Consider the following 49,726-nt stretch of genomic DNA (forward strand, 5'->3'; position numbering starts at 1 on the left):
GTCTGTACGGTGACGGTTTTTACTAAACGCTGTATAGTTAACCAATTGAAAATAAAGCCAGTTCATCAGAGCTGGTTTTTTTATGCACAAAACAAATCTACGGGGTGAATGTTATTTCTAAGAGGAATATCTTATGCACTTAACATAGAAAGACTTTATTTTAGTTAAAAAAATTGTTTTTCATTTTTTTAACAATTGGTGGTTGAATATTATTCTTATCTGCATAAAATTTAACCATGAGCTGCAGGCTCATACCCTCAAATTTATTGGATTATTACTTTGCTAGGAGGCGCACAATGAACCATTTCAATGTCATTCAAACCGTTTGTGCCTCTATTGATCCCATGTGTAAACCGAATGGTTTTTCGCCAATGGCAGCCATGTGCTGTGATCGAAAATCGAAACAAGCAAAACGATAATCCGTACACCAATATTAATTGGCTGCGGAAACAAGGCAGCTAATTAAATAGTCAAATATCCTATTTTAAATTTGTGGCCTTTTTCCCAGCAAAATACCCAACGGGAGAAAAACCATGAGTCATTCTATCTATCTAAAACTGGCCACTGTATTAGTCAAAGCGGACTTACGTCGTGAAGAGCGAGCTTGGAAGCGTAAAGTGCGTCGTAGTGCCTATGAAATTCCATGGCACAATGAGCATCTACTACGTGATATTGGTCTTGATCTAGACGGTCGTCCAATCGGCCGCAGTGAGGCGCCTAAGGTCAAAGCTGAACGCCGAATCCGTCATCTTCGTCGTATTTTAACGGCTCGAATAACGACGTAAGCAAAGGGGTGAGCCTTTGATTTGGTTCACCCCGATATAGTTAAGGGCAAGGGTTGGAGTAAGTGGTCCCAATTGCTTGAATATCCGCGAGTATCGCATCACTTAGTTTGATAGAAACACTATCAATATTCATTTTCAGTTGTTCCATTGTTGTCGCGCCGATGATGTTAGCGGCAACAAATGGACGCTGATTAACAAACGCTAATGCCATTTGTGCGGGATCTAGGCCGTGATCTCGGGCAAGTTCAACGTACGCTTGAGTTGCGGCAATGCCTTGCGGCGTAAAGTAACGAACAAAGCGTTCAAACACAGAACAACGTGCACCTTCAGGTCGTTGGCCATTGAGATATTTTCCACTTAAACAACCAAATGCCAAAGGTGAATAAGCCAGCAGTTCGACGCCTTCAAAGTGGCTTATCTCAGCTAAGCCGACTTCAAAGCTACGATTTAGCAGGTTGTAGGGATTTTGGATTGAGACAATACGGGGCAGATTATGCTTCTCGGCTAACTTGAGTAAGCTCATCACTCCCCATGGCGTTTCATTAGAAACACCGATATAACGTACTTTGCCATCGCGGATCAGTTCCGCCAAGGCTTCTAAGGTTTCGATTAACGTGACTTCTTGCTGTTCATCTGGGTAAGGGTAATTGAGTTGACCAAAAGTATTGGTTTGTCGCTGTGGCCAATGCAGTTGGTATAAATCGACATAATCGGTTTTTAATCGCGTCAAACTATCATCAATAGCTTGATGGATATGACGACGGTCTAACTTCATATCATCACGAATGTAAGGCACATTGCGTGGCCCTGCGACTTTGGTGGCTAACACCACTTTTTCACGTTTGCCTGATTTTTCTAACCAATTGCCAATGTATTGTTCGGTCGCACCTTGAGTATTTTGTTTGGGTGGCACCGGATACATTTCCGCAGTATCAATAAAATTCACCCCACGCTCTAGCGCGTAATCTAGCTGATTAAAGGCATCTGCTTGGCTGTTTTGTTCTCCAAAAGTCATGCTCCCTAAGCAAATCTTGCTGATCTCTAAATTTGAATGCGGCAGTTTGTGATAGATCATAAGCTTTCCTTGTCTTGTATAACGCTCATGGGCGTGTGTTGAGTTTTGTGCATTTCACGCTTTAGCTCAATATAAGTCAGCTTATAAGTTGAGCCAAATGGCTAAAGCACAAAATGACAATTCTGTTCCTATACTTATCTAGGGAGTCTCTGTTTCACGGATGAACATCAATTTGAATCAGTGAGCTCACTGCCGTGAAAAATACAGTAGGGGGAATTATGCATCGTAAGCAACTAGATAAGTGGATTCATGGATTTCATCAATCGAGTTATCAGCCACCGAAGGTGTTTGTTATCAGTTGTTCTGACCTATCGTGCTATTTACTCGCGGTGGAGTACAAACATAAGGTTGAGCCTGTGCTGGTGGATAACGAACCGATTCATTTTGAGTCGCTTGATCAGGTGAAAGATGAGTTGCTGCGTTTAGGTGTCGAACGTGCTTTTTTGCGCTTGCACAATACTTATGACGAATTTGGCGACAGTGATGGCCCCTTATATCACGATATTGCAATGTCATTAACGACGCATTAAGCGCTAAACATTTATGTCGGCTTATGCGTAGTAATTACTGAGGATCTTGGCGGTAAATTGAGTGCGTAAATAAAAGCCACGTGGCAACGTTTTGATGACTTTACCACTTGCGCCATAAGCATCCGTTAGTGCTCTGCTGTTGGCCGCTTTGGGACGGAGTTGCAATACTTCACCATGTTTGGCGGTAATTTTTTCAACTTGGCCGAGGACAATCAACTCCATCAACTCCTCCCAGTCAGTTTGTAGTTGCTGCTCTTCTTGTTGGTTTGGAGACCAAATTAACGGAGAGCCTACTCGACGTTCGGCTAGAGGGATTTCGCGCTCGCCTTCAACAGGCACCCACAGTACCCGTGATAACTTGTTGCGAACATGGCTTTGCTGCCACGTTAAACCATGCACGCCTGTTAGTGGTGCGACACAAACAAAGGTCGTTTCTAGTGGCTTTCCGTGATAACCAATCGGAATGGTTTTTAGCTCAATACCGAGTTGCTCAAAATCTTGTTGAGGCTTACTTCCTGCGGTTGCGCCTAAATGCCATTCTAATAGTTGGCCAACCCAGCCTTTATCTCGTCGAAGATCGGCCGGTATTTTGATTTTTGCTTCATTGGCAAGTTCAGCAAAAGTGATCCCGGCAATATCGCGAGCGCGTGCGAGCAGTTCTTGTTCGGATTGAGGTTCTGGCTTCATCATGTCATATCGTGATTGAGTTACCGATATTGTAGCGAGATCTAAAAAAATAGCGACTTGCCATCAATCTCATCGAGTTGCCGAAAAGATCATCATTTAGTGTTTATCCACAAGCAAATGGTAAAAATTATTAATCTTGGTGACATATGTATGAATTCACAGGTTTTTATGATCATATAACGCTTGATTTTCTGTGGTAATCCTAATTCGTTTTGCTCTGTGTGTGGATAAACATGCAGTTGGTTGATCTTTGACCGTTCTATTGCTTGATATTAATAATCACCGATTTTTGAATAACGACTTATGAATTGTTGTGTTTAAGTTTTTGTTTTTAATTGGTTTTGTTTGTAATTTCTGATGTGGATGTTGTTGCGCAAACAAGGTGTTATTTCAACGGAAATGTTTGTTGATCGCTTTTTCACATAGTTATACACAGAAAAGGTGAATAAATGTGGTCTATGTCTCATTAGTGTGTGAATAACCGCAGAACTGACGAATAGTTATCCAGTTTGGTGATATTCGGCGATAATTTCTGTGTTAGTCACACTAGTAAGTTTGCTCCGTTTGGGGATATGTGGAAAAATCGCGGTAATTAAAGATTTTATTAGAGGTTGGCCAGTGATAGATGGCGATGGTTACCGCTTAAATGTGGGAATTGTAATCTGTAACAACCATGGTCAGGTCTTCTGGGCTAAACGATACGGACAACATTCATGGCAGTTTCCTCAAGGGGGGATTGATGATGGGGAAAACCCCGAACAGGCCATGTATCGTGAATTGTATGAAGAGGTCGGTCTCACTAAGCAGGACGTCAAAATCGTTGCAACCAGTCGTCATTGGTTAAGATATAAGTTACCAAAGCGATTGGTTAGGTGGGATTCAAAGCCTGTTTGTATCGGCCAAAAACAGAAATGGTTTTTGCTGCGTTTGGATTGTGAAGAGTCCAAAATTAATATGCAACGTGGCAATTCCCCTGAGTTTGATGGTTGGCGTTGGGTGAGTTACTGGTACCCAGTGCGTCAAGTCGTCTCTTTCAAGCGCGATGTGTATCGTCGAGCGATGAAAGAGTTTGCTTCCATGGCTATGCCGTTTAAAGAACGTCGAGCAAAAGGTAAGCGTAAACCGCGAAGAGGTTAGCGATGCTTTCTCAACTAAGGGACATAGTTGAACAAGTTTCCAAAGTGGAAAACGTGCATAGCGCGTTAGAGCTATTGGTTCAACAAACGTGTCTTGCGATGAATACGGAGTGTTGCACCATCTACCTCGCCAATGAAGAGATGCAGCGCCTTGAGTTGATGGCAACTCAAGGCTTGCGCTTCAAAGGCAAAAAAATCCACATTCATTTCAAAGAAGGTTTGGTTGGGCTGGTGAAACGCAGTGCCGAGCCACTTAACCTTGCTGAAGCATCAAAACACCCTAACTACAAATACTTCTCTCAGCTAGGTGAAAAGGTTTATCAGAGCTTTCTCGGTACGCCAATCATTTATCGAAAACAAGTGCTGGGCGTGCTGGTTGTGCAGCAGAAGGCACCCCGTCAGTTCGATGAAATGGAAGAGTCTTTCCTTGTCACGTTGGCGGCGCAGTTGGCGGTCATCATCGCGCATGCGCAAACCCAAGGTCAGTGGCGTTTAGAGAAGAAACAGCAAGCCATTCGTGGTATACCAGCTTCTTCTGGTGTCGCTATCGGCACATTTTGGTGGGATGACTCACAGCCGCAACTCGCTGATGTTCGTCCGGCTTCTACGCTTGATATTGAGCGTGAACAAGAGTGGTTAATGCTCGCGATTGAAGAGGCATTGAGTGATTTCCGCAGAATGCGCAAAAAGCTTGATAACGAAATCAATAAAGAGACCTTAGCCATTTTTGATCTGTTTACTCACTTGCTTAATGATCCCATGCTACGCAAAGATCTTAAGGCACAGATCCAAGAAGGTGATCGCGCTGACTGGGCGGTACGCCAAGTGGTTGAAACGTATTCCAACCGTTTTGCTCGTATGACCGATGGCTATTTAAAAGAGCGTGCCCAAGATGTGCGTGAACTTGGCCAGCGGTTGCTGTTTTTCCTTCACAATGCCGAGCAAGAGCAGCATCAATTTGAGCAACCGGTTATTTTTGTCGTCCGTGAACTGACCGCGTCGCTGATTGCTTCTATTCCCAAAGACAAGTTACTGGCGGTGATTTCACTCGAAGGCGCTGCTAATTCTCACGCCGCCATTTTATCGCGCGCATTAGGCATTCCTGCCGTGATGGGCGTTAACCTTAACCTCGATAGCATTAATGGTAAAAAAGGCATTGTCGATGGTTATAGTGGCAAGATTTTAGTCTCGCCAAGTCGCCAATTATTAAAAGAATACCGCGCTTTAGCCAACGAAGAGCGTGAATTGGCCAACATGGTCAATCAACGTATTGAAGAGTCGGCCTTTACCGCTGATGGCGAACGAATCGAAATATTACTCAACGCAGGTTTGAGTGCCGATGCCAATATTGCGGTTAACCAAGGCGTTGATGGCGTAGGTTTATATCGCACCGAAATTAGTTTCTTGCTGCAGCATCGGTTTCCTTCAGAAGAAGAGCAAACACAGCAATATCATTCAGTATTAAGTACTTACCCTGACAAACGTGTAGTGATGCGGACTTTGGACATCGGCGGTGATAAGGCATTACCTTATTTGCCGATTGAAGAGGACAATCCCTTTTTAGGCTGGCGTGGTATCCGTTTTACGCTCGATCATCCCGATATCTTTTTAATGCAAATTCGCGCCATGATGAAGGCGAGTGCAGAGACGCAGAACCTGAGCATTCTGCTGCCAATGATCTCTGGGGCGCAAGAGCTGGATGATGCGATTGTTTTTATTGAACAAGCCTATCAAGAGCTGTCATTGCTTGATCCCCGAATCGTTAGACCACACATCGGTATTATGATTGAAGTGCCATCGATGCTTTACTTATTGCCATTGATTGCGGATAAAGTCGATTTTGTCTCCGTCGGAACTAACGATTTAACCCAATACCTGTTGGCCGTCGATCGCAATAACTCACGGGTTTCGGATGTGTATGAGTCGATGCATCCTGCGGTGATTATGGCGTTGAATCATATCCATCAAAGCTGTGCACAGTTGCGGCTACCAGTTTGTATTTGTGGTGAGTTGGCGGGTGACCCGATTGGCGCATTATTGATGGTTGGCCTTGGCTATCGCAGCTTGAGTATGAACACTTCTAATGTGGCCAAGGTAAAATACTTACTGCGCAATACACAAGTAGATGAATTAAAACAGTTAGCTGACAAAGCACTGATGCAGCCATACGGCAAAGATATTTATACTATGATGCAAGATTTTTTCGAGCAGAAAGGCTTCTCTGGCTTTATTCGAGCTGGTAACAAATAAGGGTATAGCGTGACGATAGAATTGTTGATCCTAATGTTAATCTTGGGATCTTTTGTTGGCGTTATGGCCGGACTACTTGGAATTGGTGGCGGGCTTATCGTCGTACCTGCCTTATTGATTCTGTTACCACAAGCAGGCATTGATGCTGCACTTTCAATGAATATTGCGCTTGCAACCTCCCTCGCGACCATCATTGTGACTTCCGGCTCATCTGCACTCAATCATTTAAAACTGGGCAATGTCGATATGTTCGTCATTAAGTGGTTGATGCCCGGTGTCGTCATTGGTGGCTTCATTGGAGCCAATATCGCTGAATGGATTCCTACCGATTATCTACCGAAAGTATTTGGCGTTATAGTGCTTTGCTTAGCGCTACAGATGTTATTGTCAATGAAGAGCATCACACAAAGAAGCATGCCAGCAAGCGGTTTAACGGCGTTTTATGGCTCGCTGATTGGAGTGGTTTCGAGCCTAGCGGGCATTGGCGGTGGTTCTCTTACCGTGCCATTTCTTAATCGTCATGGTGTTGAAATGCGCAAGGCCGTCGGGTCGTCATCGGTGTGCGGTTGTGTTCTTGCTATCTCAGGCATGATAGGCTTCATCCTCAATGGCTACAGTGCGGATAATTTGCCAGCTTTTAGCCTAGGCTATGTTTACTTGCCAGCATTGGCTGCGATTGCTTCAACGTCGATGTTGACCACACGTGTTGGTGCTAAGTTAGCCACTTCACTGCCAACAACAGTACTGAAAAAAATATTTGCACTATTTTTGATGTTCGTAGCAGGAACTATGCTGCTATAACGTAATCTCATCTAAATCAATCATTACAAGAGTTATCTGTTTATGTCTCAGGGATACTTTGAATTTCCTAATATCGATCCTGTTTTAGTTTCCATCGGCCCACTGTCTATTCGCTGGTATGGCTTGATGTATTTGATCGGTTTTGCTTTTGCTCTGTGGCTGGCGAATCGCCGTGCAGATAAGCCGGGGAGTGGCTGGAATCGCGAGCAGGTTTCTGATCTCCTGTTTGCTGGTTTTTTAGGGGTTGTGATTGGTGGCCGTATTGGCTACGTGCTGTTTTATAATTTTGATTTATTTCTGCAAGACCCACTTTATCTATTCAAAGTGTGGACCGGTGGTATGTCATTCCACGGTGGCTTGTTAGGTGTCATCACTGCCATGTTCTGGTATGCACGTAAAAACGGTCGCACTTTCTTTGGTGTTGCTGATTTTATCGCGCCATTAGTACCGTTTGGTTTAGGTATGGGACGCATGGGGAACTTCATGAACAGTGAGCTTTGGGGCCGCGTGACTGATGTGCCTTGGGCGATCGTTTTCCCCAATGGCGGACCGCTTCCTCGTCACCCATCTCAGCTATATGAAATGGCGCTTGAAGGCATCGTGTTGTTCTTTATTTTGAACTGGTTTATCAAAAAGCCACGCCCACTTGGATCTGTGTCAGGACTCTTCCTTGCGGGTTATGGTACATTCCGCTTCTTAGTCGAGTATGTACGTGAGCCCGACGCACAGCTAGGCTTGTTTGGTGGATTTATCTCTATGGGACAAATTCTATCGACGCCGATGATTGTGATTGGTGTATCCCTGATGGTTTGGGCATACAAACGTGGTCACTACAAAGATGAACTCCCTCAACAGAACGCGAAGTAAGGAATTGGTGTGAAACAGTATTTAGATCTCTGTCAGCGAATCGTTGACCATGGTGAGTGGGTAGCAAATGAACGTACGGGCAAGCGTTGCCTTACGGTGATTAATGCCGATTTGACTTACGATGTGGCTAACAACCAATTCCCGTTAGTGACGACGCGTAAGAGCTTTTGGAAATCAGCGGTTGCTGAGCTGCTTGGCTACATTCGTGGTTACGACAATGCTGAAGATTTTCGTCAGCTAGGCACCAAAACATGGGATGCCAACGCAAACTTGAACGACGCTTGGCTTAATAACCCATACCGTAAAGGTGAAGATGATATGGGCCGCGTCTACGGTGTACAAGGCCGTGCGTGGGCGAAACCAGATGGTGGTCATATCGATCAATTGCGTAAGATTGTTGATGATCTAACACGTGGCGTGGATGACCGTGGTGAAATTTTGAATTTCTATAACCCAGGTGAGTTCCATATGGGCTGTCTGCGTCCGTGTATGTACAGCCACCATTTTTCACTGCTCGGTGATACTCTGTATCTCAACAGCACGCAGCGTTCATGTGATGTACCTCTTGGCTTGAACTTCAATATGGTTCAGGTTTATGTCTTTCTCGCGATTATGGCGCAAATCACCGGCAAAAAGGCGGGTGTGGCTTACCATAAGATTGTGAATGCCCATATTTACGAAGACCAGTTAGAGCTGATGCGTGATGTGCAGTTAAAGCGTGAACCGCTTGCACCAGCGACTTTCCATATCAACCCAGAAATTAAGTCATTGGAAGATTTAGAAACGTGGGTAACCTTGGATGACTTTTGGGTCGAAGGCTACGAGTCACACGAAGCAATTAAATTCCCGTTCTCGGTTTAACTCCCAAGAGCGTTATGAGAGAAGGCTGACCGAGTGTCAGCCTTTTTTTTGCCTTGCAGAAGGTGGGGGGGAGCAGAATCGAGAGTTGAGAAGTGGAGAGTCGAGAAGTAGAGAGTTGGGAATCGAGAGGTTGCAAATCGAGAGGTTGCAAATCGAGATGGGGACTCGACTTCATCTCTTGAGATTATAGGTAGCCGATTTTTACCACGATGAAGCGTGCTGATGTCATTCCTGACAGTACGCCAGCACAGGATAGGGAATCCAGCCTTTGGTTTGTTGGATGCGATAAAACCATCAATTACCGATCCAGTTGCCTTTCCCGATTCTGCTCTCTAGACTCTCGGCGCTCCTTTCAGTTTCTCGCTTCTCGCAGCAGAGCACTTCTGCTTTTGTCTCGATTCTGCTCTCTAGATTCTCGGCGCTCCTTTCAGTTTCTCGCTTCTCGCAGCAAAGCGTTCCTGCTCTTTTCTCGATTCTGCTCTCTAGACTCTCGGCACTCTTTTCAGTTTCTCGCTTCTCGTAGCAAAGCGTTTCTGCTCTTTTCTCGGTTCTCATCTCTAGATTCTCGGCGCTCTTTTCAGTCTCTCGCTTCTCGCAGCAGAGCGCTCCTGCTCTTTTCTCGATTCTGCTCTCTAGATTCTCGGCGCTCTTTTCAGTTTCTCGCTTCTCGCAGCAGAGCGCTCCTGCTCTTTTCTCGATTCTCATCTCTAGATTCTCGATTCCTTTTCACTCTTAAGACGAAAAAAAGCCCCCGACTTTCGACGGGGGCTTAGCAAGCAAAGGTGTGGAACGTTTTATTATACAGTCAGCGCTAGGATTGAACCTGGTAGCACGATGAATACGAATAGTAAGTATGCGGCTACAACTGCTTTGTTTTTGATTGCCATATCAGCAAGCCATTCAGCACATTTCACCGGAATCTCACGTAGGAACGGGATACCAAAGATGAATACTGTTGCTAGTAGGTTGAATACTAAGTGTACCAGAGCAATCTGTAGTGCGAATACTGCAAACTCACCTGAAACTGCTGTTGCTGCCAGTAGAGCGGTAATACACGTACCGATGTTCGCACCTAGAGTGAATGGGTAAACATCACGTACTTTCAACACACCAGTACCTACTAGTGGAACCATTAGGCTTGTTGTTGTAGAAGATGACTGAACCAACACTGTTACGATTGAACCTGAAACGATACCGTGGATAGGGCCACGACCAATCGCGTTCTTCAAAATGTCACGAGCACGACCAACCATTAGGCCTTTCATTAGCTTACCCATTACGGTGATAGCTAGGAAGATAGTCGCGATACCTAGTACGATTAGCATTACGCCGCCAACCGTGTTACCAAATGAACCTAGAGGACCTTGGATAGCGGTGATCACTGGCTTAGTGATTGGCTTGATAAAGTCAAAACCGCCCATGCTCATATCACCAGTTGCTAGCAGTGGCGATACTAACCAATGAGAAATCTTGTCCAGAATACCGAACATCATCTCAAGTGGTAGGAAAATAGATACTGCCAATAGGTTGAAGAAGTCGTGAATGGTTGCACTAGCAAACGCACGGCGGAACTCTTCTTTACAACGCATATGACCAAGAGACACAAGAGTATTTGTTACAGTTGTACCGATATTGGCACCCATAACCATAGGGATTGCTGTCTCTACAGGTAAACCACCAGCTACAAGGCCGACGATAATAGAAGTAACGGTACTTGATGATTGAATCAGTGCCGTAGCAACAAGACCAATCATTAAGCCAGCGACTGGGTGCGAAGCAAATTCAAATAGAACCTTCGCTTGATCACCGACTGACCATTTAAAACCTGTACCTACCATAGAAACTGCAAGCAGTAGTAAGTACAACATGAATGCCAAGTTAGCCCAGCGTAACCAGCGAGTAGTGCTCGAAATTGGTGCTGCTGTAGAAGTAGCTTGGTTCATCATAATTTTCTCCATTGACCGTTAGAATCTTCGTTTTGGTCTGTATGTTTAATCTGAGGGCGATACTAGAGTGGAAATATTTCAGTAATATTACAGTTCGATGTAACAAATCGAATTTTATGATGTATAGGTGGTGTTCTATGTTTTTAAGGAAATAAGTTCTTATTAAGTTGTTGTTTGTATTGTCTTTTAATTGGCTCGTCTAAATGTTGTGCAAGTCGCAAAAATTATCAAAAAAAGCGTTTAAAGCCATTTTTATCAGCTGTTTTATGACAGTGCGCTGTCATAAATGCTTTTTTGGATTCGGAAAAACTTTCAAAATGTCTGAGATTGTTCGTATATAGCGAGTTATTGTTGTCATTTTTTACAGCTGCGATAATCTAAAGCAGAGATATCATTACCGAATTGAGTGCGAAAGAAGTCTTATGTCCCATTTAAACTATAACCATGTGTACTATTTTTGGATGGTCTGCAAGCAAGGCTCAGTGACGAAAGCGGCGGAGGCTCTTTTCCTTACCCCGCAGACAGTCACTGGGCAAATCAAAGCGCTCGAAGAACGCTTGGATGGAAAGTTAACTAAGCGCAATGGCCGCAGTGTTGAACCAACAGAGTTGGGGCAATTGGTTTTTAAGTATGCCGATCGTATGTTCGGGCTTAGTTATGAAATGCTGGATATTGTCAATTACAGCCAGCACTCAAACATTTTATTTGATGTCGGTGTCGCAGATGCATTGTCAAAACGGCTCGTCAGTAAAATTTTAATGACGACAGTGCCAAGCGATAACAGCATCCATTTACGCTGTTTTGAATCGACTCACGAAATGCTATTGGAACAACTCGCGCAGCATAAGTTGGATATGATTTTATCGGATTGCCCGGTGGATTCTGGCCAGAGCCCCGGTTTGTTTAGTAAAAAACTTGGTGAAAGCCGCATGAGCTTTTTCTGCTCCGGCAATGTTGATGACTTGTCGTTTCCTGCCATCTTAGAACAGCGTAAGCTTTTGATCCCCGGTAGTCGCACCGCGATGGGGCGTAAAGTCATAGAGTGGTTTGATAGGCAAGGTATTCAGCCTAATGTGTTAGGTGAGTTTGATGATGTTGCCTTAATGAAGGCTTTTGCTCGTTACCACAAAGATGTGATTTTTTTAGCGCCATCTTTATATATGACAGAAGTGGGCGATGACATTCCATTACAGTTAATTGGCCACATCGATGAGCTCAAAGAAGAGTACTACGTCATATTTGCAGAGAGAATGATTCAACACCCTGCGGTAAAAAACGTATGTGATGCGGATTTTAGCACTCTATTTAATTGATCGCTTTTACTCAGCAAACGAGATCGATTAACATCATTGAGACATCTAATTGATAATTTAGTCTAATTTACCCAAAACCTCTTGTGAGAAGTTTTGCTGTTCCAAGGAGTAGTACCTGATGAATGTGCAAGAGATGGAAAAAAACTCTACCCAAGCGGTGGTGTTATTAAAAGCCATGGCGAATGAACGGCGTTTACAGATCCTCTGCATGTTGCATAATCAGGAAATGTCGGTGGGTGAGCTGTGTAATAAATTGGCATTGAGCCAATCAGCGTTATCTCAGCATTTGGCGTGGTTACGTCGTGATGGGTTAGTCAATACACGTAAAGAAGCGCAGACCGTCTATTACACGTTAAGCAGCAAAGAAGTGAAGGCGATGATCGAACTATTGCACAATATTTATTGTCGCGATTAAGTGGATAGTCACGGAAACGGTCATAACAACCAAATTTTAGATATAAAAAAACCGGCGAGAGCCGGTTTTTCTTCACTGGGAATCAGAGTTCTAATTAAAGAGCTTTGATCGCAGCAACAAAACGAGACTTGTGACGAGCAGCTTTATTCTTATGAATAAGGCCTTTAGTCGCCATACGGTCTAGGATTGGTGTAACTGATGCAAATGCAGCAGTTGCAGCTTCTTTGTCGCCTGCTTCGATAGCAGCAACAGTTTTCTTCATGTAAGTGCGCATCATAGAACGACGGCTAGCGTTGTGCTGGCGACGTTTCTCAGCTTGGATAGCGCGCTTCTTAGCAGATTTACTATTTGCCAAGGGTCTAACTCCCAAAAACTTAGTTCGGTGACAATTTAAGGGCAGGGAATATCCCTTATTTGCGCCGAAATGTCAATTGATTTGTGCAAAAACCAGTCTCAGCCAAAACAAATTTTGGATTCAACGAGTCATCACGGTTAAGATGGCGGGGATTCTATCAGTATTTTTTTTTCAATGCTAATACTTATCTGCCTTGAATCCGACTTTCCTTCATCTATTAGGTCAGATTAACCAAGTATTGCATATTTTTGAGGTGTTTGTGAGTAAACGTCTACTCAAGTCTGGCATGATCGTCAGCGCGATGACTTTAATTTCTCGTGTGCTTGGTTTAGTCCGCGATGTGGTCGTTGCCAATTTAATGGGCGCAGGGGCGAGTGCCGATGTGTTTTTCTTTGCCAATAAAATCCCGAACTTCCTGCGTCGTTTGTTTGCGGAAGGGGCTTTTTCACAGGCCTTTGTACCGGTATTAACTGAAAACTACGCCCAAGGCGATATGGATAAAACCCGTCAACTCATTGCTCGGGCGGCGGGGACACTTGGTGTAATTGTCTCTATTGTGACGTTGCTGGGGGTTTTAGGTTCTGGCGTTGTCACTGCTTTATTTGGCTTTGGCTGGTTTTTAGATTGGCTTAACGGTGGTCCTTCTGCTGAAAAGTTTGAGTTGGCGAGCTTCATGCTCAAAATTACCTTTCCTTATTTATGGTTCATCACTTTTGTCGCACTCTCTGGAGCGATACTCAACACCTTAGGTAAATTTGCTGTCTCGTCATTTACGCCAGTTTTCCTAAACGTAATGATCATTTTTTCCGCTTGGTTTATCGCTCCGCAGTTGTCGCAGCCTGAGATTGGTTTGGCGATTGGGGTCTTTCTGGGCGGTTTAGTACAGTTCCTGTTTCAAATTCCGTTTCTAATTAAAGCGGGTGTGATGGTGAAACCTCAATGGGGGTGGCGCGACCCGGGTGTAGTGAAAATACGTACTCTGATGATTCCAGCGTTATTTGGCGTTTCGGTTAGCCAAATTAACTTACTGCTTGATACGTTTATTGCCAGCTTCTTACAAACCGGTTCAATCAGTTGGCTGTACTATTCTGATCGCTTACTGGAGTTTCCATTAGGCCTATTTGGTATCGCGATTGCGACGGTAATCTTACCTGCTTTATCCCGTAAACACGTTGATGCGCACAGCGAAGGCTTTGCTAGCACCATGGATTGGGGGGTGCGCATGGTTATCTTACTGGGTTTACCCGCTATGCTAGGTTTAATGGTGCTGGCAAAACCGATGCTGATGGTGCTATTCATGCGAGGCGAATTTTCTCCCCATGATGTTCAGCAAGCATCACTCTCATTGTTTGCCTATGCCTCGGGGCTTTTAAACTTTATGTTGATTAAGGTGTTAGCGCCTGGCTATTACTCGCGACAAGATACCAAGACGCCAGTGAAATACGGCATTATCGCAATGAGCACCAATATGGTGTTTAACGCGATTTTTGCTTATTTCTATGGTTACGTAGGACTTGCGATGGCAACGGCTCTGTCAGCCTTGGTCAACATGGCGTTGCTATATAGAGGACTACATCTGCAAGGTGTTTATCAGATCAGCAAGAAAACCTTATTTTTCATCGCTCGTTTGGTGATTGCTGGTGGTGCAATGGTGGCGGCGATTGTGTGGCAACTAGAAGAAATCGATGTTTGGCTAGCATGGAGCTTTGTTGAACGAGTGATGGTGCTAACCATGTTGATCGGCCTAGGTGCGGTAGTTTATCTGGTTTGTCTACTGGTATTAGGCGTGCGCCTTAAAGATTTAAAAGCAGCGACAGAGTAGCTGCGCTTGGTATATAATCCGTCGGTTTCACGTCGTGCAAATTAAAAGGCAGTAAGCAACTCCCAATGGAATTGATTCGAGGCATTCACAACATTCAGCCACACCATCAAGGGTGTGTGCTTACCATAGGAAACTTTGATGGCGTCCATCTTGGTCATCAGGCAGTACTTGAACAAGTCTCCCTGCAAGCCAAGGCGTTAGATCTACCTTCAATGGTGATGACGTTTGAACCTCAGCCTTTGGAATTGTTTGCCAAAGACAAAGCGCCGGCGCGTTTAACTCGATTGAGAGACAAGTTTGTTCAACTGAATAAGTTGGATATCGACCGTTTGCTCTGCGTTAGTTTTAATACTTATTTTGCCAGCTTAACGGCAGATGAATTTATTACTGACTTGTTGGTCAAGCGATTGGGTGTTAAGTTTCTCGTCATTGGTGATGATTTTTGTTTCGGCCGTGGCCGCAAAGGTGACTTTGCGATGCTGCAACAAGCCGGAAAACGCTACGGCTTTGAAGTCGTCAGTACGCAGAGTTTTTGTTTGCAGCAACTGCGTGTCAGCAGTACTGCAATTCGCAATGCCCTCGCGCAAGATGATTTACCAGCCGCCGCACAAATGTTGGGGCGTGATTACAGTATTAGTGGCCGTGTTTCACATGGCCGCAAGCTGGGGAGAACGATCGGTTTTCCTACGGCAAATATCCCTCTAAAACGTTGTGTCTCACCTGTTTCAGGTGTGTATGTTGTACAGGCGTTAGGGCTTGGTGAACAAGCGATAGGAGGGGTGGCGAATATTGGCCAAAGACCAACAGTCAATGGCGTTCGTCAGCAACTGGAAGTACACTTATTTGACTTCCAGGCCAATTTATATGGCAAACAACTAGAAATAGTACTTTTGCAAAAGCTTCGTGATGAACATAAATTTGAGTCATTCGATGCTTTAAAACAGCAAATTGAATTGGATGCTGAGGCAGCAAGGGTGTGGCTGCGTCAGTTTAAGCGTTAATCGGTTTATTCCACCGTTAACCATAATGTCTAACTTTCGCCCAATACAACGGAATTAAGAATCGATGAGTGAGTATAAAGATACCCTGAACCTACCTGATACAGGGTTCCCAATGCGTGGTAATCTGGCCAATCGTGAGCCAGAAATGCTTGAGCGTTGGTATAAAGAAGATCTTTACGGTGAAATCCGTAAAGCGAAGAAAGGCAAAAAATCTTTCGTATTACACGATGGCCCTCCATACGCTAACGGTGATATTCACATTGGCCACGCGCTAAACAAGATTCTTAAAGACATTATTATTAAATCCAAAACGCTTTCGGGTTTTGATGCGCCGTACGTTCCAGGTTGGGACTGTCACGGTCTACCTATCGAATTGATGGTAGAAAAGAAAGTCGGCAAACCAGGCCAAAAAGTAACGGCAGCAGAATTCCGTGAAAAATGTCGCGAATATGCAGCCGGTCAAGTTGAAGGTCAAAAAGAGAGCTTCAAACGTCTTGGTATCATGGGCGAGTGGGACAAACCATACCGCACGATGGATTTTGCTACAGAAGCAAACATCATTCGCGCATTAGGTAAGATTGCTGATAAAGGCCATCTACTAAAAGGTTTCAAACCTGTTCACTGGTGTACAGACTGTGGTTCAGCATTGGCTGAAGCAGAAGTAGAGTACAAAGATAAAGTATCACCATCTATTGATGTGAAATTTGCAGCGACGGATGAAGCGGCTGTACTGGCTAAGTTTGCACTAGCGGATGGTCATGCTGGTGAAGGTGAGCTTTCAATCGTTATCTGGACAACCACGCCATGGACTCTGCCAGCAAACCGCGCAGTATGTCTACGTGACGATCTAGAGTACGCACTGATTCAAGTTGAAGCGAATGGCGAACAGCCAGCGCAACGTATCATCGTCGCTTCTGAGCTGGCGAAAGATGCAATGGATCGTGCTGGTATCGAGCATTTCCATAACCTTGGTTTTGCGAAAGGTGCTGATCTTGAGTTGCTACAATTCAACCACCCATTCTACGATTTTACCGTTCCAGCGATCCTTGGCGATCACGTAACGACTGAATCAGGTACGGGCGTGGTTCATACTGCACCTGGCCACGGCCAAGAAGACTTCGTGGTTGGTCAAAAGTACGGTCTAGAAGTGGCAAACCCAGTGGGTTCAAACGGCGTTTACCTACCAGATACTCCGCTATTTGCTGGTCAACACGTTTTCAAAGCAAACGATTCAGTGCTTGAAGTGCTTAAAGAAAAAGGCGCGCTACTGCATCACCACGCTTACGAGCACAGCTACCCACACTGCTGGCGCCATAAAACGCCAATCATCTTCCGTGCAACACCACAATGGTTCATTTCAATGGATCAAGCTGGCCTACGTGCAAAAGCACTAGAGTCAATCAAAGGTGTTCAGTGGATGCCTGAATGGGGCCAAAGCCGTATCGAAGGTATGATTGAAGGTCGTCCTGAGTGGTGTATCTCTCGTCAACGTACTTGGGGTGTGCCAATTGCTCTATTCGTTCATAAAGAGACCGCAGAGCTACACCCTAATTCACTAGAGCTAATTGAAAAAGTAGCACAGCTAGTGGAAGAAAAAGGCATTCAAGCTTGGTGGGATGTTGATGCTGCTGAACTGATGGGCGCTGATGACGCTGCAAACTACGAAAAAGTGCTTGATACACTAGACGTATGGTTTGACTCAGGTGTAACACACTATGCCGTTGTTGATGCTCGTGAAGAGTTCAATGGCCACAGTGCGGATCTTTACCTAGAAGGTTCTGACCAACACCGTGGTTGGTTCCAATCTTCTCTAATTTCATCTATCGCGATGAAAGACGTTGCACCGTACAAACAAGTACTAACGCACGGCTTCGTGGTTGATGGTCACGGCCGTAAGATGTCTAAATCTATCGGTAACGTTGTGGCACCAAAAGATGTGACCAACAAACTAGGCGCAGACATTCTACGTCTATGGGTTGCTTCAACTGACTACACTGGCGAAGTTGCGGTTTCTGATGAAATCCTAAAACGTTCTGCAGATGCGTACCGTCGTATCCGTAACACAGCACGTTTCTTCCTAGCAAACCTAAACGGTTTCAACCCAGAAACCGATCTAGTACCCGCTGAAGAAATGGTGGCATTGGATCGTTGGGCAGTAGGTCGTGCTCTAGCGGCTCAAGAAGAGATTGTGAAAGCATACGAAGAGTACAACACACATGGTGTAACTCAGCGTCTAATGCAATTCTGTTCAATCGAAATGGGTTCATTCTACCTAGACGTAATTAAAGACCGTCAGTACACAGCGAAACGTGGTGGTCACGCCCAACGTAGCTGTCAAACTGCGCTTTACTACATCGTAGAAGCACTTGTTCGTTGGATGGCACCAATCATGTCGTTCACCGCGGATGAAATCTGGAATGAAATGCCAGGTCAACGCGATAAGTTTGTCTTCACTGGCGAATGGTTCGATGGTCTATTCGGTCTCACTGAAAACGAAGAGCTGAACAACGAATTCTGGGCAGAAATCCAAGCGGTTCGTGGTAGCGTGAACAAGCTTCTAGAAGCTGCACGTAGCGAGAAAGTGATTGGTGGCGCACTACAAGCTGAGATCACTCTGTTTGCTGATGAAGCGCTAGCGGCGAAGATCAATAAGCTAGAAGATGAACTACGTTTTGTTCTACTAACGTCAAAAGCGGCTGTTAAACCTCTATCTGAGAAGACAGAAGCGGCGAAAGAAACGGACATCGAAGGCCTATTGGTTGAAGTTGCAGCTTCAGAAGGCGAGAAGTGTGACCGTTGTTGGCACCACACTGCTGACGTGGGCACTATCGCAGGACACGAGACCATTTGTGGTCGCTGTGTGACCAACGTTGATGGTGAAGGCGAAGTACGTAAGTTTGCGTAATCTCGCTTTAGCGATTGAACTTTATTAGAAATTTATAGCCCCAGTATTTGCTGGGGTTATTTTTAACTGTAGTGTCTCGTTCATGATTTTATAGGAACTTTAATGAGTAACATTCCACTAAAACAATCAGGCGTACGTTGGCTTTGGCTTGCTGTCGTAATCTTTGTGGCAGACATTGCTATCAAGTTGTTTGTTATGGATAACATGGGTTATGGCTGGGCAAATCGAGTTGAGGTGTTGCCTTTCTTTAATTTTCTCTATGTCCATAATTACGGTGCGGCTTTTAGTTTTCTAAGCGATCAAGCTGGATGGCAGCGCTGGTTCTTTACCGCGATCGCCTTTGTTGTGACCGCGATGCTGACGTACTGGATGAGCAAACTCCCCGCGAAAGAGAAATGGAACAATATTGCTTACGCGATGATCATTGGTGGCGCAGTCGGTAATGTGTTCGATCGTATCGTGCATGGTTTTGTGGTCGATTATCTTGATTTCTTCTGGGGTGATTATCATTGGCCCGCTTTTAATCTTGCTGATAGCACAATTTGTATTGGCGCGGCGATGATTATTCTTGATGGCTTTCGCAACAAAGATAAACAAACCGCTCAATAGAGCAAATATTGAATAACCCTAAGCGCTGTCTGTTGATTTGGACGGCGCTTTTTCATTTAATAGACGTCTCTATTTGTTTTGAAGTATTCCCCTTCGCAGCATAACAATGACAAGGAAGCAGTCTCGTGACGATAATCGCTCAACAATCGGCAGTAACATTGCACTTTACGATTAAAATGAAAGATGGCTCAGTAGCCGACAGCACTTACAATATGGGCAAGCCGGCTAAGTTAGTCATTGGTGATGGTAGCTTGAGTGAGAGTTTTGAGCAGTGTTTATTTGGCTTACAAACGGGCGATAAAAAAGCGATAGATTTACCCGCTGCTGATGCTTTTGGTATGCCAAATCCAGATAATATTCACTACATGGATCGCAGCAAATTTGTTGGTGATGCTGAAGTGGAAGTGGGAACAATAATGGCGTTTAGTGGCCGCGATGGGATGGAAATCCCTGGTATTATTACCGATATCGCTGGCGATTCGGTCACCGTTGACTTTAATCACCCCTTAGCAGGACAAGATGTGACTTTTGAAGTCGAAATTTTGTCAGTAGAATAACGCCCCAAGAAGATAACAATTCCATGAGCAATGAAATGAAAATCCTATTAGCCAACCCACGTGGTTTTTGTGCGGGTGTTGATCGCGCGATTAGTATCGTTGAACGCGCTTTAGAACTTTATCAGCCGCCAATTTATGTACGTCATGAAGTGGTACATAATCGCTTTGTGGTGGAAGGCTTAAAACAGCGTGGCGCGATCTTTGTTGAAGAACTTAGCGAAGTGCCAGATGACAACATCGTCATTTTTTCAGCTCATGGCGTATCACAAGCCGTTCGTCAGGAAGCAAAAGAGCGCGCATTAACCGTCTTTGATGCGACTTGCCCATTGGTGACAAAAGTCCATATGGAAGTTGCACGTGCCAGCCGTAAACATATGGAAGTGGTACTGATTGGTCACGCCGGTCACCCTGAAGTTGAAGGTACGATGGGACAGTACTCTAGCTTTGAAGGCGGTATGTACTTGGTTGAAAAGCCGCAAGATGTCGAAAGATTATTAAGCTTAGTCAAAGACCCAAGCGAGCTGCACTATGTCAGTCAAACCACCTTATCGGTGGATGAAACGGCCGATGTCATTACGGAACTACGCCGAGTATTTCCTGAGATTCAAGGCCCGCGCAAAGATGACATTTGCTATGCGACGCAAAACCGCCAAGACGCAGTACGTGAAATGGCCGGTGATGTTGATGTGGTGATTGTAGTTGGTTCGAAAAATTCATCAAACTCAACGCGATTAAAAGAGCTGGCGGAAAAACTCGGCACACCGGGTTACTTAACCGATTGTCCTGAAGATATCGATAGTGCTTGGTTTGATGGTAAACACAAAGTCGGTGTTACCGCTGGTGCTTCTGCGCCAGAAGAGCTAGTGAACAAAATTCTGGAACGTATCAAAGAATTGGTTGGCACGCGCTCGGTTGAAGAAGTGTCGGGCCGCGAAGAGAACATGTTCTTTGAAGTGCCTAAAGAGCTGCAAATCAAATTGGTTGATTAGTCGCTCAGTTAAATTGATATAAGCAAAAGGCTCCCGAGGGAGCCTTTTGTATTGATAAGCCAAACGTTGTTAATTTTCTAGATGGTAACTTACGCCGTTTTTGTTTCTGCAGTGGTCGTTGAGTCTTCGTCAGCTAGGTCTTTATCGCCTTTTCCTTTCGAAATCTTAATCACATAAACCATTGCTGCTAGGGCAAATATCACACCAGAGATAGTTGAGATTTGCATTGGTAGGCCAAAGCCTAGCGTGCTGTTGTTCAAGATAAAGGTTGCACACACCGCAGTCATAAATACTGCTGGAATGGTGGTGATCCAATGTAGCTTGTTGTAACGCAGTAGGTAAGCTGACGCTGTCCATAGCATCATGACGGCAGTGGTTTGGTTAGCAAAACCGAAGTAGCGCCAGATGATGCCGAAGTCCACTTGGGTCAACACGCCACCGACAACAAACAGAGGTACAGCCATCAATAGGCGGTTACGCAGTGTTTTTTGTTCCATGTTGAAGTATTCAGCTAGGATCAAACGGCTTGAACGAAATGCGGTGTCGCCAGATGTGATAGGTAAAATGACCACGCCTAGGAAGGCAATGATACCGCCAAACACACCCAGTAAGCCAAATGAAGCGCTGTAGACGACATTGCCCGGGCCACCATTTGCGACGGCTTCTTGTAGAGACTCTAGAGAACCGAAGAAAGAAAGTGCAACCGCACACCAAATGAGAGCGATGATACCTTCGCCAATCATCGCTCCGTAGAAAACAAAGCGACCATTTTTTTCATTTTCCATACAACGCGCCATCAGTGGTGACTGAGTAGCGTGGAAGCCAGAAATTGCACCACAAGCAATGGTGATGAACAGGGCAGGCCAAATTGGCATGTCATTTGGGTTGAGGTTAGTGAACATGTCCGTCACTTCAAAGCCACCCAAAATATGATGTTCACTTGAGAATGCCACTGCGCTGATTAAGCCAATCGACATAAAGATCAGCAGAGCGCCAAAGAGCGGGTAAAAACGACCAATAATTTTATCAACCGGAACAATCGTTGCCAGAATGTAGTAGGCAAAAATGATCACAACCATGGTGGTCATGCTGACATTCAAGCTAGTCTGTTCATTGATAAGGTTGGTGATCATGCCAGCAGGCGCTGATACAAAAACCACACCGACAAGAAGCAGCAAAACAATGGCAAAAATGTTCATAAAATGTTTGGCGCCATTGCCTAGGTAACGACCTGTGATGGTTGGAACAGAAGCACCACCGTTGCGAATAGAAAGCATGCCAGAGAAATAGTCGTGTACGGCACCTGCGAAAATACAACCGATCACAATCCATAGCATTGCAGCAGGGCCGTAGAGTGCGCCCATGATTGGACCAAAGATTGGACCTACGCCTGCGATGTTAAGTAACTGAACCAGATAGACCTTAGGGGTCGACATTGGTACATAGTCTACGCCGTCGGTTTTGGTATGCGCTGGGGTTTTGCGCTGTTCATTGATACCAAATACTTTCTCAACGAAAGCGCCATAAATAAAGTAGCCGCCGATCAATGCAGCGACACAGGATAAAAACCACAACATAAATTCTGTCCCTTGGGTATTGGATTCATGGTCGATAATAAACAACGCTTAGGCGAGAAACATCCGCTTTTACCTTGAGTGGTCATATGGGGATTTAAGTGGTTCTGGTTGGTATTAAGTGGTTTTATTGTTGTTCATCACTCACCATCAGTGGTCATCGATAGTGATTAGTGGTTACACTAGAGCAAGGAAAGAACAATAAGGAAAAACAATGAGAAAGCTAATGGCAGTGGCACTACTTACCATTCTGGCTGGCTGTGCCAGTTCAGTGGAGCAGTTGGCTAAAGCGGGTGATTGGTATCAAGTGGGTTATCAAGATGGTGTGAGCGGTAACACCGAGCGTTCATTCTCAGATTTAGCCAAACTGGGCGAGGCAAACCAAGCGGATTATACCCAAGGTTATTTAACGGGTGTAGAAGAGTATTGTAATCCCAATTTTGCTTACCAAATTGGGCTGTCTGGCCAATATTATGAAGGTGTTTGTGAAGGCACGGAAGATGCACAGAAATTTCGTATGGAATGGCAACGAGGCTGGAACGATCAGCAAAATAGCTATTAAGCCAATGACATATGTGTTGCTGTCACGCCATGACAGCAATGAAAAGGCTTGGTTATCCAAGCCTTTACTATTTTAGCGGTTTAGTTTTTTTGCCTAGATAATCTAGCCGCTTTACTTATCGGCATAGTAAAGCACACCTAATGAAGCTAACTGGCTTGCTCCAGTCACTTCAGGCAAATTACTTGGTAAGTTATACATACGTCGTTGTGCTAACCATGCAAAAGCCATCGCTTCCATATTGTCACTATCGACCCCTTTATCTTCGGTGGAAGCGACGCGCCAGTTAGGCAACAATTCAATTAAGCGCTGCATCAGTAGAGGATTGCGTACACCGCCGCCACAGACTAATAACTCAGGCTGTTCACCGTGCGTATAGCGCGACACATCGTTAGCAATCGTCACCGCGGTGTACTCACATAAGGTGCGCTGTACATCTTGTGTCGATAAGGTGTGTGTAGTGAGTTTTTTCTCTAACCACGGTAGATTAAACAGTTCACGGCCGGTACTTTTTGGCGCTTGGCGCGCAAAATAATCTTCATTGAGTAGATCATCTAGTAATGGCTGATTGATGAAACCTTGCAGGGCAAATAAAGCATCATTATCGTATTTATCCCCGCGATGTTTTTGTATCCACGCGTCCATTAGCATGTTGCCTGGGCCCGTATCGTAGCCAATCACTTTTTGATTAGGGCGCAGTACCGAGATATTGGCAATCCCACCAATGTTTAACACCACCACACTCGAATTCGTTGATTCAAATAAGCACTGATGAAAGGCTGGCACCAGCGGAGCACCTTGGCCGCCGAGCGCCATATCTTTACGGCGGAAATCGGCGACAGTATCAATCCCCGTTTTAGCGGCAATGATATTGGCATCACCAAGCTGCATAGTAAAAGGCGCATCACCTTCTGGCCTATGGTAGACCGTTTGGCCATGATTACCGATAGCAGTAATACTTTCGGCACTGCAGTTTGCACTTGCTAATAGCGCATTGACGGCGTCAGCGAAGAGATGGCCGAGTAAATGATCCAGTTCACCAATTTCTGCCAAGCTGGTCGGTTGGCCGATACAAATATTCAACAGACGCGGCTTGAGCGACTCGGGCATCGGAAAATCATGCGCCGCCAATAGCTGAATTTGGTTGCCTTCGATTTCGACCAGTGCGGTGTCGACACCGTCCATGCTGGTGCCTGACATCACACCAATAAAGCGTTGTTTTGTATTCATATCCAATTTTTACCAATAGGGTGACATATCCATTGTAAACCGAGAACAATCAGAATAACCTCGAAACCATAGCGAAAATCGACCGCAATCAGGAGAAATTATGGGTCCGTTATGGCTGGATGTAGCAGGGTATGAGTTAACTGCCGAAGATAAAGAGATTTTACAGCACCCAACTGTTGGGGGCGTGATTCTGTTTTCGCGTAATTATCACGATAATCAACAGTTGTTGGCACTCAATACCGCCATCCGTAAAGCGGCAAAACGCCCAATTCTGATTGGTGTTGATCAAGAAGGCGGGCGCGTACAACGATTCCGTGAAGGTTTTTCTCGTATCCCGGCGGCGAAATTGTTTGGTGAGCAAGCTCAAGGCGAGCAATTAGCTGAGTTAGGTGGCTGGTTAATGGCGGCGGAACTGATCGCGCATGATATCGATTTGAGTTTTGCGCCAGTGCTGGACAAAGGCCATGATTGCCGAGCGATCGGCGACCGCGCTTTTGGCGATGATGTTGATAGCATCTTACGCTACAGCAGTGCGTTTATGCGCGGGATGAAGGCTGTTGGTATGGCAACGACCGGTAAGCATTTCCCTGGTCATGGCGGCGTGTTGGCCGACTCGCATTTGGAAACGCCCTATGATGAGCGTGATACCATTCTTGCAAAGGATATGGCGATCTTTAAAGCCCAAATTGAAGCGGGCACGCTTGATGCGATGATGCCGGCCCATGTTATTTACTCGCATTATGATGATCAGCCCGCCAGCGGCTCGTCATTTTGGCTTAAACAAGTACTGCGTGAGCAGCTAGGTTTTAAAGGCATTATCTTCTCTGACGACCTCAATATGGAAGGCGCTGCTATCATGGGTGGCCCGGCGGAACGCTCCCATCAGGCGCTGGTGGCGGGTTGTGACATGCTACTGCTATGTAACAATCGCGACCAACAGATTGAAGTACTCGATAACTTACCGATCATGGAAACCCCACAAGCATTGGGTCTAATGAAGAAAAAGAACTTTTCTTTGAGTGAACTGCAAAGTAGTGAGAAGTGGCGTCAAGCCTCAGAAGCGATGAAGCGCATGCTTGAGGGTGAGTAAGGGATAAACTCAGAGTGAAAGAGCCACATTATGTGGCTCTTTTTGATCGCAACAGACGCGATAGATGGAGAAGCATTAGAGCATTTGGGTCATGATGATCATTTTACTCATCATGATCCAAATGCTGTTTATTGAAAGCCTAAACGCTCTTTGAGCGGCTTTAAGTAACGGCGGCTAACAGGAATGGGCTGCTGGCTATGAGTTAAGATTTCAGCTAAGCCATTTTCCAGCAGTTTGATTTCTTTGATTGCTTTAACGTTCACTAAATACTGGCGGTGACAGCGCACTAAAGGCGTTTTTTCTTCCAGTATTTTAAGCGTTAACTGGCTAGTGGCTGACTGCTGTGGAGTTTGTACGTGCACGCCACTGATATCACTGTAGGCAAACTCAATCTCATGGGTGGGGATAATCATGATGCGGTTCAGGCCAATACAAGGGACTTGATCAAGGCTTTGTGGTGCAATGGCACTGACTGGTTGTAGATTTTGTGGGCCAGACATGAACTGTCCGGACTTGATGAGTCGTTGTACGGTTTTCGCCAATCTTTGCGTATCAACGGGTTTGAGCAGGTAGTCGAAAGCATTGTCTTCAAACGCTTGTACAGCAAATTCATCATAAGCCGTCACGAAGACCACATATGGCATGGTGTCAGGGTCAAGCATGCCTAACAACTCAATGCCGGTAATTTGTGGCATTTGAATGTCGAGAAACACCACATCAGGTTTTAGCTGATTGATTTTTTTTAGTCCTTCAATGGCATTGCTAGCTTGGCCGATAACCTCGATTTGTCCCGTTTCTTCTAACAGTTCCGTAAGCTCTTCGCGAGCAAATAATTCATCATCTATCACAAGTGCAGATAGCATGGTTAATCCTTAACAATCATCATTAGGAATGAGAAAGCTCATTCGCGTGTACTGGTTCGCTTTCACATCAATCTTTAGGTCGCTGATCTGGCCAAATTTATTGGTCAGTCGTTTGGCGACAATTTGCATACCTAAACCTGCATGTTCACTTTGTGGCGTGAGATAACCACCTGCATTGTCTTCGACGATAATACGTTGACCTTGTGCTTCTGGTTGGCTGTAAATTCGAATTACTCCACCTTCAAGCAAATTGGAAATACCGTGTTTGATGGCGTTTTCTACTAATGGCTGCAGAGTAAAGGTCGGTAATTTACGTTGTAGCAAACTTGAGTCGATATCAATGTCCACGTCTAAACGGTCGGTAAAGCGCGCTTTTTCAATCGTTAAATAAGCATTCACATGGGCTAATTCGTCTTTCAGTGTTACTGCTTCAATATTCTGCTTTAAGTTACTACGAAAAAATTGCGACAGGTGCTGAATCAGTTCACGCGCTTTGGAGGGATCTCTACGTACCACGGCACTAATGGTATTAAGAGCATTAAACAAAAAATGTGGATTCACTTGCGCGTGCAATAATTTGATTTCGGCTTGGGCGAGCAGGGATTGCTTTTGCTGATAATCACCATAGAGAATTTGGCTAGAGAGTAATTGCGCGATTCCTTCTGCCATCGCCATATTGATAGTGGAAAACAGCTTACGTTTTGGTTCGTAGAGTTTGATCGTGCCAATGACTTTATCTCCCGCTCGTAGTGGGATGATTAATGCGGAGCCTAATTTACACTCCGCTGAGAGCGAGCATTGATAATGCCTTTCTTTACCATCGAGATAAATAATGTCGTTTTGTTCAATGGCATCCAAAGTGCTTTGTGAGGAGATAGGGGTTTCAGGTCGATGATGATCGTCACCAATGCCAACAAAGGCGAGAATTTTGCTGGTGTCGGTGATAGAGACAGCACCAACCTTGGTTTCTTCGTAAACTACGCGTGCAATCTTTTCCGCATTGGCGCTATTAAAGCCAGAGGCAAGAATACCGACAGAACGTTCGGCAATATTCAACGCACGGCGAGAGAAGCTGGCGGAATACTCTTCAAAGATGGTTTTTCTATCTTGTAGAATACTCATGAACAGCGCAGCACCGATTGAATTGGCGATGATCATCGGTGCAGCGATGGCAGAAACCAAGACGTAAGCCTGATCGAACGGTTTTGCGACCAGAAGCAAAATCGCCATTTGTACCAGTTCAGCAAAAAGAGTAATCGCAAATACAATGCTGGGGCTAAACAGCAAAGTACCTTTGCCGCGCCGTAATAAATAAGTATGCAGTAAGCCGCCAATCAAACCTTCGGCGGTGGTGGAAATCGCGCAGGCAAGATCGGTAAAACCACCGAGAGAGTAGCGATGTAATCCACCAGTTAGACCGACAAAAAAGCCCACTACTGGCCCACCAAACAATCCGCCCATCACGGCACCAATCGCGCGAGTATTGGCGATAGCATCATTGATTTGTAAACCGAAATAGGTACCGAGGATACAGAACAACGAAAAAACAATGTAGATAGTGATCTTGTGGCTAAAACGGTGAGAGATATTCAGTAGTGGCAAAAAGATGGGGGTTTTACTGAGCATATAAGCCAGCACTAAGTAGACACACATCTGTTGTAATAATGATAGGATGAGATCCATATCGTCAAGCCTGTATTCCATTTCAATAGTTCAATATTTTAATCAAGAACGGCAATAGAGAATACAGGCCAAGCGATAAAAGACCTCTTGGATAGCAAAAAGAATGGCTGTAAATTTAATTTTACAATGGTGTTTTTTATTGTTTACGGTTGAAATTTGGCTTTATCCTGTTAGTTTAGATGCAAAGTTAAATCTTGAGCAAATGGATTGCGAGAGTGTAAATTAAAATATACAGGTAGTGGTTATGCAAAAAAGTGAATTGAGTAACGTTAATATTAGTGACGAGCAAGTGCTGATTACCCCAGAGGCGCTGAAAGCAAAGTTACCTTTAAGTGATAATGCCCGTCGTTTTATTCAACAATCACGTCAAACGGTTGCCGACATTATTCATAAAAAAGATCACCGTTTATTGGTGGTATGCGGCCCGTGTTCTATTCACGATATTGAAGCAGCAAAGGATTATGCTCGTCGCCTCAAAGCACTCTCTGAAGAGTTGAGTGATCAACTGTATATTGTTATGCGCGTTTACTTTGAAAAACCACGTACAACCGTTGGTTGGAAGGGGTTAATCAATGATCCTCATTTGGATGGCAGTTTTGATATTGAACATGGGCTGCATATTGGCCGTGAACTATTGGTCGAACTCGCCGAAATGGAAATCCCGCTAGCGACCGAAGCGCTTGATCCTATTAGCCCGCAATACTTATCCGATACCTTTAGTTGGGCGGCGATTGGTGCTCGTACTACTGAGTCGCAAACGCACCGTGAAATGGCCAGCGGTCTTTCGATGCCGATTGGTTTTAAAAATGGTACAGATGGTAGCCTTTCTACTGCAATTAATGCCATGCAAGCCGCTTCTTCAAGCCACCGTTTTATGGGGATTAACCGTGAAGGGCAAGTCGCGCTTTTGACTACGCAAGGTAACCCAAATGGCCATGTTATTTTACGTGGTGGCAAACAAACCAATTACGACTCAGTCTCTGTCACAGAGTGTGAGCAAGATATGGCAAAAATGGGTTTGGATGCGTCATTGATGGTCGATTGTAGCCATGCAAATTCACGTAAAGATTACCGCCGTCAGCCGTTAGTCGCTGAGGATGTGATTCACCAAATTCGCGAAGGTAATCAATCGATTATTGGTGTTATGATTGAAAGCCACATCAATGAGGGCAGTCAGTCTTCAGATTTGCCATTGAATGAGATGGAGTATGGCGTTTCAATTACCGATGCATGTATCAATTGGTCAGCAACTGAGGCACTATTAAAACATGCCCACAGTGAGTTGGTGCCATTTTTACAAGACCGCTTAAAAGGTTAATTGAGCTAGATAGGGACATTCATGGCTGAACAGTTAAATGCACTGCGCGATCAGATAGATGCAGTCGACAAGCAAATTTTAAACTTACTGGCAGAGCGCTTGGCGCTGGTAGAAAAAGTCGGTGAAGTAAAAAGCGAGCACGGTTTACCGATTTACGCACCGGATCGCGAAGCGGCGATGTTAGCTTCGCGACGTGCAGAAGCGGATAAGATCGGTGTACCACCGCAACTGATCGAAGATATTTTGCGCCGCACCATGCGTGAGTCTTACGCGAGTGAAAAGGACTCAGGTTTTAAATGTTTAAACCCAGAGTTACGTTCGGTGGTGATTGTCGGTGGTAAAGGTCAATTAGGTGGTCTGTTTGGCCGTATGTTTACGCTTTCTGGTTACCAAGTCAAAGTCCTTGGTAGTCAAGATTGGCATCGCGCTGAGGAGATCCTTGATGGTGCCGGTTTGGTGGTGGTCACGGTCCCTATTCACCTTACTGAAGGTGTGATTGAGAAATTATCGACATTGCCAGAAGATTGTATTTTGTGCGATCTCACCTCCATTAAAACCAAGCCACTGCAAGCAATGCTTAATGTTCATCGAGGTCCAGTGGTTGGCTTGCACCCAATGTTTGGCCCTGATGTTCCAAGCCTAGCGAAGCAGGTCATCGTTTATTGTGATGGTCGAGGAGAAGAGCACTACCAATGGCTACTCAAACAGTTCTCTATTTGGGGGGCAAGCTTGTGTCAAATAGAGGCGAGTGAACATGACCACGGTATGACGCTGATTCAAGCGCTGCGCCACTTCACTTCGTTTGCTTATGGCCGACATTTAAGTCGTGAAAACCCTAATATTGATAAGCTGTTACAACTTAGCTCACCGATTTATCGTTTAGAGTTGGCGATGGTTGGGCGTCTCTTTGCTCAAGATCCAAACCTCTACGGTGACATTATTTTTTCTTCTGAGCAGAATATCGAGATGATCAAACGTTTCCATCGCAGCTTTGGTGAAGCCGTCGAGATTTTAGAAGGGGGCGATAAACAAGCCTTTATTGAAAGTTTTGATAAGGTCAGCGATTGGTTTGGTGATTATTCACAGCAGTTTATGCATGAAAGTCAGAACTTGCTTAAGCAAGCCAATGACTCAATTCATCGTGGTTAAACCCAATTAAAAAAGCAGCCGATGGCTGCTTTTTTAATTATTTGCTGCTTGCTACATCGCCAGTTAAATTACTGACGGTTTCCACGGCAAGATCATTTGGTGGATTGTTGGTCAGGTTAACTTGCAAGCGCACATTATCATCAATTAATTTAACCAATGGTGCCCATTTAATGCTTTTCTCTTTTTCAAACAGAGAGTTAAAGTTGTCTGGTGTCCAATCCATGGTGTTCTTCGGGTTGATTGAGCGGCCTAGAAAGCGTGTTTCATAATGCAAGTGTGGGCCGGTTGAGTTGCCGGAGTTGCCGCAGTTGGCAATCACATCCCCTTTCGAGACAAACTGACCACTTTTGACGTTGAAGTTTTTTAGGTGGGCATAAGAGGTCATAAAACCAAATGAGTGACGCAAGGTAAGGTAGTTGCCATAACCTTTGTTGCTTGGTCTTACTGTCTCGATGACGCCATCGGCAGGGGCGATGATTGGCGTGCCCATCTTACAAGTTAAATCGATACCGGTATGGGTATGGCGTTTACCTGAAATAGGGTTGGTACGGCGACCATAGGATGACGAAATGCGTTGGTAATCGAGAGGTGACTCATTAGGGATCATGCGAAACATGGTCGCGCGTACGGCGGAATCAACCGCAGCAGCATCTAAGCGATCTTCGATATTGGCTTCATCGAGTTCTTCTTCTCGTGCTAAACCCAGTACCGACTCTACATCGTAGACGCGTTTGCCTAGCATATGCAGCTGGCTACGTTTCTCTTCTAACTCTTGGGAGAGGGAGTGGGAGGCATCAACTTGTTCCGCATAGAGCTGATCTAATGTTGCGTTTTCAGCCTGGCTTTGCTGCAACTGTACCGACAATGCCTCGATATGTTCTTGTTTGTGAGAGATGTAACCTGTGACGCCCCCCATTACGGCAAATATAGCCACTAAGGAAGCGATTAGAGATTTTCTACCGATAGAGAAGTGTTGTACCTCTTTACTTGTAGGGATGCTAATAATTATTTTATTCGACATACAACTTTGTTAGGAGTACTCACCTAAATCGGATAAGTGCTCTATTTCACGATGAAGTAATTCATCATCTCCCACATTCAGTTCAACCATGCGTTTAATATGGCCAATGCTTTCAATATCAATATGCTCAATCGTGACACGAACGAGATCTTGAACAACGCCAACAATCTTTCCTTGTAGTTGGATAGTGATATCACTATCGGTCAACTGAAACTGTATAGAGATCGGGGTTAATGGATCTAACGATGTGTGATCTGGACAAGCCAGCAACAATCCATGGAGTGATAGGTCTTTTACATTCGACTCTACTCGAGTGTGGCCTTGAGTCACAACCGCTAGGGCTTGGTATACGATGCGTGAAAATCGACGACGTTCTATCATGCTGAGCTCTCTTGATCTGTTTTTTATAGCTTAACAGATTAAATATTCTAGCTCGGTGGAAATATCCAAACTTAGTGATCAGGCTCGATTTTGATGAAACGGCATTTTAACCGTATACAATAAAGGCCGCTATGATAGCGGCCTTTGAACAAAATTCAAGCGGCTTCTCTGCCGGACCAATAGGTCATACTTAATCAGCTAACGTCATGAACGCGCTCAAAAAGTGATTACTTAGAGATACGCTTGTATTTGATGCGATGAGGTTCAGCGGCTTCAGGGCCCAAGGTTTTCTTCAACCAATCCATGTACTCAGAGTAGTTACCTTCATAGAAGTTAACTTGGCCTTCATCACGGTAGTCAAGAATATGGGTCGCAATACGGTCAAGGAACCAACGGTCGTGCGAGATAACCATGGCACAACCTGGGAACTCAAGCAGTGCTTCTTCAAGTGCACGCAGTGTCTCAACGTCTAGATCGTTGGTTGGTTCATCGAGTAGTAATACGTTACCACCCGCTTTAAGCAGTTTTGCTAGGTGGACACGGTTACGCTCACCACCAGACAATTCGCCGATGATCTTCTGTTGGTCTGAACCTTTGAAGTTAAAGCGAGAACAGTAAGCACGCGCAGGAATTTCGAAGTTGTTGATCTTAAGAATATCAGCGCCTTCTGAGATTTCTTGGAAAACGGTCTTCTTGTCGTCCATGCTGTCACGGAACTGATCAACAGAGGCCAGTTTTACCGTCTCACCCAGTTCAATTGAACCTGAATCTGGTTGCTCTGTGCCACTTAGCATCTTGAATAGGGTGGATTTACCCGCACCGTTGGCACCGACGATACCGACGATAGCTCCTTTCGGCATGCTGAATGATAGGTCGTCAATCAGTACACGGCCGTCAAATGACTTAGTCAGGTTGTTTACTTCAAGAACCTTATCACCTAAACGTTCACCTGGCGGGATGAACAATTCGTTGGTTTCATTACGTTTCTGGTGATCGCTGTTTTGTAGCTCTTCAAAGCGAGCCATACGCGCTTTAGACTTCGCTTGGCGCCCTTTAGGGTTCTTACGTACCCATTCCAGTTCTTTCTCGATGGTTTTTTGACGAGCGCTTTCTTGAGATGACTCTTGTTGTAGACGTGCATCTTTCTGCTCTAGCCATGAGGTGTAGTTACCTTGCCATGGAATACCTTCACCACGGTCAAGTTCTAGAATCCAGCCAGCTGCGTTATCTAGGAAGTAACGGTCGTGCGTGATTGCCACAACAGTACCGGTGTAATCAACAAGGAAGCGTTCAAGCCAAGCAACTGACTCCGCATCCAAGTGGTTGGTTGGTTCGTCAAGCAGCAACATGTCTGGCTTTTCTAGTAGCAGGCGACAAATTGCAACACGGCGACGCTCACCACCAGAGAGGTTCGCAATTTTTGCATCCCATTCAGGCAGGCGGAGTGCGTTCGCTGCACGCTCAAGAGCGTTCTCTAGATTGTGACCATCTTTTGCTTGAATCAGTGCTTCTAGCTCACCTTGCTCTTTTGCAAGTGCATCGAAGTCAGCATCTGGTTCAGCGTAAGCCGCGTATACCGCATCAAGACGAGTCAGTGCACCAGCAACATCACCAACCGCTTCTTCAACGATTTCGCGTACCGTTTTTGATTCATCAAGAATCGGTTCTTGCGGCAAGTAGCCTACGTTGAGACCTGGTTGAGGGCGAGCTTCACCATCGATATCGGTATCGATACCGGCCATGATGCGTAGCAAGGTTGATTTACCTGCACCGTTTAGGCCAAGAACACCAATTTTTGCACCAGGGAAGAAGCTTAGAGAAATGTCTTTTAGAATTTGACGCTTCGGTGGCACAATCTTGCTCACCCGCGACATGGTATATACGTATTCAGCCATTGCCGATCGTTCCTAAATTGCTTTACACATAAACGGCTATTTTACACCAACCAATCTAGGTTTGTTACCTATGATCTTCATTGGCTTCAGGAAATGAAGTGTCAGTAGGATTTACCTAATATTGATGTACGATTCATTAAATGTGTCACACTTAGGTGAAATAATTTTTGTTTACACCTATATGCTTTACAGAACTTAGTAGAATAGTCCTAATAGCATTTCAATATATCGTTTCTCATCAGGACGAGAAGACATGACAACCAAGTTTTTTAAAACGTTGTATCGCCTTCCTTCATCGTTGATCGCCGTATCAACGATGCTATACAGCGTAAATGGGCTCGCAGCTAGCCCAACTTATCTAGACGAACAGCGCGCACTTTACGATCAAGCACAGCAGTTGCTCAATAATAAGCAGGTCGACCAATACCAAGCAATGCGGTCAAAGATTGCTCAGTATCCACTAACTCCTTATGTGGATTATCGCACCTTGTTAGCCACGCTGGATGAGCAGTCACCACAACAGGTTGAACGGTTTATTGAGCAACATAAGAGCTTTCCATTTTCGAGCCGCATTCGAGCGCCTTATATTGATATGCTTGCACGTAAACAGCAGTGGCAGACATTGCTTGAGTTTCAAACTGATCTGCCGCGCGGTGAGCAATATCAATGTCATTACTATAATGCCCAATATCAAACGGGTAATCAGGCTTTAGCCTTTAAAGGTGCGGAAGATCTATGGCTACATGGACGCAGTATTTCTGATGCGTGTGATCCGTTGTTTAAAGCTTGGCAAAAAGCAGGCCTGCGTAGTGATGAGCAAATATTGAATCGTATGTTGTTGGCCTTTGATGCGCGTAATGGTGGGTTATTAAAATACCTGGCGAAAGAAGTGCAATCAAAAAAGGCACAACAACAAGCGAAGCAAATGATAGCTTTGTTTAATCAACCTGAAAATGTTGCCGCGTTTGCCAAAAAACAGCCTGCCAATACTTTTTATCGCAAGCAAAGTGAAATGGCTCTGCAAAAACTCGCTCGTAAAAATGTAGAGCAAGCGCAGCAAGCCTGGGCGACAGTGGTTGATGGGCAAAAATTGACGCCGCCGCAAGCGCAGAAATTGGCAGATTATATCGCTCTGCGCTTAGTGAATAGCACCGATTCTGCGGAGCTTATTTCGTGGCGTGATCAACAGATTGCGAGCTCAAGTAGTATCAAACTTAAAGAGCGTCGTATTCGCTTAGCGATCCAAGAGGCCGATTGGTCTGGCATTGCGGATTGGATTGCCACACTGCCTGAGGAGCAAGCGAATAATTTACGCTGGCAATACTGGTTGGGCCGATCTGAAATGGCGACAGGCGCCAAGGCGCAAGGTGAGCGCCGTTTAGAGGCGATATTGGGTGAACGTAACTTCTATAGTGTTGCGGCGGCAGAGCAACTTAACCGCGCAGTGGTGTACCCACAGACGAGTCTGGCTTTACAGCGCTCGGTGGTTAAGCTTTTTAATGCCAGTTTAGAACGAATTGGAGAGTTGATTGCGCGCGATAAAATAGCAGCAGCGAAAAGTGAGTGGCGCCATTTACTCAACCGCGCGACGCCAGAGCAAAAGCAGATGCTTGCTGCTTATGCGGCACAAAAGCGTTGGCATCATTTGACGGTTACCGCGACGATTCAAGCCAAAATGTGGGGGAATTTAGCCTTACGCTTCCCATTGGCACATCGCTGGTGGTTTGATTTTTATGGTGAAAAACACAGCGTTGATCCGGTGACGTTGATGTCACTTGCTCGCCAAGAAAGTGCCATGGACATTGAAGCGAAATCACCCGTGGGTGCTCGCGGGGTGATGCAAATTATGCCTGCGACCGCGAAGTACACCGCACGGAAATATGATTTAGGCTATTCCGGCGTGGATGATTTATACAAGGTTGGCAAAAATATTGAAATTGGCAGTCGCTACCTGCAGAGCCTTCTTGAGAAGTACGATAACAATCGAATTTTCGCTTTTGCTGCGTATAATGCAGGGCCTGGAAGAGTGAAAACGTGGCGCGGACGAACACAAGAAAAATTAGATGCTTATGCATTTATAGAAGCGATCCCGTTCAATGAGACTCGAGGTTATGTACAAAACATCTTGATGTTTGAAACATACTACCGAGGCCTGCTAAAGCAAGATGGCGTCTTCCTCCATGAGAATGAATTGAATACTAAGTATTAAGCGAGCGGCAAATCATGTCATTACAACCCGAGTATAAAGAGTGGCAACAAATCTTAGATTTGGTGAAGCACAGTAGCGATACCGGTCAACATGAAATGTTATTGACCATGTTGTTGACCCCAGATGAAAGAGAAGCTCTAGTGGCGAGAGTGAACATTTTCCGCGAACTGCTTAAAGGTGATCTTTCCCAACGTCAAATCAGCCAATTACTTGGTGTTGGTGTAGCGACCATTACTCGTGGTTCTAATGAACTTAAATCGAAAAGTAGTGAAGAAAAGCAGGCTATCGCCGATTTGCTGAAAGGTTCGTCGCTTTAAATTGAGATTGATTAACGAAAAGGTGCCTAGGGCACCTTTTTTATTACTTCGCTTATAACCAGATTATACGTTAGTAGGATAGTGCTGAGGATTGGTAAAAGGGATCAAAGCCATGATCAATGCTTGATGATAAACTGAACTGCGTGTTAGTTGATGCTGGGTAAGCACACCAATCGCGCCACCTTTTTGTTTGATATTGGTGGTGCCAAAGACCTCATCCATCACACTGCCGAGTTCAACCTCAGGAGAAAGACGTGCTGCGACTGCAGGAGGCAGCATCATGCTGGCTGAGCGAGATTCACCGCGTCGTGTATCGGATTCAATCACCATCCAAGCAAAGGTGACCGCACCTTCAATTCCGGCTTCTAGGCCGACGTAAAAATCACCATGGCATTGTGCCCGTTTGGCATTGGCGACACGATTTCGCGCCCCTTGATACGTTTCTTGGTCACTGATCGGCTGTTCGGCGACATCACTGGGAACGCTAACCCCAATAAATTGGAAAGATTGCTGTGGGAATACGGCTGTAAAAGCGCTTTCGACTGCGTTAATTTTTGCCGGATTAAGCGAAGCGACGATAACGGTCTGGGTGGTCATGTACCTTAGCCTTTTGTGTGGCGACGAGCTCTTTTAACTGATCTAGGTCGACAGGGGAGGAAAGGTAGTAGCCTTGCATGTAGTCACAGTTATTATCTGCCAACCATTGATGCATATCTTGCGACTCAATGCCTTCGGCAGTCACGATCATCGACTGAGAATGACACAGTTCAATTAATGGTTTCACCACTTTCCTATTATCGGTTTTGATCAAGGTTGCTAAGAATTCGCGATCCAGTTTAATTTTTTGTACTGGGTATTCTACAAGTTGGGTGATAGATGTATAGCCAGAACCGAAGTCATCGATCGCTAATTTAAAGCCCATGGTCGAAAGCTCATGTAACAAAGAGTAGCTTTGTGAGTCAGTGGCAAAGGTTTCCGTGATTTCAAAATCCACCAGTGGCGGATGCACATCATAGTGACGCGCCATCGCTTCGATATAACGAGCCAATTGATGAGAGTCGAGTTCTGCCGATGATAAGTTTATCGAGAGTTGGATGTCATGCTCAAACATTGATTGAATTTCACCAAAGTCCGCGAATGCTTGCTCAATCACCCAGCGGTCGATCAGGCCAAAGATCCCCGTTTGCTCCGAAATTGGAATAAATTCTGCTGGATTGACCTTGCCGAGTTTTGGCGAGTGCCAGCGCAGTAGCGCTTCAACGCCCATGACACGATCACCCGTTCGATTGTAGTAGGGCTGATATTGCAGTGAGAATTCTTTGTTAAATTCACCGCTGCGCAGTGCTCTTTCTATTTGCGTTCGGCGGCGAACGGACTTATCGAGCGCTTTGGAATAATACGACTGTTGGTTTTTGCCGGCTCGCTTGGCTTGATACATTGCAGTATCGGCATTAGAAAGCAGGCTGGCAAAGTTGTCTCCATCGCTAGGGTAGGCAGCAATACCAATGCTGGCAGTGATCGGAAAGTTACCTAGCGGCGAACGTCCACTGACTAACAATGGTTCAAGAATGGCTTCGGCAAGTGATTCTGCGTAGACATCTTGCTGAGATGAAGCAATAAAAATAGCAAATTCATCCCCTGACAAGCGTGAGGCTAAGCAATCAATCGCGTGTTTATTTTGCCAATCTCGGCAGACTTTTTTAACGTGTTGGGCGAAATTTATTAAGAGATTATCGCCGATATTATGGCCGTATTTATCGTTAACGTATTTGAAGTTATCGAGGTCAATATACAAAATCCACGCGTAGTGATGGCGAATATTGTCGCTCAGTTTTGTTTCAATAAAGGTTTGAAATTGATAGCGGTTGGCCAGTCCGGTTAGATGGTCGTTTTCGGCTAATGCTTTGGTTTTTTGATAGCTGCTGTTTAGCTCTTGATACATGTTGTAGAAGCGCTTGGATAACCGACTGAGCTCATCATTATGATCGCGTTTTTCAATGTTATGTCGTTTACGTAACTCAACATCCAGTAATTGCTTTTCTAACTCAGCAATTGGACGAGTGACATGACGATAGAGTAATAGCAATAGGATCAGTACGGTGGCAATTGAGGATGCGACATAGGAAATAAGCAATTTATTTTCAATCGCTTTAAGTTTATCACCCAGTAAATATTGCGCCGGGTCGAGGGTCGCGAATAGCGCCGACTTCAATTCAACTGACTGGGTTAAACCACTTTTATTGACCGGTAGGTCGGAAAAAAACAGTGAGCTATCGTTGTCGAATTCGATGATGTGTTTGAGTTGATCAAACTGACTTAAAGTTAAGTAGACCACCAAAAAGTACACTTCTTCTTTGTTGTAGCTAAGAGGGACTTCCATGGTGCGAGGATCAAGTACGTTGTAGCTGATAAGAATACTTTGCCCTTGGTCGTTCTTGCTAAATCCTACGTGGGTCTGAGCACCGGACAAGCGATATGTGTCTTTGACATATTGTAGAGCTTTGTCGTCTATTTGCTTAAATGGATCGGTTTGATTGTCGACAAAAAATTGTGTTTTGCGTTGACTATCAAGAATGGCTACCCCGATAGTATCTTGTGAAATGGAATGCAAGGTAGAGATGATACGCTGCATATTGGTCAATAACTCCATCTCTTTGAATGGGTTATCTTGCTGATGTAAGTATCGACGGACCATTTCACTTTTGGTTATCGTTTGTGAATAGCTATTGATGAGAGCGAAAGATTGCCTAAAGTGACCAGCCAGCTTCTCCATCGTGAGTTGCAAATAGCTGGTTTCTCGTTTGATCAATGCGTCTTTTTGATTGTGATAAATGCCATAGCTTGAAATGGCAGCGCTAAGTAACACTACCGGGGCAACCAACAATAAGACTCTAGTGTTGAGTTTCATGATGTTTCAATATGCGATTAATAACCTTCGCTCTAAGACTAATATTGGCGGCAGAGAGTGGGCTATCAATTTGTCCTTGCTGAGGTAATGTTCCTTGGACTGCCAATGATGCATCATTTAAATACCATTGCGGCAGTAGTTTCAGCGCACTTCGATTGGTGGTTGCAGCTTTGACGTCGATTGCATTTGTTGCAGCAATAGTGGGATCTGAAAGGTATTCTAAAAATGAGATGGCGAGTTGTTTATTTTTAGATGCTTGATTAATCGCCAAGCAATCAACCCAAATATAAGGGGGGCCCTGAGGCACAATAAAGCCCCATTCTATTTCATCTTGATATCGATTAAGTGAATGTTCGTCCCCACTGTAAGCGAGTGCCATATGGAGCTTATCGGCATTGGGATTACTGCGTACATAGCTGAGAACATATTCGTAGGTCAGCACTTTGGCGCTAAAGACCATGATGTCGGCAAAGCTTTGCTGTAGCAGCTGGGCATCTTCAGTATCAGGGGCAATGCCAAGACTATTCAAAACGGGCAGAAAAGTATCAATCGTATCGTTGATCATCCCAATATGCCCGGCTAATTCCGGTGGTGGGTGAACAAACTCTTGCCATGTTTGAGGCGGTTTCGGGACTTTATCTTTGCGGTAGACAATGCCTACTGAGCCCCAAAAGTAGGGTATCGCATAATTGCCACACGCTTGTTGCCATTGAGTACTTTGATGCTTTCGATTATCAAGTTTAGAGAGGTTCTCTAGTCGGCCTAATTGGCCATAAACTTGTGCTGATACGTTATCAAGAACGACAATGTCAAAAGGAAGTTGTTCACTGCGACTCATTAAGACGTTACGTTCATCATCACTATCGAAATGGGTTAATTGGAGAGTGGTTGCGGTATCTTGCTGCCATTGCTCAATAACGGCAGGAGAGAGGGTATCTTCCCACATGAAAAGATTTAACTGATTCTGCGCAGATATAGCGGGATGAGCACTAATAGAAGAAATAGTGAATAGCAGTATTCTTGTCAAACGCATTGCGGGTTACCTGATCCTTGTAGTTTGGATAACGCCGAGCTTTGATAAGAGTCAGTGACCGACACACAGCAGCAAGCTCAAAACAGGTCAAGGATGCTAGTAATATTTACAAAGTGTGTCAGCCACTTATTGGTTTTTTTTTGAACTGTAAGACTTTATTTAACTTAATTTTACCTGAGTTGGCTTAATATTCTCACTTGGGTAACAACCGAGCACTTTTAAGTGTTTGGTAATTTTTGTCAGTTCAACGATGGCATCTTGCACGCATTCAGAGTCTAAATGGGCTTCAACATCGACATAAAACATCTCTTCCCAAGGGTTACCCATGATAGGACGAGATTCTAACTTGGTCATGTTGATGCCATAGCGTTGCAATACCAGTAGCGTCGCAACCAGTGAACCTGCCTCTTGTGACGTGGACATGATCAGTGTGGTCTTCGCCGGAATCTGCGGTGACACTTCAACTGGTTTGCGCGCGACAACGATAAAACGAGTATGGTTCTCGGTTTGATTGGCGATATTGCCTTTGATTGGCTGTAAACCGTAAATTTTACCTGATGATGCATTACCAATCGCGGCAACATCGTCACGGTTGAGCTGACGCACTTTCTGCATTGCATCAGCGGTACTGGCACAGGTTTTTAACTCAATCCCTTTGAGGTGGCTGAGAAACTCACTACATTGTTGGTGCGGCTGCGGATGTGAATATAAGGTGGTGAGGTTTTCTAAGCGAATATCGCTGGTGGCGACTAAGCAATGTTCAATAGGTAAGGTCAGCTCACCAACAATATAAAGTGTCGTATGTTGTAGTAGGTCGTAGACTTCGTTGATTGAACCTGAGCTGGTATTTTCAATTGGCAGCACCCCGTAATCAGCATGACCAGACTCGACCGTATTCGCTACTTCTTTGAAACCTTCACAATTAAGCTCAATCAGTTCGGTATTTTTACGGCTGAAAAATTCACGACTTGCCAAGTGTGAATAAGAGCCTTTTGCACCCAAGAAAGCGACGCGGGCAAGCGGTTTACGGCTGATCTCTGGATTGGCTAGGTTCTGTAAATAAGATTGCTGTAGCAATACCGAATCTTCGATAATAGTGTGGAAGAGCTTAGTAATATACTGCGCATCAAGGTTGTATTTGTCTTGGCCATTATTGATCAGCTTAACCAATAACTGCTGTTCACGTTCAGCGTCACGCACTGGTTTTGACGTCTGAACTTTACTTTTCGCCACTTCAATACTCATTTGGCGGCGTTCAGACAATAGTTGCAGTAGGTTGTCGTCTAGCTCATTGAGTCGAGTTCGAATTTCATCGAGCGAGTATTGTTGTTCAGTCATCCTAATTTCCTTACATAAAAAAGCCTCCCACTTGGGAGGCTTTCTATTCGTTTTTGACTTATCTTTCGAAAACGAGTCTGCCTCCAAGGTTAGTGGAGAAAAAACAAGTCAAAAAAGAACAGATCAGTCAGCGGCATAAATGAGTCTCTTTATGGAGTCCACTCCACAATAAGCAACCGAGTTTTCAGCGTCAAGCAAAAAAATAGCGCCTTTCGGCGCTATCTCTCTCGATTCGTTAACTTATTCTACTTCTTCTTCAAGCTCTGGCTTGTCAGTTCGACGTGCTTCTGGCTTGTGGCGCAGTTTATTCAGCTGGCGTTCTAGTTTTTGTTCTACCTCATTCACGGCAGCGTATAAATCTTCATGAATCGCTGAAGCAACCAACTTACCTTTTGGTACGGTAATAACAGCTTCAAATTTTTTCTGTTTATTTGGTTCTTCACTGAAGCTAGCTTGGCAACCGATGATGTCTACTTGCCATTTCTCTAGCTTTTTAAATTTGCTCTCAATGTGATCGCGGATAGCAGAGGTGATGTCGATATTTTTACCAGTGATGTTTACTTTCATAAATGTTTTCCTCTGTGTCATCCCTCATGGGTTAACTCCAGATTAACGATTTAGGTTTAAAAGAATGTGATCTAAATCACCTTTTGGGGAGGGTTTTTTCCAGTTAAAGTCAATTGTGATCTAACTCAAATTGTCCTTAGTCGTTTGAACGAAAGTGCTTGAGAAAGTCAAAAAACGCTATAAATTGGTAGGAGTACCTTGCTAAAAATCATTCGCTTTTTAGTGAACAAGTACGGCCTAAACAAACCTTCTGCTCATTCCTTGTTCAGCAATTATTTGTGATCTTCAACACGAAATTTTCCATCTCGACGACGTTCGGCCTATCAATTAGTCTCATCCTTCGCTTGTCATCAAATGTGATTATGGCGAACCCATCTCGATAGGAAATAAGAGTGGGTTAAGTTGCTCACTATTCCCCTCATCGCGATTTTTCTTCAATGATGCTAATTGTTTATAGATGATGAAATAGCGATTAATGTTAGAAACATAATGCACCGGCTCTCGTCCGATATTTCTACGCGCGATTATCTCTACGTTTTTAAACCACACATTCGGATCATAGCCATGTTGTTTGGCTAGACGACGCATTTTACGAATGTTTCCTGGGCCTGCATTGTAGGCTGCAAGAGAGAAATAGACCTGGTTATCTGGAGTAATGGCCTCATCGTTAAAGTAACGATCTTTCAGAAAGCGCATATATTTCACACCGGCGTGAATGTTATTTTCGAGTTTATAAATATTGGGGATATTCACGTTGGGATCGCTGGCGGTGCTGGGTAACACTTGCATTATGCCAACCGCGCCTTGATGAGAAACCTTACTCTGATCGAGTCCGGATTCTTGATAGCTTTGGGCTGAAATCATCAGCGGATCAAAATCATATTGGTTGGAGTAGTGATCAAACAGTTTGGAAAGTGACTCGAGGTGGCTAATGTGTTTAGGGTCGAGGATCTTTTTTAGCCAACGAGTGTTATCGAGGTACTTTCCGTAAATTACATTGCCAAGTAAGGTACCAGAGCGATATTCATCTAAATAGTTGTCGACCAGTTTTTTGAGCTGTGGGCTATTTTTACGCAGTGCCCACGCAATTTTCCCACTGCGACGCAAAGGCACTTTTTTGTGCGCATGAATGTTATCCATTACTTTGAGCCAAAGTTCACTTTTATGGCTGTCTAATACCGTTGCGCCGATATGGCCTTGATTAACCAGCTCTATAATTTCAATATCTTGTAGCGTTTCATCGAGGAAGTGGATCTCCACTAGAGGCTTACCGAGTTGATGTAAACGCTGATTAAGCGTTTGTAAGCTCTCATAGTAACTAGAACTAGGCCTGACCCAGATATCCTTGCCGCTTAATTGCGAGAGTTGGTAATACTGCGGTGTTTGTTTTGAAGTAATTAGCCATTCCTGTACATCGTTCAATACCGGACGGCTGAACTCGATTTCCTGTTTACGTTTATCTGTGATGGTTAGGTTGGCCACAACGAGATCACCGTAACCTTTTTCTAGTGAAGGAATCAGTTCGTCACGGTTCACAGGAATGACTTGTAGATTTAAATAGGAAGAACGCTGTTTGAGCTGTTTTTCAAAATGATAAAGCAATTCGGCTAAGATCCCTTTGGGTTGCCCTGCTTCTATATAATAGAAACCAAGATCCGCTGAGACTAATACGCGAATGACGCCTTTTTTTTCCAATGCTGCTAGATCTCCGGTGTGTGGATCTTTGGTGAGCGGCTCGAGAGATAAGGCCTGTACTTGTAAGGGAAGCACAGCTAACAAGAGTACCATTATTAGAGCTCGGATCATTCGTTCACCTTTAAACATTGTTCTCTTAAAGGTAGACGCGAATGCCATCTAAACAAGTCTTTAGAGGGTATCAAACCGATTCACAGACACAAAAAAGCCGCTTAGGGTTACTAAGCGGCTTTTTACTTCTAATTCTTTATAAAGGATTAAGACTGATTAATTCACGCGTGCGGCTGGCGGCTTCTTCAAGACCTAGCTCTTCATAAGCAGCGAGTTGAATGTCTAATGATTTTCGCGCAGCTTCAGTATTTGGATACGTTTTTTGTAGCTCTTGGCAGCGATTAATTGCAGCAATCCAAGCTTCACGACGTAGATAGAAATCGGCAGTGGCTAAATCATACTCAGCAAGGCGATTTTTCAATGAGTACATTCGTTTTTGCGCATCTTCAGCGTATGGGCTTGCTGGGTAGCGGTCTAATAACTTTTTGAAATCGGCAAATGCCGCTTTTACTGGTTCAGGATCTCGGTCACTACGATCGATATTGAACATGTCATGCATGAAGTTGCGGTCTTGCGCCATGTGTGTAAGACCACGCATGTACAATACCCAATCGAGCTTTTCGTGTGTTGGATTCAAACGAATAAAACGCTCGATTGTTGCTAGGCCTAAAGCTAGATCGTCGTTTTTATAGTAGGCATAGATAAGGTCAAGCTGTACCTGCTCAGAATAAGCACCAAAAGGGTAGCGAGAGTCTAAAGCTTCGAGTTTCTCGATGGCAGTCATCCAGCTACCATCTTGCAATAATACCTGCGCTTCAGAGTAGAGCTCTGATGGTGGAACATCTGGAACAATCTCTTCGCTGCTCGTACAGCCTACGAGTAATGTTAATGCCAATAATCCAGATAAAGTATGCTGTTTCATGTCAGGATTCTATTCCTTGAAGTAAATAATTTTGTCGCTTCCGTTACTTTTATGCCGGTAGCAGATACAATGGATCAATATTCTTCCACACTGTAGACAATTAGTCTCACAGTTTTTGAAAAAGTTCGATATGGCTCAGCAGATTGAATTAACTAATACAGTAAAAGATAGCCAATTAGGTCAACGACTTGATCAAGCTATCGCCGAAATTTTTGCCGACTTCTCTCGTTCTCGTCTAAAAGAATGGCTTTTAGCGGGTAAAGTACAAGTGGATGGTCAAGTAATTACTAAACCACGTACTCGAGTGATGGGCGGTGAAGTCATCATCCTGCAAGCGGAACTTGAAGATGAAGAGCGCTGGGAAGCGCAAGATATTCCTTTGGATATCGTCTACGAAGATGACGACATTATCGTAATGAACAAACCTCGCGGTTTTGTAGTACACCCAGGTGCAGGAACCCCTGATGGTACAGTGCTAAATGCACTGCTTCATCATTATCCTGATATCGCGGAAGTACCACGTGCGGGGATTGTTCACCGTTTGGACAAAGACACCACTGGCCTTATGGTTGTGGCGAAAACAGTGCCAGCACAAACTCGTTTAGTGCGTGCGCTGCAAAAACGTAACATTACGCGTGAGTATGAAGCCATTGCAATTGGCCGCATGACGGCGGGCGGTAAGATTGAACAGCCAATTGGCCGTCACTCAACCAAACGTACGTTGATGGCGGTAAGCCCAATGGGTAAGCCGGCAGCAACTCACTACCGTGTTGCCGAGCACTTTCGCGAACATACGCGTATTCGTCTGCGTCTAGAAACGGGTCGTACTCACCAAATTCGTGTACACATGTCATACCTACAGTACCCGCTACTTGGTGATACCGCTTACGGCGGTCGCGCTCGCATTCCATCGGGAGCGAGCCAAGAATTGACGGAGATGATCCGCCAGTTTGATCGTCAAGCATTGCATGCTGTGATGCTGAAGTTTGAACACCCAGTAACGGGTGAAGAACTTGAGTTCCATGCGCCAGTGCCAGAAGACATGGTGATTCTGACTGAAGCTCTACGTCAAGATGCACAAGAGCACGGCTTAGAAGAAGAGTACTAATATGTCGCTGATTATTCCTAACTGGAATGCACCTAAAAATGTTAAGGCAATAGCTTCAACACGATTAGAGGGCTTTTCAACTGGGGTATATCAAGGGTTAAACCTTGGTAGCCACGTTGGGGATGATCTCGATACGGTATTTCGCAACCGCCAACAATTGACGCAGATGGCAAAAATGCCTTCTGCGCCAGTTTGGTTGAACCAGACCCACTCAACGGCAGTGATTCAGGTTAACCAGCCAACCGAGATAACACTCGATGCTGATGGACTTGTAACATCACAACCAGGTGTCGTTCTCTCTGCTATGACAGCCGATTGCTTACCTGTTCTGTTGACGAATACTCAAGGTTCTCAAGTGGCGGCAGTGCATGCTGGTTGGCGTGGTCTCGCTGATGGTATTGTTGAAAATGCAGTGGCAACGTTTGGGCTTGATGCCATAGACGGTAATATGATCGCTTGGCTTGGACCTGCGATTGGAGCGAGTGCATTTGAAGTTGGCGAAGACGTATTACAAGCATTTTGTGATGCGAATCCCCAAGCGATCGATGCTTTCATTCCAACAGGGCAGGTTGGCAAATGGTGGGCCAATATGGAACGCCTTGCCACTCAACGTTTAAATGCCTTAGGCGTAACGCAAGTGTTTGCTTGTGGGCTCTGTACTTACTCTGATCCTGAGCATTTTTACTCATATCGCCGCGATGGTGTGACTGGGCGTTTAGCCAGTTTCATCTGGATTGAGTAGCGACTAGATCTGATGTTTATTTCAAAGGCTGACCTCGTGTCAGCCTTTTTCGTTTTTATCCCCTTGAAAATCTCCGCGAGCGTAGCCATCTTTCATATTGATTATTAGATTATTTCGATAGAGTTTAGGAAGGTTGATATGCGTCTCGACAGATTTACTAGCAAGTTTCAAATCGCTATTTCTGATGCGCAGTCTTTGGCGCTAGGCCGCGACCACCAGTATATAGAGCCAGTGCACCTAATGGTGGCACTGATGGACCAAAATGGCAGTCCAATTCGTCCATTGTTGACGATGTTAAATATCGATGTCACTCAACTGCGTTCGAAACTGAGTGAAATGCTCGACCGTCTACCAAAAGTGAGCGGCATAGGTGGTGACGTACAACTGTCGGGTGGCATGGGGACGCTGTTTAACCTGTGTGACAAAGTGGCGCAAAAGCGCCAAGACACCTATATCTCATCAGAAATATTCTTATTGGCTGCTTTAGAAGATCGTGGCCCTCTTGGCGCTTTATTAAAAGAAAGCGGTTTAACCGAGCAGAATTTGGGTGAAGCGATCGATAAGGTCAGAGGTGGCCAAAAGGTCAATGACCCAAATGCCGAAGAACTACGCCAAGCATTGGAAAAGTTCACCGTTGATTTAACCGAGCGAGCAGAGCAGGGCAAACTTGACCCTGTGATTGGTCGTGATGACGAGATCCGCCGCACTATCCAAGTTTTGCAACGTCGCACCAAAAATAACCCAGTGATCATTGGTGAACCGGGAGTAGGTAAAACGGCGATTGTTGAAGGTTTGGCTCAACGCATTATCAATAATGAAGTGCCAGAGGGCCTAAGAGGTCGCCGAGTACTGTCTCTCGACATGGGGGCTTTGGTTGCGGGAGCGAAATATCGTGGTGAATTCGAAGAACGTTTAAAATCGGTATTGAATGAGTTGTCTAAAGAAGAGGGTAACGTCATTCTTTTTATTGATGAAATTCATACCATGGTCGGCGCAGGTAAAGGTGAAGGTTCGATGGATGCCGGTAATATGCTAAAACCTGCATTAGCGCGAGGTGAGTTGCATTGCGTGGGCGCCACTACGCTAGATGAATACCGCAAATATATGGAAAAAGATCCGGCACTTGAGCGTCGTTTTCAAAAAGTGATTGTCGATGAACCGAGTGTCGAAGATACCGTCGCGATTTTGCGTGGTCTGAAAGAACGTTACGAATTGCATCATCACGTTGAAATTACCGATCCTGCGATTGTCGCGGCAGCCAGCCTATCTCATCGTTATGTTTCCGATCGCCAGTTGCCAGATAAAGCCATTGATTTGATAGATGAGGCGGCGTCGAGTATTCGCATGCAGATAGATTCCAAGCCTGAATCCCTCGACAAGCTAGAGCGAAAAATCATTCAACTTAAAATTGAGCAGCAAGCACTTATTAATGAGCATGATGAAGCGAGCGAAAAGCGCTTAGAAATGCTCAATAATGAATTGTTGGAAAAAGAACGCGACTTTGCTGAACTTGATGAAGTTTGGAATGCAGAAAAGGCTGCGCTATCAGGCACCCAGCATATCAAATCTGAACTTGAGCAAGCTCGTATGGATATGGAGTTTGCTCGACGAGCAGGTGACTTGAGCCGTATGTCTGAACTGCAATATGGTCGTATCCCTGAGCTAGAGAAACAACTGGATCTCGCCACGCAAGCCGAAATGCAAGAGATGACCTTATTGCGTAATAAGGTTACTGATGTCGAAATTGCAGATGTACTATCAAAGCAAACTGGCATTCCAGTGGCTAAAATGCTGGAGGCCGAAAAAGAAAAGCTATTACGCATGGAGCAAGTACTGCACAAACGCGTGATAGGACAAAAAGAAGCGGTGGAAGTTGTCTCTAACGCGATTCGTCGCAGCCGTGCGGGGCTATCTGATCCTAACAAACCTATTGGCTCTTTCTTATTCTTGGGCCCAACAGGGGTCGGTAAAACAGAATTATGTAAGACCTTAGCAACGTTCATGTTTGACAGTGAAGATGCCATGGTACGTATCGATATGTCAGAGTTTATGGAGAAACATTCGGTTGCTCGCTTAGTGGGAGCCCCTCCGGGTTATGTCGGGTATGAAGAAGGTGGCTATTTAACCGAAGCGGTACGTCGTAAGCCTTATTCAGTTATTTTGTTGGATGAAGTAGAAAAGGCGCACCCTGATGTTTTTAACATCTTACTGCAAGTGCTTGATGATGGACGACTCACTGATGGGCAAGGTCGTACGGTAGATTTCCGAAATACCGTCGTCATCATGACGTCTAACTTGGGATCAGCGCGTATTCAAGAAAACTTCAATACGCTTGACTACCAAGGTATTAAGAATGAAGTGATGGAAGTGGTGAATAAACATTTCAGGCCGGAATTTTTAAACCGTGTAGATGAAAGTGTCGTTTTCCACCCTCTTGGCCAAGAGCATATTAAGTCGATTGCCGCAATCCAGCTATTACGTCTGGCAAAGCGTATGGAAGAGCGTGGCTATCATATGGAAGTTTCTGAAAAAGCGCTCGATTTGATAGCTCAAGTTGGCTTTGACCCTGTTTATGGGGCTCGCCCTTTGAAACGAGCAATTCAACAGAGTGTTGAAAACCCATTAGCAAAAGCAATTTTATCGGGAAGAATTATTCCAGAAAAAACCGTCAAATTGCTGGTTAATAATGATCAAATTATTGCTCATCAATAAAGACACTACGAAATGTGAATAAAGAAAGGGGCGAAACGCCCCTTTTTGCCGTTTATTTGAGTGCTTTGTGTGAAAAGTGTGCAAACGATTTGGTTGAGTAAAAAAAAGGGTTGTGTTCGGGTTAGAACTACCTATAATTCGCCTCCGTTGCCACGGGAAACCACGCTGTATAGCAGGCGACAAAGGCGGAGAAAGTTACTCAGATAACTTTCAGAGAAATAACCAAAAAGTGTTTGACACCAAAGGTTATCTCGCTAAAATGACCGTCCACTTCGAGAGTAAGACTTGAAGTAAAGCTCTTTAACAATATAAACCTATCAATCTGTGTGGGCACTCGTTGATGATAATCCAATAAGTTGTTACTTAGGTAACGACTGTTTCTTCGGAAACACATTGGGTTCAATGAACTGAGTGACCAATTTGATAACACTTTCTTTTATAAGGAATGGTTATTGAG

The 49,726-nt window shown here is 44.8% G+C and carries 43 protein-coding genes and 1 other annotated feature; of the genes, 24 read left to right on the forward strand and 19 right to left on the reverse strand.

The genetic code is table 11. From position 1 onward, the window contains the following. Nucleotides 1–533: 533 nt before the first annotated feature. The gene (locus tag RH86_RS06525) at nt 534–785 is read left to right on the forward strand and encodes a hypothetical protein (protein WP_009385645.1); all 252 of its coding nucleotides are present in this window, start codon (nt 534–536) and stop codon (nt 783–785) included. A 40-nt stretch (nt 786–825) separates the two neighbouring features. Here the strand turns inward: RH86_RS06525 and RH86_RS06530 are convergent, their stop codons facing one another. After that, nucleotides 826–1,860, reverse strand: coding sequence for an NADP(H)-dependent aldo-keto reductase (locus RH86_RS06530; protein WP_009385646.1), 1,035 nt, complete (start codon nt 1,858–1,860; stop codon nt 826–828). 218 nt (nt 1,861–2,078) lie between these two features. Here RH86_RS06530 and RH86_RS06535 point away from each other — a divergent pair, with 218 nt between their 5' ends. After that, the gene (locus RH86_RS06535; protein WP_009385647.1) at nt 2,079–2,390 is read left to right on the forward strand and encodes a DUF6482 family protein; all 312 of its coding nucleotides are present in this window, start codon (nt 2,079–2,081) and stop codon (nt 2,388–2,390) included. 21 nt (nt 2,391–2,411) lie between these two features. Here the strand turns inward: RH86_RS06535 and mutH are convergent, their stop codons facing one another. Then, nucleotides 2,412–3,077, reverse strand: a complete 666-nt coding sequence (gene mutH / locus RH86_RS06540; protein WP_005596122.1) for a DNA mismatch repair endonuclease MutH — start codon at nt 3,075–3,077, stop codon at nt 2,412–2,414. A gap of 618 nt (nt 3,078–3,695) precedes the next feature. Between mutH and rppH the strand changes: the two genes are divergently transcribed. Genes rppH through RH86_RS06565 form a run of 5 tightly spaced genes read left to right on the forward strand, consistent with a single transcriptional unit; the run spans nt 3,696 to nt 8,992 of the window. After that, entirely contained in the window at nt 3,696–4,214 is a 519-nt protein-coding gene (gene rppH, locus RH86_RS06545; RefSeq protein ID WP_005596124.1) for an RNA pyrophosphohydrolase, read from the forward strand. Between the two features lie 2 nt (nt 4,215–4,216). Next, nucleotides 4,217–6,463 carry a phosphoenolpyruvate--protein phosphotransferase gene (ptsP, locus tag RH86_RS06550; RefSeq protein ID WP_005596125.1) on the forward strand — a complete coding sequence of 749 codons (2,247 nt, stop codon included), beginning with the start codon at nt 4,217–4,219 and terminating at the stop codon, nt 6,461–6,463. A gap of 9 nt (nt 6,464–6,472) precedes the next feature. After that, nucleotides 6,473–7,264 carry a sulfite exporter TauE/SafE family protein gene (locus tag RH86_RS06555; RefSeq protein ID WP_038219369.1) on the forward strand — a complete coding sequence of 264 codons (792 nt, stop codon included), beginning with the start codon at nt 6,473–6,475 and terminating at the stop codon, nt 7,262–7,264. A 42-nt stretch (nt 7,265–7,306) separates the two neighbouring features. Further along, nucleotides 7,307–8,131, forward strand: a complete 825-nt coding sequence (lgt, locus tag RH86_RS06560; protein ID WP_005596128.1) for a prolipoprotein diacylglyceryl transferase — start codon at nt 7,307–7,309, stop codon at nt 8,129–8,131. Nucleotides 8,132–8,140: 9 nt separating this feature from the next. Beyond that, on the forward strand, nt 8,141–8,992 hold the full coding sequence (locus RH86_RS06565) for a thymidylate synthase (protein WP_005596129.1): 852 nt from the start codon (nt 8,141–8,143) through the stop codon (nt 8,990–8,992). A 294-nt stretch (nt 8,993–9,286) separates the two neighbouring features. Here the strand turns inward: RH86_RS06565 and RH86_RS06570 are convergent, their stop codons facing one another. Both RH86_RS06570 and RH86_RS06575 read right to left on the reverse strand, forming a co-directional pair. Continuing rightward, nucleotides 9,287–9,697, reverse strand: coding sequence for a hypothetical protein (locus RH86_RS06570; RefSeq protein ID WP_009385649.1), 411 nt, complete (start codon nt 9,695–9,697; stop codon nt 9,287–9,289). A gap of 92 nt (nt 9,698–9,789) precedes the next feature. Further along, nucleotides 9,790–10,935 carry a Na/Pi symporter gene (locus RH86_RS06575; protein ID WP_038219376.1) on the reverse strand — a complete coding sequence of 382 codons (1,146 nt, stop codon included), beginning with the start codon at nt 10,933–10,935 and terminating at the stop codon, nt 9,790–9,792. A gap of 425 nt (nt 10,936–11,360) precedes the next feature. On the opposite strand from RH86_RS06575, the gene nhaR reads away from it, so the two are divergent. Both nhaR and RH86_RS06585 read left to right on the forward strand, forming a co-directional pair. Beyond that, the gene (nhaR, locus tag RH86_RS06580; protein WP_005596132.1) at nt 11,361–12,251 is read left to right on the forward strand and encodes a transcriptional activator NhaR; all 891 of its coding nucleotides are present in this window, start codon (nt 11,361–11,363) and stop codon (nt 12,249–12,251) included. 118 nt (nt 12,252–12,369) lie between these two features. Beyond that, a complete protein-coding gene (locus RH86_RS06585) occupies nt 12,370–12,666 on the forward strand; it encodes an ArsR/SmtB family transcription factor (RefSeq protein WP_009385651.1) in 297 nt (98 codons plus the stop codon). A gap of 94 nt (nt 12,667–12,760) precedes the next feature. On the opposite strand, the gene rpsT is transcribed toward RH86_RS06585, so the two are convergent. Next, nucleotides 12,761–13,021 carry a 30S ribosomal protein S20 gene (gene rpsT, locus RH86_RS06590; protein ID WP_005596135.1) on the reverse strand — a complete coding sequence of 87 codons (261 nt, stop codon included), beginning with the start codon at nt 13,019–13,021 and terminating at the stop codon, nt 12,761–12,763. A gap of 259 nt (nt 13,022–13,280) precedes the next feature. On the opposite strand from rpsT, the gene murJ reads away from it, so the two are divergent. From murJ to ispH, 6 genes are all read left to right on the forward strand, one after another. After that, nucleotides 13,281–14,843 carry a murein biosynthesis integral membrane protein MurJ gene (murJ, locus tag RH86_RS06595; RefSeq protein ID WP_009385652.1) on the forward strand — a complete coding sequence of 521 codons (1,563 nt, stop codon included), beginning with the start codon at nt 13,281–13,283 and terminating at the stop codon, nt 14,841–14,843. A gap of 65 nt (nt 14,844–14,908) precedes the next feature. Beyond that, nucleotides 14,909–15,844 carry a bifunctional riboflavin kinase/FAD synthetase gene (gene ribF, locus RH86_RS06600; protein ID WP_009385653.1) on the forward strand — a complete coding sequence of 312 codons (936 nt, stop codon included), beginning with the start codon at nt 14,909–14,911 and terminating at the stop codon, nt 15,842–15,844. A 64-nt stretch (nt 15,845–15,908) separates the two neighbouring features. Continuing rightward, nucleotides 15,909–18,749 carry an isoleucine--tRNA ligase gene (gene ileS, locus RH86_RS06605; RefSeq protein WP_009385654.1) on the forward strand — a complete coding sequence of 947 codons (2,841 nt, stop codon included), beginning with the start codon at nt 15,909–15,911 and terminating at the stop codon, nt 18,747–18,749. 102 nt (nt 18,750–18,851) lie between these two features. Next, nucleotides 18,852–19,358 (forward strand): signal peptidase II, encoded by a 507-nt coding sequence (gene lspA, locus RH86_RS06610; RefSeq protein ID WP_005596142.1) that lies wholly within the window; start codon nt 18,852–18,854, stop codon nt 19,356–19,358. 125 nt (nt 19,359–19,483) lie between these two features. After that, entirely contained in the window at nt 19,484–19,915 is a 432-nt protein-coding gene (fkpB, locus tag RH86_RS06615; RefSeq protein ID WP_009385655.1) for an FKBP-type peptidyl-prolyl cis-trans isomerase, read from the forward strand. A 23-nt stretch (nt 19,916–19,938) separates the two neighbouring features. Continuing rightward, nucleotides 19,939–20,904, forward strand: a complete 966-nt coding sequence (gene ispH / locus RH86_RS06620) for a 4-hydroxy-3-methylbut-2-enyl diphosphate reductase (protein ID WP_009385656.1) — start codon at nt 19,939–19,941, stop codon at nt 20,902–20,904. 89 nt (nt 20,905–20,993) lie between these two features. Here the strand turns inward: ispH and RH86_RS20775 are convergent, their stop codons facing one another. Then, a complete protein-coding gene (locus RH86_RS20775) occupies nt 20,994–22,481 on the reverse strand; it encodes a carbon starvation protein A (protein ID WP_005596148.1) in 1,488 nt (495 codons plus the stop codon). Nucleotides 22,482–22,692: 211 nt separating this feature from the next. Between RH86_RS20775 and RH86_RS06630 the strand changes: the two genes are divergently transcribed. Continuing rightward, nucleotides 22,693–23,040, forward strand: a complete 348-nt coding sequence (locus RH86_RS06630) for a DUF2799 domain-containing protein (protein ID WP_009385657.1) — start codon at nt 22,693–22,695, stop codon at nt 23,038–23,040. 111 nt (nt 23,041–23,151) lie between these two features. Here the strand turns inward: RH86_RS06630 and RH86_RS06635 are convergent, their stop codons facing one another. Further along, a complete protein-coding gene (locus tag RH86_RS06635) occupies nt 23,152–24,267 on the reverse strand; it encodes an anhydro-N-acetylmuramic acid kinase (protein WP_009385658.1) in 1,116 nt (371 codons plus the stop codon). Between the two features lie 100 nt (nt 24,268–24,367). On the opposite strand from RH86_RS06635, the gene nagZ reads away from it, so the two are divergent. Continuing rightward, the gene (gene nagZ, locus RH86_RS06640) at nt 24,368–25,357 is read left to right on the forward strand and encodes a beta-N-acetylhexosaminidase (RefSeq protein WP_005596154.1); all 990 of its coding nucleotides are present in this window, start codon (nt 24,368–24,370) and stop codon (nt 25,355–25,357) included. Between the two features lie 128 nt (nt 25,358–25,485). Here nagZ and btsR read toward each other — a convergent pair whose 3' ends face one another. Both btsR and RH86_RS06650 read right to left on the reverse strand, forming a co-directional pair. Next, nucleotides 25,486–26,220 (reverse strand): two-component system response regulator BtsR, encoded by a 735-nt coding sequence (gene btsR / locus RH86_RS06645; RefSeq protein WP_005596158.1) that lies wholly within the window; start codon nt 26,218–26,220, stop codon nt 25,486–25,488. Between the two features lie 9 nt (nt 26,221–26,229). Further along, the gene (locus tag RH86_RS06650; RefSeq protein ID WP_009385660.1) at nt 26,230–27,903 is read right to left on the reverse strand and encodes a sensor histidine kinase; all 1,674 of its coding nucleotides are present in this window, start codon (nt 27,901–27,903) and stop codon (nt 26,230–26,232) included. A gap of 244 nt (nt 27,904–28,147) precedes the next feature. Here RH86_RS06650 and RH86_RS06655 point away from each other — a divergent pair, with 244 nt between their 5' ends. Together RH86_RS06655 and tyrA are read left to right on the forward strand one after the other, a co-directional pair. After that, on the forward strand, nt 28,148–29,221 hold the full coding sequence (locus RH86_RS06655) for a 3-deoxy-7-phosphoheptulonate synthase (protein ID WP_005596162.1): 1,074 nt from the start codon (nt 28,148–28,150) through the stop codon (nt 29,219–29,221). Between the two features lie 21 nt (nt 29,222–29,242). Continuing rightward, entirely contained in the window at nt 29,243–30,370 is a 1,128-nt protein-coding gene (gene tyrA, locus RH86_RS06660; protein ID WP_005596164.1) for a bifunctional chorismate mutase/prephenate dehydrogenase, read from the forward strand. A 37-nt stretch (nt 30,371–30,407) separates the two neighbouring features. Here the strand turns inward: tyrA and RH86_RS06665 are convergent, their stop codons facing one another. From RH86_RS06665 to ettA, 3 genes are all read right to left on the reverse strand, one after another. After that, a complete protein-coding gene (locus tag RH86_RS06665; RefSeq protein ID WP_038219373.1) occupies nt 30,408–31,391 on the reverse strand; it encodes a M23 family metallopeptidase in 984 nt (327 codons plus the stop codon). A 9-nt stretch (nt 31,392–31,400) separates the two neighbouring features. Continuing rightward, nucleotides 31,401–31,772: a PilZ domain-containing protein gene (locus RH86_RS06670; RefSeq protein ID WP_009385662.1), complete on the reverse strand. Its 372-nt coding sequence runs from the start codon at nt 31,770–31,772 to the stop codon at nt 31,401–31,403. Nucleotides 31,773–31,999: 227 nt separating this feature from the next. Beyond that, nucleotides 32,000–33,667 (reverse strand): energy-dependent translational throttle protein EttA, encoded by a 1,668-nt coding sequence (gene ettA / locus RH86_RS06675; protein WP_009385663.1) that lies wholly within the window; start codon nt 33,665–33,667, stop codon nt 32,000–32,002. Between the two features lie 253 nt (nt 33,668–33,920). Here ettA and sltY point away from each other — a divergent pair, with 253 nt between their 5' ends. Then, nucleotides 33,921–35,876, forward strand: coding sequence for a murein transglycosylase (gene sltY, locus RH86_RS06680; protein WP_009385664.1), 1,956 nt, complete (start codon nt 33,921–33,923; stop codon nt 35,874–35,876). Nucleotides 35,877–35,890: 14 nt separating this feature from the next. Continuing rightward, nucleotides 35,891–36,193 carry a trp operon repressor gene (trpR, locus tag RH86_RS06685; protein ID WP_005596173.1) on the forward strand — a complete coding sequence of 101 codons (303 nt, stop codon included), beginning with the start codon at nt 35,891–35,893 and terminating at the stop codon, nt 36,191–36,193. Nucleotides 36,194–36,256: 63 nt separating this feature from the next. On the opposite strand, the gene yjjX is transcribed toward trpR, so the two are convergent. The 7 genes from yjjX to RH86_RS06720 all read right to left on the reverse strand — a co-directional run bounded on the left by yjjX (nt 36,257) and on the right by RH86_RS06720 (nt 44,707). Next, nucleotides 36,257–36,790, reverse strand: coding sequence for an inosine/xanthosine triphosphatase (gene yjjX / locus RH86_RS06690; protein WP_009385665.1), 534 nt, complete (start codon nt 36,788–36,790; stop codon nt 36,257–36,259). After that, nucleotides 36,756–39,101, reverse strand: a complete 2,346-nt coding sequence (locus tag RH86_RS06695) for a putative bifunctional diguanylate cyclase/phosphodiesterase (protein ID WP_009385666.1) — start codon at nt 39,099–39,101, stop codon at nt 36,756–36,758. Before RH86_RS06695 ends, yjjX begins: the two co-directional genes overlap by 35 nt. After that, nucleotides 39,085–40,047 (reverse strand): spermidine/putrescine ABC transporter substrate-binding protein, encoded by a 963-nt coding sequence (locus RH86_RS06700; protein WP_009385667.1) that lies wholly within the window; start codon nt 40,045–40,047, stop codon nt 39,085–39,087. The genes RH86_RS06695 and RH86_RS06700 overlap by 17 nt, the downstream gene beginning before the upstream one ends. 246 nt (nt 40,048–40,293) lie before the next feature. Next, complete coding sequence (pheA, locus tag RH86_RS06705; RefSeq protein WP_005596182.1) at nt 40,294–41,472, reverse strand: prephenate dehydratase; 1,179 nt, start codon at nt 41,470–41,472, stop codon at nt 40,294–40,296. Between the two features lie 13 nt (nt 41,473–41,485). Then, nucleotides 41,486–41,607 (reverse strand) — a sequence feature (Phe leader region). Between the two features lie 105 nt (nt 41,608–41,712). Further along, nucleotides 41,713–42,039 (reverse strand): ribosome hibernation-promoting factor, HPF/YfiA family, encoded by a 327-nt coding sequence (gene hpf, locus RH86_RS06710; protein WP_005596183.1) that lies wholly within the window; start codon nt 42,037–42,039, stop codon nt 41,713–41,715. Nucleotides 42,040–42,399: 360 nt separating this feature from the next. Further along, entirely contained in the window at nt 42,400–43,845 is a 1,446-nt protein-coding gene (locus RH86_RS06715) for a lytic transglycosylase F (protein ID WP_038219380.1), read from the reverse strand. Between the two features lie 136 nt (nt 43,846–43,981). Continuing rightward, nucleotides 43,982–44,707, reverse strand: a complete 726-nt coding sequence (locus tag RH86_RS06720) for an outer membrane protein assembly factor BamD (RefSeq protein WP_009385669.1) — start codon at nt 44,705–44,707, stop codon at nt 43,982–43,984. A gap of 130 nt (nt 44,708–44,837) precedes the next feature. Here RH86_RS06720 and rluD point away from each other — a divergent pair, with 130 nt between their 5' ends. From rluD to clpB, 3 genes are all read left to right on the forward strand, one after another. After that, a complete protein-coding gene (gene rluD / locus RH86_RS06725) occupies nt 44,838–45,815 on the forward strand; it encodes a 23S rRNA pseudouridine(1911/1915/1917) synthase RluD (protein WP_005596192.1) in 978 nt (325 codons plus the stop codon). A 1-nt stretch (nt 45,816) separates the two neighbouring features. Next, complete coding sequence (gene pgeF / locus RH86_RS06730; RefSeq protein ID WP_009385671.1) at nt 45,817–46,557, forward strand: peptidoglycan editing factor PgeF; 741 nt, start codon at nt 45,817–45,819, stop codon at nt 46,555–46,557. A gap of 138 nt (nt 46,558–46,695) precedes the next feature. Then, the gene (gene clpB, locus RH86_RS06735; RefSeq protein ID WP_005596196.1) at nt 46,696–49,269 is read left to right on the forward strand and encodes an ATP-dependent chaperone ClpB; all 2,574 of its coding nucleotides are present in this window, start codon (nt 46,696–46,698) and stop codon (nt 49,267–49,269) included. Nucleotides 49,270–49,726 lie beyond the last annotated feature (457 nt).

Origin of the sequence: Vibrio sp. N418, assembly GCF_000222565.1 — a bacterium.
Taxonomy (GTDB): domain Bacteria; phylum Pseudomonadota; class Gammaproteobacteria; order Enterobacterales; family Vibrionaceae; genus Vibrio; species Vibrio scophthalmi.

Excerpts from the sequence above, each read along its gene's own strand:
- RH86_RS06720 (WP_009385669.1), bottom strand. The coding sequence starts at position 44,707 with ATGAAACAGCATACTTTATCTGGATTATTGGCATTAACATTACTCGTA.
- sltY (WP_009385664.1), top strand. The coding sequence starts at position 33,921 with ATGACAACCAAGTTTTTTAAAACGTTGTATCGCCTTCCTTCATCGTTG.
- RH86_RS06670 (WP_009385662.1), bottom strand. The coding sequence starts at position 31,772 with ATGATAGAACGTCGTCGATTTTCACGCATCGTATACCAAGCCCTAGCG.
- RH86_RS06650 (WP_009385660.1), bottom strand. The coding sequence starts at position 27,903 with ATGGATCTCATCCTATCATTATTACAACAGATGTGTGTCTACTTAGTG.
- lspA (WP_005596142.1), top strand. The coding sequence starts at position 18,852 with ATGAGTAACATTCCACTAAAACAATCAGGCGTACGTTGGCTTTGGCTT.
- RH86_RS06715 (WP_038219380.1), bottom strand. The coding sequence starts at position 43,845 with ATGATCCGAGCTCTAATAATGGTACTCTTGTTAGCTGTGCTTCCCTTA.
- ettA (WP_009385663.1), bottom strand. The coding sequence starts at position 33,667 with ATGGCTGAATACGTATATACCATGTCGCGGGTGAGCAAGATTGTGCCA.
- trpR (WP_005596173.1), top strand. The coding sequence starts at position 35,891 with ATGTCATTACAACCCGAGTATAAAGAGTGGCAACAAATCTTAGATTTG.
- RH86_RS06635 (WP_009385658.1), bottom strand. The coding sequence starts at position 24,267 with ATGAATACAAAACAACGCTTTATTGGTGTGATGTCAGGCACCAGCATG.
- RH86_RS06695 (WP_009385666.1), bottom strand. The coding sequence starts at position 39,101 with ATGAAACTCAACACTAGAGTCTTATTGTTGGTTGCCCCGGTAGTGTTA.
- RH86_RS06630 (WP_009385657.1), top strand. The coding sequence starts at position 22,693 with ATGAGAAAGCTAATGGCAGTGGCACTACTTACCATTCTGGCTGGCTGT.
- ispH (WP_009385656.1), top strand. The coding sequence starts at position 19,939 with ATGAGCAATGAAATGAAAATCCTATTAGCCAACCCACGTGGTTTTTGT.
- RH86_RS06570 (WP_009385649.1), bottom strand. The coding sequence starts at position 9,697 with ATGAGAATCGAGAAAAGAGCAGGAGCGCTCTGCTGCGAGAAGCGAGAA.
- RH86_RS06575 (WP_038219376.1), bottom strand. The coding sequence starts at position 10,935 with ATGAACCAAGCTACTTCTACAGCAGCACCAATTTCGAGCACTACTCGC.
- RH86_RS06700 (WP_009385667.1), bottom strand. The coding sequence starts at position 40,047 with ATGTGGGAAGATACCCTCTCTCCTGCCGTTATTGAGCAATGGCAGCAA.
- ptsP (WP_005596125.1), top strand. The coding sequence starts at position 4,217 with ATGCTTTCTCAACTAAGGGACATAGTTGAACAAGTTTCCAAAGTGGAA.
- RH86_RS06530 (WP_009385646.1), bottom strand. The coding sequence starts at position 1,860 with ATGATCTATCACAAACTGCCGCATTCAAATTTAGAGATCAGCAAGATT.
- nhaR (WP_005596132.1), top strand. The coding sequence starts at position 11,361 with ATGTCCCATTTAAACTATAACCATGTGTACTATTTTTGGATGGTCTGC.
- clpB (WP_005596196.1), top strand. The coding sequence starts at position 46,696 with ATGCGTCTCGACAGATTTACTAGCAAGTTTCAAATCGCTATTTCTGAT.
- RH86_RS06535 (WP_009385647.1), top strand. The coding sequence starts at position 2,079 with ATGCATCGTAAGCAACTAGATAAGTGGATTCATGGATTTCATCAATCG.
- RH86_RS06655 (WP_005596162.1), top strand. The coding sequence starts at position 28,148 with ATGCAAAAAAGTGAATTGAGTAACGTTAATATTAGTGACGAGCAAGTG.
- rluD (WP_005596192.1), top strand. The coding sequence starts at position 44,838 with ATGGCTCAGCAGATTGAATTAACTAATACAGTAAAAGATAGCCAATTA.
- ribF (WP_009385653.1), top strand. The coding sequence starts at position 14,909 with ATGGAATTGATTCGAGGCATTCACAACATTCAGCCACACCATCAAGGG.
- pheA (WP_005596182.1), bottom strand. The coding sequence starts at position 41,472 with ATGACTGAACAACAATACTCGCTCGATGAAATTCGAACTCGACTCAAT.
- yjjX (WP_009385665.1), bottom strand. The coding sequence starts at position 36,790 with ATGACCACCCAGACCGTTATCGTCGCTTCGCTTAATCCGGCAAAAATT.
- mutH (WP_005596122.1), bottom strand. The coding sequence starts at position 3,077 with ATGAAGCCAGAACCTCAATCCGAACAAGAACTGCTCGCACGCGCTCGC.
- btsR (WP_005596158.1), bottom strand. The coding sequence starts at position 26,220 with ATGCTATCTGCACTTGTGATAGATGATGAATTATTTGCTCGCGAAGAG.
- RH86_RS06585 (WP_009385651.1), top strand. The coding sequence starts at position 12,370 with ATGAATGTGCAAGAGATGGAAAAAAACTCTACCCAAGCGGTGGTGTTA.
- nagZ (WP_005596154.1), top strand. The coding sequence starts at position 24,368 with ATGGGTCCGTTATGGCTGGATGTAGCAGGGTATGAGTTAACTGCCGAA.
- RH86_RS06665 (WP_038219373.1), bottom strand. The coding sequence starts at position 31,391 with ATGTCGAATAAAATAATTATTAGCATCCCTACAAGTAAAGAGGTACAA.
- pgeF (WP_009385671.1), top strand. The coding sequence starts at position 45,817 with ATGTCGCTGATTATTCCTAACTGGAATGCACCTAAAAATGTTAAGGCA.
- tyrA (WP_005596164.1), top strand. The coding sequence starts at position 29,243 with ATGGCTGAACAGTTAAATGCACTGCGCGATCAGATAGATGCAGTCGAC.
- RH86_RS20775 (WP_005596148.1), bottom strand. The coding sequence starts at position 22,481 with ATGTTGTGGTTTTTATCCTGTGTCGCTGCATTGATCGGCGGCTACTTT.
- RH86_RS06525 (WP_009385645.1), top strand. The coding sequence starts at position 534 with ATGAGTCATTCTATCTATCTAAAACTGGCCACTGTATTAGTCAAAGCG.
- hpf (WP_005596183.1), bottom strand. The coding sequence starts at position 42,039 with ATGAAAGTAAACATCACTGGTAAAAATATCGACATCACCTCTGCTATC.
- lgt (WP_005596128.1), top strand. The coding sequence starts at position 7,307 with ATGTCTCAGGGATACTTTGAATTTCCTAATATCGATCCTGTTTTAGTT.
- ileS (WP_009385654.1), top strand. The coding sequence starts at position 15,909 with ATGAGTGAGTATAAAGATACCCTGAACCTACCTGATACAGGGTTCCCA.